General features: G+C 41.6%; 51 protein-coding genes and 1 pseudogene (1 of these 52 running past the window's edge). 17 read left to right on the plus strand and 35 right to left on the minus strand.

The window, feature by feature from the left end; genetic code table 11:
• Window positions 1-92 precede the first annotated feature (92 nt).
• Window positions 93-275, plus strand: a pseudogene (locus J8M01_RS24030) (IS30 family transposase); the annotation flags it as partial.
• Window positions 276-320: 45 nt separating this feature from the next.
• Here J8M01_RS24030 and J8M01_RS20880 read toward each other — a convergent pair.
• Both J8M01_RS20880 and J8M01_RS20885 read right to left on the minus strand, forming a co-directional pair.
• Window positions 321-1076, minus strand: a complete 756-nt coding sequence (locus J8M01_RS20880; protein WP_211059216.1) for a hypothetical protein — start codon at window positions 1074-1076, stop codon at window positions 321-323.
• A 364-nt stretch (window positions 1077-1440) separates the two neighbouring features.
• A complete protein-coding gene (locus tag J8M01_RS20885) occupies window positions 1441-1845 on the minus strand; it encodes a transposase (RefSeq protein ID WP_211059245.1) in 405 nt (134 codons plus the stop codon).
• A gap of 215 nt (window positions 1846-2060) precedes the next feature.
• On the opposite strand from J8M01_RS20885, the gene J8M01_RS20890 reads away from it, so the two are divergent.
• Window positions 2061-3155 carry a 2-aminoethylphosphonate--pyruvate transaminase gene (locus J8M01_RS20890; protein WP_211059217.1) on the plus strand — a complete coding sequence of 365 codons (1095 nt, stop codon included), beginning with the start codon at window positions 2061-2063 and terminating at the stop codon, window positions 3153-3155.
• Window positions 3156-3287: 132 nt separating this feature from the next.
• Here the strand turns inward: J8M01_RS20890 and J8M01_RS20895 are convergent, their stop codons facing one another.
• The 6 genes from J8M01_RS20895 to recR all read right to left on the minus strand — a co-directional run bounded on the left by J8M01_RS20895 (window position 3288) and on the right by recR (window position 11591).
• Window positions 3288-3980, minus strand: coding sequence for a UTRA domain-containing protein (locus J8M01_RS20895; protein WP_192507928.1), 693 nt, complete (start codon window positions 3978-3980; stop codon window positions 3288-3290).
• A 126-nt stretch (window positions 3981-4106) separates the two neighbouring features.
• The gene (locus J8M01_RS20900; RefSeq protein WP_211059218.1) at window positions 4107-5513 is read right to left on the minus strand and encodes an FAD-dependent oxidoreductase; all 1407 of its coding nucleotides are present in this window, start codon (window positions 5511-5513) and stop codon (window positions 4107-4109) included.
• Window positions 5513-6322, minus strand: a complete 810-nt coding sequence (phnX, locus tag J8M01_RS20905; protein ID WP_211059219.1) for a phosphonoacetaldehyde hydrolase — start codon at window positions 6320-6322, stop codon at window positions 5513-5515. The genes J8M01_RS20900 and phnX overlap by 1 nt, the downstream gene beginning before the upstream one ends.
• 11 nt (window positions 6323-6333) lie before the next feature.
• Window positions 6334-7665 carry a DUF5690 family protein gene (locus J8M01_RS20910; RefSeq protein WP_211059220.1) on the minus strand — a complete coding sequence of 444 codons (1332 nt, stop codon included), beginning with the start codon at window positions 7663-7665 and terminating at the stop codon, window positions 6334-6336.
• A 59-nt stretch (window positions 7666-7724) separates the two neighbouring features.
• Window positions 7725-10526: a TonB-dependent receptor gene (locus J8M01_RS20915; protein WP_211059221.1), complete on the minus strand. Its 2802-nt coding sequence runs from the start codon at window positions 10524-10526 to the stop codon at window positions 7725-7727.
• Window positions 10527-10988: 462 nt separating this feature from the next.
• Window positions 10989-11591 (minus strand): recombination mediator RecR, encoded by a 603-nt coding sequence (recR, locus tag J8M01_RS20920; protein ID WP_211059222.1) that lies wholly within the window; start codon window positions 11589-11591, stop codon window positions 10989-10991.
• Between the two features lie 369 nt (window positions 11592-11960).
• Between recR and J8M01_RS20925 the strand changes: the two genes are divergently transcribed.
• The 9 genes from J8M01_RS20925 to hisC are packed head-to-tail and all read left to right on the plus strand — an operon-like array spanning window position 11961 to window position 23625.
• Window positions 11961-14063: a TonB-dependent siderophore receptor gene (locus J8M01_RS20925; protein WP_211059223.1), complete on the plus strand. Its 2103-nt coding sequence runs from the start codon at window positions 11961-11963 to the stop codon at window positions 14061-14063.
• An 11-nt stretch (window positions 14064-14074) separates the two neighbouring features.
• Window positions 14075-14809 carry an ABC transporter ATP-binding protein gene (locus J8M01_RS20930; RefSeq protein ID WP_211059224.1) on the plus strand — a complete coding sequence of 245 codons (735 nt, stop codon included), beginning with the start codon at window positions 14075-14077 and terminating at the stop codon, window positions 14807-14809.
• Window positions 14803-16203 (plus strand): DUF3526 domain-containing protein, encoded by a 1401-nt coding sequence (locus J8M01_RS20935; RefSeq protein WP_211059225.1) that lies wholly within the window; start codon window positions 14803-14805, stop codon window positions 16201-16203. The genes J8M01_RS20930 and J8M01_RS20935 overlap by 7 nt, the downstream gene beginning before the upstream one ends.
• Complete coding sequence (locus J8M01_RS20940) at window positions 16200-17666, plus strand: DUF3526 domain-containing protein (RefSeq protein WP_192507937.1); 1467 nt, start codon at window positions 16200-16202, stop codon at window positions 17664-17666. Before J8M01_RS20935 ends, J8M01_RS20940 begins: the two co-directional genes overlap by 4 nt.
• Complete coding sequence (locus tag J8M01_RS20945) at window positions 17663-19018, plus strand: lysine/ornithine decarboxylase (protein ID WP_211059226.1); 1356 nt, start codon at window positions 17663-17665, stop codon at window positions 19016-19018. The genes J8M01_RS20940 and J8M01_RS20945 overlap by 4 nt, the downstream gene beginning before the upstream one ends.
• Before the next feature lie 41 nt (window positions 19019-19059).
• On the plus strand, window positions 19060-20106 hold the full coding sequence (locus J8M01_RS20950) for a cysteine synthase family protein (protein WP_211059227.1): 1047 nt from the start codon (window positions 19060-19062) through the stop codon (window positions 20104-20106).
• A gap of 14 nt (window positions 20107-20120) precedes the next feature.
• Window positions 20121-21107 (plus strand): ornithine cyclodeaminase, encoded by a 987-nt coding sequence (locus tag J8M01_RS20955; RefSeq protein ID WP_211059228.1) that lies wholly within the window; start codon window positions 20121-20123, stop codon window positions 21105-21107.
• On the plus strand, window positions 21101-22486 hold the full coding sequence (locus J8M01_RS20960; protein WP_210997728.1) for an MATE family efflux transporter: 1386 nt from the start codon (window positions 21101-21103) through the stop codon (window positions 22484-22486). Before J8M01_RS20955 ends, J8M01_RS20960 begins: the two co-directional genes overlap by 7 nt.
• A complete protein-coding gene (gene hisC, locus J8M01_RS20965) occupies window positions 22483-23625 on the plus strand; it encodes a histidinol-phosphate transaminase (RefSeq protein WP_211059229.1) in 1143 nt (380 codons plus the stop codon). The genes J8M01_RS20960 and hisC overlap by 4 nt, the downstream gene beginning before the upstream one ends.
• Before the next feature lie 65 nt (window positions 23626-23690).
• Here the strand turns inward: hisC and J8M01_RS20970 are convergent, their stop codons facing one another.
• From J8M01_RS20970 to J8M01_RS21010, 9 genes are all read right to left on the minus strand, one after another.
• Window positions 23691-24641 (minus strand): DUF1015 family protein, encoded by a 951-nt coding sequence (locus J8M01_RS20970; RefSeq protein ID WP_211059230.1) that lies wholly within the window; start codon window positions 24639-24641, stop codon window positions 23691-23693.
• Window positions 24642-24954: 313 nt separating this feature from the next.
• Complete coding sequence (locus tag J8M01_RS20975; RefSeq protein ID WP_211059231.1) at window positions 24955-25731, minus strand: hypothetical protein; 777 nt, start codon at window positions 25729-25731, stop codon at window positions 24955-24957.
• 131 nt (window positions 25732-25862) lie between these two features.
• The gene (locus J8M01_RS20980; protein WP_211059232.1) at window positions 25863-27374 is read right to left on the minus strand and encodes an SH3 domain-containing protein; all 1512 of its coding nucleotides are present in this window, start codon (window positions 27372-27374) and stop codon (window positions 25863-25865) included.
• Between the two features lie 320 nt (window positions 27375-27694).
• The gene (locus J8M01_RS20985) at window positions 27695-28021 is read right to left on the minus strand and encodes a YbaB/EbfC family nucleoid-associated protein (protein ID WP_010365021.1); all 327 of its coding nucleotides are present in this window, start codon (window positions 28019-28021) and stop codon (window positions 27695-27697) included.
• 59 nt (window positions 28022-28080) lie between these two features.
• Window positions 28081-30477: a DNA polymerase III subunit gamma/tau gene (gene dnaX / locus J8M01_RS20990; protein ID WP_211059233.1), complete on the minus strand. Its 2397-nt coding sequence runs from the start codon at window positions 30475-30477 to the stop codon at window positions 28081-28083.
• Window position 30478: 1 nt separating this feature from the next.
• Window positions 30479-31024, minus strand: coding sequence for an adenine phosphoribosyltransferase (apt, locus tag J8M01_RS20995; protein ID WP_192507949.1), 546 nt, complete (start codon window positions 31022-31024; stop codon window positions 30479-30481).
• 366 nt (window positions 31025-31390) lie between these two features.
• Window positions 31391-32131, minus strand: coding sequence for a putative DNA-binding domain-containing protein (locus J8M01_RS21000; RefSeq protein ID WP_211059234.1), 741 nt, complete (start codon window positions 32129-32131; stop codon window positions 31391-31393).
• On the minus strand, window positions 32131-32973 hold the full coding sequence (locus J8M01_RS21005) for a DUF692 domain-containing protein (RefSeq protein ID WP_211048129.1): 843 nt from the start codon (window positions 32971-32973) through the stop codon (window positions 32131-32133). The genes J8M01_RS21000 and J8M01_RS21005 overlap by 1 nt, the downstream gene beginning before the upstream one ends.
• Window positions 32974-33020: 47 nt before the next feature.
• Window positions 33021-33407 carry a hypothetical protein gene (locus J8M01_RS21010; RefSeq protein WP_211059235.1) on the minus strand — a complete coding sequence of 129 codons (387 nt, stop codon included), beginning with the start codon at window positions 33405-33407 and terminating at the stop codon, window positions 33021-33023.
• Window positions 33408-33560: 153 nt separating this feature from the next.
• Here J8M01_RS21010 and J8M01_RS21015 point away from each other — a divergent pair, with 153 nt between their 5' ends.
• Both J8M01_RS21015 and J8M01_RS21020 read left to right on the plus strand, forming a co-directional pair.
• Complete coding sequence (locus J8M01_RS21015; protein ID WP_192507952.1) at window positions 33561-34547, plus strand: tRNA-dihydrouridine synthase; 987 nt, start codon at window positions 33561-33563, stop codon at window positions 34545-34547.
• Window positions 34548-34582: 35 nt separating this feature from the next.
• Complete coding sequence (locus J8M01_RS21020; RefSeq protein ID WP_192507953.1) at window positions 34583-34936, plus strand: conjugal transfer protein TraR; 354 nt, start codon at window positions 34583-34585, stop codon at window positions 34934-34936.
• Here the strand turns inward: J8M01_RS21020 and J8M01_RS21025 are convergent.
• The 10 genes from J8M01_RS21025 to J8M01_RS21070 all read right to left on the minus strand — a co-directional run bounded on the left by J8M01_RS21025 (window position 34923) and on the right by J8M01_RS21070 (window position 44984).
• Window positions 34923-35933: a hypothetical protein gene (locus J8M01_RS21025; protein WP_211059236.1), complete on the minus strand. Its 1011-nt coding sequence runs from the start codon at window positions 35931-35933 to the stop codon at window positions 34923-34925. The two genes, J8M01_RS21020 and J8M01_RS21025, sit on opposite strands and share 14 nt — an antisense overlap.
• Window positions 35934-35989: 56 nt before the next feature.
• The gene (locus J8M01_RS21030) at window positions 35990-37249 is read right to left on the minus strand and encodes a tetratricopeptide repeat protein (protein ID WP_211059237.1); all 1260 of its coding nucleotides are present in this window, start codon (window positions 37247-37249) and stop codon (window positions 35990-35992) included.
• A gap of 11 nt (window positions 37250-37260) precedes the next feature.
• Window positions 37261-37875 (minus strand): energy transducer TonB, encoded by a 615-nt coding sequence (locus J8M01_RS21035; RefSeq protein ID WP_192507956.1) that lies wholly within the window; start codon window positions 37873-37875, stop codon window positions 37261-37263.
• The gene (locus tag J8M01_RS21040) at window positions 37875-38279 is read right to left on the minus strand and encodes a biopolymer transporter ExbD (protein ID WP_192507957.1); all 405 of its coding nucleotides are present in this window, start codon (window positions 38277-38279) and stop codon (window positions 37875-37877) included. The genes J8M01_RS21035 and J8M01_RS21040 overlap by 1 nt, the downstream gene beginning before the upstream one ends.
• Before the next feature lie 14 nt (window positions 38280-38293).
• On the minus strand, window positions 38294-38818 hold the full coding sequence (locus J8M01_RS21045; RefSeq protein WP_138593585.1) for a MotA/TolQ/ExbB proton channel family protein: 525 nt from the start codon (window positions 38816-38818) through the stop codon (window positions 38294-38296).
• Window positions 38818-40182, minus strand: coding sequence for a MotA/TolQ/ExbB proton channel family protein (locus tag J8M01_RS21050; protein WP_192507958.1), 1365 nt, complete (start codon window positions 40180-40182; stop codon window positions 38818-38820). Before J8M01_RS21050 ends, J8M01_RS21045 begins: the two co-directional genes overlap by 1 nt.
• Window positions 40183-40189: 7 nt before the next feature.
• A complete protein-coding gene (locus J8M01_RS21055; RefSeq protein ID WP_192507959.1) occupies window positions 40190-40960 on the minus strand; it encodes a DUF3450 domain-containing protein in 771 nt (256 codons plus the stop codon).
• 411 nt (window positions 40961-41371) lie between these two features.
• Complete coding sequence (locus tag J8M01_RS21060; protein ID WP_211059238.1) at window positions 41372-41998, minus strand: CatA-like O-acetyltransferase; 627 nt, start codon at window positions 41996-41998, stop codon at window positions 41372-41374.
• A 90-nt stretch (window positions 41999-42088) separates the two neighbouring features.
• Window positions 42089-43129 (minus strand): Glu/Leu/Phe/Val dehydrogenase, encoded by a 1041-nt coding sequence (locus J8M01_RS21065; RefSeq protein ID WP_192507961.1) that lies wholly within the window; start codon window positions 43127-43129, stop codon window positions 42089-42091.
• 328 nt (window positions 43130-43457) lie between these two features.
• Window positions 43458-44984 carry a fumarate hydratase gene (locus tag J8M01_RS21070; RefSeq protein WP_192507962.1) on the minus strand — a complete coding sequence of 509 codons (1527 nt, stop codon included), beginning with the start codon at window positions 44982-44984 and terminating at the stop codon, window positions 43458-43460.
• A gap of 157 nt (window positions 44985-45141) precedes the next feature.
• On the opposite strand from J8M01_RS21070, the gene pabB reads away from it, so the two are divergent.
• The 3 genes from pabB to J8M01_RS21085 all read left to right on the plus strand — a co-directional run bounded on the left by pabB (window position 45142) and on the right by J8M01_RS21085 (window position 48548).
• Complete coding sequence (gene pabB, locus J8M01_RS21075; RefSeq protein ID WP_211059239.1) at window positions 45142-46500, plus strand: aminodeoxychorismate synthase component I; 1359 nt, start codon at window positions 45142-45144, stop codon at window positions 46498-46500.
• 18 nt (window positions 46501-46518) lie between these two features.
• Entirely contained in the window at window positions 46519-47082 is a 564-nt protein-coding gene (locus tag J8M01_RS21080; RefSeq protein ID WP_192507964.1) for a CoA pyrophosphatase, read from the plus strand.
• Between the two features lie 89 nt (window positions 47083-47171).
• The gene (locus J8M01_RS21085; protein ID WP_192507965.1) at window positions 47172-48548 is read left to right on the plus strand and encodes an L-serine ammonia-lyase; all 1377 of its coding nucleotides are present in this window, start codon (window positions 47172-47174) and stop codon (window positions 48546-48548) included.
• Between the two features lie 51 nt (window positions 48549-48599).
• On the opposite strand, the gene J8M01_RS21090 is transcribed toward J8M01_RS21085, so the two are convergent.
• Window positions 48600-49472, minus strand: coding sequence for a LysR family transcriptional regulator (locus tag J8M01_RS21090; protein WP_211059240.1), 873 nt, complete (start codon window positions 49470-49472; stop codon window positions 48600-48602).
• Window positions 49473-49485: 13 nt separating this feature from the next.
• Window positions 49486-49968 carry a hypothetical protein gene (locus J8M01_RS21095; RefSeq protein WP_211059241.1) on the minus strand — a complete coding sequence of 161 codons (483 nt, stop codon included), beginning with the start codon at window positions 49966-49968 and terminating at the stop codon, window positions 49486-49488.
• A 376-nt stretch (window positions 49969-50344) separates the two neighbouring features.
• Between J8M01_RS21095 and J8M01_RS21100 the strand changes: the two genes are divergently transcribed.
• Entirely contained in the window at window positions 50345-51286 is a 942-nt protein-coding gene (locus tag J8M01_RS21100) for a hypothetical protein (protein WP_211059242.1), read from the plus strand.
• Between the two features lie 43 nt (window positions 51287-51329).
• Here the strand turns inward: J8M01_RS21100 and J8M01_RS21105 are convergent, their stop codons facing one another.
• From J8M01_RS21105 to carA, 6 genes are all read right to left on the minus strand, one after another.
• Complete coding sequence (locus J8M01_RS21105) at window positions 51330-52142, minus strand: DUF4198 domain-containing protein (RefSeq protein ID WP_211048140.1); 813 nt, start codon at window positions 52140-52142, stop codon at window positions 51330-51332.
• Window positions 52143-52148: 6 nt separating this feature from the next.
• Window positions 52149-52640: a DUF2271 domain-containing protein gene (locus J8M01_RS21110; RefSeq protein ID WP_192507970.1), complete on the minus strand. Its 492-nt coding sequence runs from the start codon at window positions 52638-52640 to the stop codon at window positions 52149-52151.
• A gap of 27 nt (window positions 52641-52667) precedes the next feature.
• Complete coding sequence (locus tag J8M01_RS21115) at window positions 52668-53243, minus strand: PepSY-associated TM helix domain-containing protein (RefSeq protein ID WP_192507971.1); 576 nt, start codon at window positions 53241-53243, stop codon at window positions 52668-52670.
• A 526-nt stretch (window positions 53244-53769) separates the two neighbouring features.
• On the minus strand, window positions 53770-54246 hold the full coding sequence (gene greA / locus J8M01_RS21120) for a transcription elongation factor GreA (RefSeq protein WP_192507972.1): 477 nt from the start codon (window positions 54244-54246) through the stop codon (window positions 53770-53772).
• A gap of 45 nt (window positions 54247-54291) precedes the next feature.
• Window positions 54292-57510 carry a carbamoyl-phosphate synthase large subunit gene (gene carB, locus J8M01_RS21125; protein WP_210997749.1) on the minus strand — a complete coding sequence of 1073 codons (3219 nt, stop codon included), beginning with the start codon at window positions 57508-57510 and terminating at the stop codon, window positions 54292-54294.
• Window positions 57511-57527: 17 nt separating this feature from the next.
• Window positions 57528-57671, minus strand: the 3' end of a protein-coding gene (gene carA / locus J8M01_RS21130) for a glutamine-hydrolyzing carbamoyl-phosphate synthase small subunit (protein ID WP_138597169.1). The gene runs 993 nt beyond the window's last position; the window shows 144 of its 1137 coding nt (coding positions 994-1137); its start codon lies off the right edge, out of view — the gene reads right to left on this strand; it ends in the stop codon at window positions 57528-57530.

Here is a 57671-nt window from a genome sequence, read left to right on the forward strand (position 1 = left end):
GAGGGAATTGTCTATCTTTTAAGCTGAATCTAAAAGATAGATGATGAATGAAAAACAATCAATTTTGAATGGGTGTCAGTTTAAATTTGATTTGGCAGCGCGGGACAAATGAAAATACAAATGGGTTGATACGTCGATATTTCCCCAAAAAAACAGATTTTTCGACTATAACTGATAATGAACTACAAGAAGTAGTATACAAAATTAACAGTCGCCCAAGAAAGATTTTAGATTATCAGACGCCTGAGGAAGTCTTTTCACTTGATAGTTTATAATGGTGCACTTGCATGTTGAATTCGGGGTTTAAATTAGTTTTACATTTAGTCCGCATTTATAGCTGCCGCTATAATAGAGAGAGCTTGTTCAGGTAGAGGCTTCAATTCACCCCTTACCCATAAGTCATCATCCCGTTTATCGGAATGGTTTTCAGAGTCAGTCCAGCGATTACTTTTGGTGCCCATATCAGATACAGAAACCTCAAACCAACCTTCTTTATACTCATTGCTAAATTTTCTTGATTCGACCCAGCCATAAACGTTAATCAAATATGGTTCATCAAACTTTATATCAATGCTCAGCCAATAAGGTGACTCTTTTTCCGTATTAAATGATTCTTGAAATACTATCGAGCATTTTTGAATTTTTACTAACTCATCGGTAGATCGAATGAAATACCAAACTAAGTCTAACAGCTCCAAGCAACGTTCAATATCTGGTGGAGTAGCATCATTATGCTCAATGTCATTACGTACAGCCATTAATGTTTTCAGCATAAATGGACGTACAATATTTAATGTTGCCAGATATTCCAAATAGCCTTTAGGAGAAGTGGGCAAAGCAAAATTTTTAAGTGAATAGATATATTCAATTAGTTTTAGCCTTTGATTCATAGCCCTTTTTAACCAACCGATAGAGTCCGACCGATCAAATTCAGAGGGGTTATCACGTTCAAGGCAACTACGCGCATGATTCCAGATATCAACTGCTCGCTTAACTTCATCTTTAGAGGTGATGTGCCCTCCTTGATCATAGAGTTCACAGTTGAAACAGGATGGACTGATCCATATTTTTTTCATATTACTCTGAGCTTCGATAAATGTATAACTATTTAGTATTTATGCAGCACGTTGTTTGTGCTGCATAATCGCTTGTTGGACTGAGCCGCTACCTGCTCGGTGTGTCAGAGTTGGTGTCATTTATGCTGCGGGAATTTGCTATTTGCTTTTAGTGGCTTAACTTGTCTTACGCCTATTTTATCGGCTTGTCTATCGCGCTTAAGCCATTCCTGCATTACTCAGTGCGTTTTATCCTGCCATTAGAGCCAATTTTCGCCGATTTATCAATTATATTTTCACTGTACACACTTTTCTAGCCCGAACACTTAAGCAGTGTTAACACGTTGATTTAATTCAGCAAGCTCTGCTGCTAACTCGTTCGTGCTCATTTCATGGTCTCTTCACTTGAATTAACCCTTTCGTTAAATCGTAAGACCCCGATTTTTAATACTTCACAAGGCCAGTGTGAAGGTGGTGACGCGGCCTCTGCCTTTTTCTTCTTCACTTTACATAGATTGGGCTCTTGCCCCTTTATCAACGCCAACGTTCGCTTGCAACATGCATTGGCTAAAAAACCATAGTGGCGAATTCGCATAAATCCTTTGGGTAACACATGCTGTAAATAGCGCCGTAAGAACTCTTTACAACTCAGTGTCATTACTTTTTCACTGTGTTTATCTGCGTAATCTCGATATTTAAAGCACACGCTTTGTTCATTCACCGACACCAGTCTCAATTCTGGTATTAATCCCTTACGGGTATACCGTGCTATATAACTTACTAATTTAATAGAACACGCATCGTTAACTCCTTACCAAAAATAAAATGGTCAGCCATTTGCTAAATGATATTATGAAGCAAGACATTGAGTTACGGCTTAATGTACTTCCCGACCACTGCCACCAGCCTCCTATACAAATCACTTAGACTGTCATAATTCCATCATCAAAAAGTCATGTTTTATATGCTTTAATTATTGGTATAGACCAGATAGAGATTAAAAAAATGGACAAGAATTACCTATTACTCACACCCGGCCCGTTAACAACATCAGCGACAGTCAAACAAGCCATGCTTAAAGATTGGTGTACATGGGATGAAGAGTACAATGTGGGTATCGTACAAAAAATTCGATCCGAATTGTGTCAACTTGCAAGTACCTCTGATCAATTTACAGCCACGTTAATGCAAGGCAGTGGTACGGCTTCTGTTGAAGCGGCACTGGGCACATTTATTAATAAAAACGCCACAGTATTAGTCATTAATAATGGCGCTTATGGCGCGCGTATTAAACAAATTGCGGAATATCTCTCTATTAACCTAATCGCATTAGATTATTCAGAAACGCACTACCCAGACATATCACAAATTAAAAATACACTAGAAAATCACCCGCATATCACGCATATTGTGATGGTGCACTGCGAAACAACCACAGGTATGCTCAACCCCTTAGAAGAAGTGGCTGCACTTGCGAAAGAGTTCAACAAAGTGATGATATTAGATGCCATGAGTAGCTTTGGCGGCATACCCATTGATATGCACAAATTGCACATTGATGTATTAATTAGCTCGTCGAATAAGTGTATTCAGGGCGTGCCTGGGTTTGGCTTTGTGATCAGTAAAAAATCACTCATCGCACAATGTAAAGGCAATGCACGTTCACTCTCTCTTGATTTATTTGATCAATGGGAAACCATGGAAAAGCACAATGGCAAATGGCGCTTTACCTCTCCAACCCATGTCGTCAGAGCATTTGACCAAGCTTTAACAGAATTGCATGACGAGGGCGGTGTGGCGGCCAGACACAAGCGATATACCGCTAACCAATCGTTGTTGGTCAGTGGTATGAAAGAGCTGGGCTTTACGCCTCTTTTACCCCAGCAATTACACTCGCCCATTATCACCACTTTTTTATCCCCTGAGGCTGAACACTACGATTTTAAACGCTTTTATCTCACATTAAAGTCGCTCGGTTATGTGATTTACCCAGGCAAGGTATCAGATTCAGATTGCTTTAGAATCGGCAATATCGGCGAAGTATACCAAAGTGATATTGAAGGCTTATTACAGGCAATCAGTGAAGCCAAAGATTGGTAAGCACGACTCAATATCAGTTGACTGACTTTAAATAAGCAATCACGAATATGCGTGCCATTGGCTAGTTTCAGTACTCGCGAATGGCACCGTACAGATCCGTTTAAGACCTATTTTCCACAAAAATAAGTAGGGCTACTTGCCTTCAATGATCATTTCGATGGCATCGTGCAACCAAAACTCAATATTATAATCAACGAGTGCTTGGTGTTCATCATATCGCGCACGTTGTACTTTTAAACACGGGGCGCCACTGTTCTTTTCAAGTAACTCTGCGGCACGATCCGGTAACACCGTCACACTGATTTCACATTTTTCGTGAGATACATTCACTTGATAGCTGTGCTCCATTACTTGGGTTATAGAGCCATTGAGTGGCTGTTGCTCTAACCCCTCAAACCTATCTGCGAGGCAATATATCTCTTCAATCAATATTCCTCTGCCATCTAAATATCGCGCACGAGTTAACTTATATACTGGTTTACTGTCAAAATAGTCATGCGAAACCTGATGCGTATTTGATGGGCTCTGAATTTCAATCACTTCAGTGGAGGGTACAAAACCTTGCTTTTGTGCTAACGCGTTGAAATTCACTTTTCGAGCTGGGTGCCACTTTAATTTATCTGGCGTTACAAACCAACCGCGACGCTTTTGACTGAAGATAACCCCTTCCGATTCTAACCGCGCGAGTGCTTCACGGACTGTTATTCTCGTCGAATTAAATTGCTCTTGGAGCGCCCGTTCAGATGACAGCTTTGAACCTGCCTGTAAACGGCCTTCAGCCACCAAACTCTGAATATGATTTCTAATAACTTGATATAAAAGCATAGTTAAATTTTATCAAAAACTTTGCTAATAGCTTACTGCAATTTTATGACAAAAAAAGGCGTTATTCATAATATGCACCAGCTCATCGTACTGATGCACTATTAATGCGCTAAAAAAGGGCCTTATTCATGATGTTGCTTTTAAATTTGGGTCTACTTTGGCTGCTGAGCCACTGAGTTTACTTAAGTGCACATCCCACAATTTTGGAAGATGGCCACGGTCTTCTGCATATTCTTTTCGCCTTATCGCATTTCGGACGACATACGCTCCGCATGTTCGCACCGGCTCTATTGGAAACTGTGACAGTGTTTGGTTTACAAGTGCACAACGCTGCCACTTATCGTGTTTATTCAGCATTAAACTAGACAGTATTTTTCCGCCTAAATAACTTTGCACAACCCCATTACCAGAATAGCCACTACCATAAAATACATTAGTTTGACGTGGTAAATAGCCAAAAAAAGGCAGCCCAGTCACACTTCTATCTGAGGGACCGGTCCAACTTCGTTCTATTTCTAGGCCACTATTTTTAAAAAAGTGTTGCCAGTAGTGCTGCATAATATCCAGATACTGACTTGGCTGATCAAATCGTTTCGTCACCTTATTAGCAAAACTAAAGTAGTTTCCCCCTTTTCCGAGCATCAAACGCCCTGTTGAAGTGCTACGGTAATAATTCACGAAAATACGGTTATCTATAATGGGGGCACCATGCGCTAACGACATGCTGGCCAAACGCTCAGGGTCTGGTTTACTGATCACCATGTCACTTGACACTAACACCACCGCACGCTTAAATTCGCTCATTAAGCGAGGCAGCCAAGCATTAACAGAAAACAAAAGCTTGTTTGCCCTAACAACGCCCCCTGAAGTGGTAATTTGAATTGTTTCGCCCGCTTGATAACCAAGGTACCGTGTATTTTCAAACACCTTTACACCTAGCTTTTTCGCAACACGTAATAAGCCTCTGACTAATTTAGCGGGTTGCACACTGCCTGCATTTGGTGAGTAAATCGCAGACAAATTCGCTGGCGAACCGGTTTTTGCTAGGTTACTTTCTTCTACAGCCTGCCAAGCATTCAAGTGATGCGTGTCTAACAAAGATAAAATCGGTGCAAATCCGCTCTTTTGTGCTGCATTTGATGCCGTGTAATACGTGCCATCTATGCGACAATCACACGCAATACCATATTGCTCAGTAAATGTTTTAATATCATGTACGGCTTGTTCTGATGACTTAACTAAAAACGCCGCTTGTTCAATCTCCATGTGTTTAATTAAGCTGGCAAATTTGGTTGACCAAGTTAGCATGGCACCACCATTACGACCTGATGCCCCTTGTCCACATAAGTCTTTTTCAATGATCACAACATCCAGTTCAGGCTGTGATTGCTTTAAGTTAATCGCAGTCCAAAGTCCGGTAAAACCGCCGCCAATGATACAGATATTGGTGTCTATATTTTGCCTCAGGGGCAAAGCTGAGCGTATGTCAGCCTCGTTTATTGCTTCATCAAACCAAAAAGGAGTAAACAGCATTAAGGGCGTTCTCCGCGTGCCAATCTTGCCTCAATCTCATTAAGTACCGGCACAATATCGGCAAGTGAATCAATAACAAAGTGCGCGCCTGCACTAGACTGTTGCTGATAAGCTTCGTGTGTCAATAACGCTTGTTTATCTGCATCACAGGCTTGCCACTCTTGTTCGCTTAGTCCTATCGCATTGCCCGTAACAGCTATGCCTACTGTCCACATACCTGCGTTTAATCCTTCGGTGATACCATGCACTGAGTCATCCACTTTAACGCAATTTGCTACTTTAGAAATTCCAAGACGTTGCACGTTTTCTAGCGCCATCCAAGGGCCAGGCCGGGAGCCCGCCACGCATTCATCACTGGCCACCACACAATCAGGCTTATAGCCGTGCGCCTGTGCAGCAGGTACGAGTACATCCATTACAGGCTTTGGATAGCCTGAGCAACTGCCTATTTTGACGTTATCTGCTTGTAACTTATTAATTACCGCAAGTACCCCTTCTATAGGTGCTGCCCGTTCCGCCACTTTATCTTGCTGAAGCGGCATAAAAGTTTGGTAAATATGATCAACATCTTGCTGAGATGGCAAACGGCCAAATTGTTGTTGCCAGCGCTGTGCAATTGTTAGGGTATTCAAAAGTGTATTAATATGGTCCCATTTACCTAACCCCATTGGCGCACGCGCTTCTTCAAGACTAATGTCAAAATCAAAGCCCTTTTTAAACGCTTCCACAAAAATACGCGTCGGTGCAATTGATCCATAGTCAACCACGGTGCCAGCCCAATCTAAAATGAGCGCTTCAATATTTTTCATCTTTTTTCCTATTAAGTTGCCGACATAACAGGCTTAACTATGTTGCCTGCTTTCGCGGAAGTTAGTTTTAAACTGAAGTAAATCAAAGAGCTGACTACCAAGATACTGGCTATAATTGCCACCCAGTAGCAGGCTTGAATAAGAAATTGTAACCAACTCAGATCTGGCGATGAGAAGGTTTTGTAAAGTAAAATACCCACTGATCCGATGTAACCTGCGGAGTCTGCCAAATATAATAAAAACCCTGCATTTGCCGTAGAGCCTACCGCGGAAATCATCCGGTCAAATAAGAAGCAGTTATAAGGAATGTAGCTAATGTAAAGGCCCGCGCCTAATATCACCATCCAGGCTTTGGCACTGATTAGGTTGGCTTCAAAAGCCCATGTGCAGCTCGCTAAAGTAACAGTACCTAGCAATATAACGCCATGATTTACGAAAAAAGCGGTGCGATTGTTTTTAATCAATACCAACGCCGCCAGTGCAATCAAAACAATCAGCGCGATCCGTATACCCGCATAAGCAAATATGGCCGGTTCCTGCCCATACCCTAAAGCCTGCCATATTTCTGCAGAAAAATTATCACGGAAATCCCTAAACCCTGTGAAAAGTAAAAAGCTCAAAATCAGCACTGTGATCCCAAACCAATAGCGTTTAAAAAACGCCCAACGCTGTGCACCGTTCATGGGTAAACGCTGCTGTCTAGCCGCTTCATCTTCAGATGTTGGAGGGGGAATACTGTTTAAACACATCACCGACAATACCAATAACGGCAAAAAAATAGCACCCGTTGCGGCTGGCATCCAAAGCTCAGATACATCCAATGCAATGATCAGCCATTGTCCGACGGTTCTCACAAGCCCAGATGCCAATATAAACGTCACACTTAATACCGCCCCCAGTAACTCAGCGGTTTTGCGCCCCTCTAAATAACTAAACACTAAACCCCAGATCATGCCTAAGGCTAAGCCATTAAAAAATAACCACACGATGTTGAAAGGTACCGGTGTAAGCGCGAATAAAATAAGCGCACACTCCGCTCCCAATATCATCAATAGAATGGTTTTTGCGCGCTTTGCTCTTTGCATTTCGGCAATAAATTTAACGCCGATAAACTTTGCAATTAAGTAGCCAAAAACTTGCGATAAAATGAGTGCCACTTTAAAGCTAATAGCCCAATGTCCTTGGTCAAAATCAGTATAACTATTGACCGAGAAAGGCTTTCGAAATGCATACATGCAAAAATAAGTCATAAACGCGCTAGACGCTGCAAATAACACAAATGCGGCACCTTGCGCTGGCTTAAGCCAGTTCGGCGTGCGCTGCCAAACAGTTAAAGAATACATAATCAACCTTAAATAACAGCAAGGTATTCAGCAACACCTTGCATCACTGCCTTTACAACCTAAAACTGATAGTTAATACCAATCATGCCGCGCATACCGTAATACTCCACTTGTAGTGGTCGGCCTTTTTCGCCCATATAGTATTCCAGTGCTTCATTGGTTAAGTTATTCAGTTCAAGGTAAATTAAGGTTTGCTCATTGATTTGATAAGACGTCGTAAAATCAACACTGGTATTTGCCCCGTAATAGCTGTCACTTTGCGACGATTTACCATGCTCCTCTATGTAGGCCCCTTTATGATTTAGCGCAATTCTGGCCGCGAACTCGGTATCATCATAGTACAGGGTAAAGTTATACAACTCGCTTGCTTGGCGCGGAATATGAACCTTATCATCACGTGTTGGAATACGCATTTGCGAGTCCATAAACGTGGCATTCGTCATAACCCCAAAGTTTTCAAGTGACGCAGAAATAAAGCCAAGATCACGGTTAAAGGCTAATTCAAAACCAGCAAGCCAAGCACGCTCACCATTTTCAGGGCGGACAATATTAATGCCATCTCGACCGTTATAGTTACCAGTAGAACGTTTCTCAAAAATAGGATCTTGAATATCTTTGTAAAAAGCGCCTACTGACACAAGGCCAACACGGTCAAAGTAATGTTCAACCATGACATCTAAGTTATTTGAATAGGTCGGATTTAGCGCTGGGTTACCTGAGTCAAGTTTGTTGTCGGCTTCAAGATACGTTGCCCCTGGCGTTAAAGAGCCAAAATCTGGTCTGGCAAAACTACGCGTTAATGCCAATCGATAATTGGTTGTGTCTGTCGCGTGATACGTTAAATGCAGTGCAGGTAGCACCGACCAATAATCATTACTTTGTGTTGTGGCAACCGTTCTCTTTTCATCTGATAAATAGGTATGCCCCGACACAGTGGTGTCGGTTTTGGTTAAACGCAGGCCAGCTAATACTTCTAACTTAGGATTAACTTGATACGTTGCCATCCCGTAAATTGAGGTATGCTGTTCTTCAATATCAAAGTTTCTGCCTAGTGCACCACCGTTACTGATCAATGCTGACTCGTCTTCATTAAGGCGAAACTTACTGCGGTTTTTATTCCAAAATGCCATCGTTGCTTCTGTCGTGGCCACTTGAGAAAACTGCGCTTGATAATTAAAGTGCGTGTCAGATAAAAAGTCATGTCGACCGGGCTGATCACTCAGTGCAAAATCTGCCAATGTTGGCGCTGCGCCATACTCATCGGTGTTCCATTCGTAAAACTCATCAGCAAAGTCAGCATGACGTACTTTGTCACGATATTTAACGCCGAATTTGTAGCTAAGCTCGGGTGCTATGCTCCATTCAAAGTCTAAATTAGCAACCACACGGTCTTTCTCATTAACGTAAACTTTATACAACTCAACCCAAGACAGTCCAGCTTGCGTGGGGTCCATATTAAAACCGACTGGAAAGTGGTTACTGATCCCATTCCAAGCGTCCGTGCCACCATCAATTAAGTTATATGCGTATTTTTTACCATTGCTCGCTTCTTTTAAACCGGTATAACCCACCTGCTTTTGGTCGAAACGCATCACAAAATAGCTATTATCTTGGCCGTTTGGTTTATCGCCATAACGAAATTCATTTTCATACGTCGCAAGCTGCCAGTTGATGGTTTTATCAAAGCCAATATCATGCTCACCCGCAAACTCAAAGCCATGCATTTGAGTGATCAACTCGTTGCGAATATGCTGGAGTTCGGCTCTGTCTTTATCGAACCTTAAGCGATGTTTATAGTGGGTTTCATCATCAATCAAAGTACCGTACAAAGCACTCGCACTGATACTGCCATTGTCTAAATCATACTCCATAGAACCATTGAGCCCGTAAGTTTCACGTGTGCCGGTATAATCTCTGAGCTCTAAGCGATAAATGCCAAAGTCCTCGCTTTCACCTCGACGGCGAGGCTCATAATTGTCTGTTGCCCAATCTCGTTTCCAAGCCGTCGCATTAACAATAAACCCTAACTTATCGTCCATTAAACGATCGCCATATACCACATTTGCTGAGTAGTTATTACCACCAGCGAGTTCATTTTGACCGACTGCGAAGTTGGTTTGTAGTAAAAACTCATCCGCTGATTTTTTGGTTATAAAGTTAACACTGCCCCCAATTGCATCTCCTTCCATATCTGGCGTTATTGCTTTAGACACTTCTACAAACTCAATAAGCTCACTCGGAAAGAAATCGAATGCGGTGGCACGACTGGTGGTCTCTTCTTCTGCGGTTGGCAATCGATTACCGTTAATACTTGCTGAGCTCCACTGTGATGGTAACCCCCTCACTGCAACAAAACGCCCTTCGCCTTGGTCACGCTCAATAGACACACCAGGAATTCGCTGAACGGCTTCAGCGGCATTTCTATCGGGGAGTTTACCAATACCATCTGCGGCAATAACACTGATGATATTAGAGGCATTTCTTTGATTATTCGCCGCAGCCATTTCACCGCGAAATATCTGGCCAACACTAACAACTTCCTCTATCTCTTGCTGAGTATTTAACACAATGGGCGCAACTGTGGTCACTTTCCCTTCAACCACCGTGACATTCATCTGTGAATTCTCATAACCAAAATAGTTAACCACGAGTGTATACTCACCGGATGCCAGTTTCGGTAATTCAAAACGACCTCTATAGTCGGTGACTGCAGTAACACGGGTGTTTTTAATCGATATGGATGCACCTGACAGGTTCCCCTGAAAGTCCTTTACGGTACCGACAAGTTTGCCACTCGATGCATACACGCCCGAACTGGTAGCGAGGAAAATAGCAGCAGCGATCTGAGTTAGTTTTTTCATTGCTTTCATCTCTAATGTTGGGTTTTATTTCTGGTCTAGTCCAGATTTATTAAAGAGATGGTAGTATTGATTGTTTACAAATTCATGACGGTTTAATTAAACGTTTATGGAGCTATGATTTAAATGGATGGCCCATTAAAGGAAATGACATGCTATACCGCTAAAAATATGTAACTGAGAACTTAACGTTAGCATCCGCCTGATAGCCATTTGCAATTAGTCACCCATTTAAATACGGGTAACTTAAAGGCGTATCGCACGATAAAATAAATTTTTGACGAGACTTCGTCAATTGAGGAAATGATGCGTGTAATGCTACTGAAACGCCATAATAGAAAAACCGGCTAAGAACACAATTAATTATACGAGATAATTAATTTACAATAGCCTTATAGCCGCCAGTAAAATGTTGGGCAAGCCATAAGGCAATCAATATGCCACACAGTGATGTGTACCCGCCCCTCAACGAATACTACGTCGACCTGAAAAAGCATGCATCAGCGTCATACCATCCACCAAGTCGAGTTCACCCCCAACCGGCATACCATGGGCTATTCTCGATGCATCTACCCCATGCTTTTGACATAGCTCAGCGATATAATGCGCCGTTGCTTCACCTTCAACGGTGGGGTTTGTCGCTAAAATGACTTCGTCTATATTGCCTTTTGACAATTTATCAGCCAACAAATCCAAACCGATTTCTGCAGGACCTATACCGTCCAGCGGAGATAAATGTCCCATTAATACAAAGTAAAGACCTTGATATTGCCCTGTTTGCTCTATTGCTAAAACATCTGTAGGTGACTCAACAATACATAACAATCGGCTATCTTGACGCTTGACGCTTAAACAAATATCACAATGAGGAGTTTCTGAAAACGTACGACAAGACTCACAATGCCCGATAACTTGCATGGCCTTCAATAAACTATCGCCGAGTTGAGTTCCCCCTGAACGGTCTCGTTCAAGTAAATGAAACGCGATTCTTTGTGCTGATTTAGGACCTATACCTGGTAAACAGCGCAATGCTTCTATTAATGCGGTAAGTGAGGGTGATAATTGCATATTAAAGTTAACTTAAAATGAGAGAATTAAAATAGGTAACAACATCACCATAACAGAGAGTGAGTCAATCAATAGCCAACCTATTTTATTGGATTAATCAATGATATCAGAAAATCAATATTGATGGCACTAGCGAGTATAGACAATCCCCCCCACATTCCTTAACTCAAAAATCGCTATTTTAATCATAATTTAGACGCGAACATTCCAGTTGTAATGAAAACTATTTCCAATTACCTCTTCCCAAAACAAATTAAAACTTGCTAGTATTGAGATGTTATAACGTTTGATCGAAAATCGAGCTGGCATCTTCACAAATAAGACGCCTTAAAATACGGAAAATACATACATAAGTAGTTGGAACTAAAAATGAAAAGGTCTTTGATTGCGGCCAGCACCTTGGTCGGTTTAATAAGCTCGGATAGCTTAGCATCTCAAGAAATAGAAAAAGTAGAAGTGATAGGCACGCGCGCGCCTTTATATAGTACTCGCGATATTAATGCGTCAGCCCTCGGCTCTAAAGACACACAGCTATTACCCATCTCCATACAATCATTTTCAGAAGCACTTATCGCGAACCAAAGAGCGAAAACATTAGGGGAAATACTGGCAAATGACGCATCGGTACAGAATACCTCTATTGGCACCGTATTTGATTTTGTCAGCCTACGCGGTTTTCAACTTGATTGGACCAACGGGCTTAGGCGTGATGGTTTAGCGTTAGCGCCCTATCAAGATGTACCACTTGAAAATATCCAACGCATTGATGTGATTAAGGGGCCATCTAGCCTTGTTTCTGGATTTAATAACCCTGGTGGCACCATTAATTATGTCACCAAGCGCCCTACTCAAGCGCGTTTCTTCGATGTCACAATTGAGCTAAAAAATCGAGCCAGTAAATTTTTACACCTTGATTTTGGTGGCCCACTCTCAAACAACAAAGACATGGGCTATCGTTTCAACGCCGCGTTTGAAAAAAATGGCGACTTTACTGGCGGTGACGACCTAAAACGGACTTTTGTCAGTGCTGCTTTTGACTGGCAATTATCTGATCAGTTGTTTCTCAGACTAGACAGTGACTTTCAAGACAAAAAAACCGTCTCACAACCCCTTATTGGGTTATCTACTGACCCGAGTACTGGCAAAACCATTTTGCCACCCTACGTAGATACCAGCGAGACACTCCTTGGGCAGCCATGGGCTTTGTATGAAACTCAAACCTTTAATAGTGCCCTACGCGCGGATTTTTGGTTCAATGACCAATGGCAATGGGTGAATCAAGTTGCTTATTCAAGTAATGATAGATTTACCATTTTTCCTGACATTTATAGCGTCAATCAAGCTGGAGATGTTTTATCATCCGCAATACATGTTACCCCTGATGAGGAATATCAGACAGTGTCTGCCCACACCTTTGTTAAAGGTGCATTTCAGACTAAGGGAATTGAACATGAACTGGTTATTGGCCTCAGCGCCAGAGAATATCAATCTAAAGACGGCCGTTGGTTTGAACTCACCAATCCTGTTGGCAATATATTCAACCCAACCTACACTGAAAAACCGAACTATCCCGACTATCCCGATGCGAACGTAACCGACACCAGTGAAAGTTCGTTTTTTATCACCAATACCCTGCACTTCAATGACGTTTTCTATACCACGCTTGGGTTACGTCACATACAGTATGATAAGACACAACGCGCACCGAATAGCGCACGGGTGACATTAGATGATCGCAGCTTTAACACGCCAATGTTGGGGATTAACTATAACCCCAGTGACACACTCGCATTTTATCTCAGCTATTCAGAAGGCGCTGGAGAAGGAGCTGTTGCTGTTATTGGCAGTGGCGCTATCAACGAGGGGGAGTCATTAGGTCCACAAGAAAGTGAACAAATTGAAGCGGGGATTAAATACCAACATGCGGGTATAAATTATACCGCAGCGCTATTTCAAGTAGAGAAAATGCTCGAGTATCATAACCGCAATACTAACTACTTCGTACAAGATGGGGTCCAATCACACCAAGGGTTAGAACTCAACCTCAGCGGTGAAATAAACGCTCACCTGTCTACCGTTACCTCGGTGACTTTTATGAACCCAACGCTTGATGAATTAGGGGGAGACAACACCATCAATGGCAATAGACCGGCCAATGTTCCTAAATTTCAAGCAAATACCTTCGTAGATTACACCATTCCAAGCTATCAATCACTCAGCATGAATGCAGGTATTTTTCATGTCGGTGAGCGCGAGCAAAATGTGTCAAATACACTCACTCTCCCTGCGTATACCCGCGTTGATTTGGGGCTCAAATACCAGCTATCTGCGCTTAATGCCACTGTAAGACTCAGGGTTGAAAACGTTTTTGATAAACAATACTGGTTATCTGGTGGTGCAAAGGGCATTGACTGGGGCGTATCTCCTGGTCGAGGCAGATTAATTAGCGCTTCAACAACGTTTAGTTTTTAGGGAATAAATCAATGACAACAAATCAGGACGTAATAATTGAGATCAATCAACTCAGTAAGCACTTTGGTGATTATCAAGCGCTTAATGATGTCAATCTAACGGTCAAACAGGGTGAAGTCTTAGCATTGCTAGGCCCTAACGGTGCAGGTAAAACAACCACGATTAATTGCCTTTTGGGCTTTTTAAAACCCGATAATGGGCAAGTTCGGATAGCTGGGATTGATCCGCAACAGAATGTGGTCAATGCCAGAAAAAATTTAGCTTACATTCCCGAGCAAGTTGCGTTGTATCCACGTTTGAGTGGCTTGGAGAACTTAGTTTATTTCAGTAAAGTGGCAAAAGTTGAAAAATCTGAGCAAGAATTCAAAGCACTGTTAGAACAAGTTGCCTTGCCAGCACACGCCTTCAATAAGCCAGTCAATAGTTACTCAAAGGGCATGCGACAAAAAGTGGGCATTGCAATCGCCATTGCAAAACAAGCCAAAGCATTAATTTTAGACGAGCCTACCTCAGGCCTTGACCCCTCAGCCAGTTATGAATTTAGTCAATTAATTCAGCAACTCGCCAAACAAGGCGTTGCTATATTAATGGCAACCCATGATTTATTTAGAGCACAAGAAGATGCCCATTCAGTCGCCATTTTAAACCAAGGTCGCTTGGTCGATTATCTTAACTTTGAGCAAATACAAACTGTGCAGCTCGAGTCTGTTTATTTAAAACACATTAAGGCGGAACCGTCATGTTAATGATCACCATGAAAAAGGAATGGCTTGATTCATGGCGGCAAGGACATGCATTGTGGATAAGTTTGATTGCTTTAATGCTATTACTAATAGCTTGCGTTACGAGCTGGCAAAGCTTTCAAGTTCAATCAGCAACCAAATCAGCCGTTGCTCAGTCAGAGCGTGATCGCTGGTTAGAGCAAGGGGAAAAGGGCCCTCACTCTGCTGCGCATTACGGTGTTTATGTATTAAAACCAGAGTTACCTCTGGCCATGGTTGACCCTGGCTTACGAGACTTTCAAGGCAATGTGCTTCGATTAGAAGCCCATAAGCGTAATGACACGTTATTTCGCCCCATTCAAGATACTATTCCCATGCAACGCTTTGGCAGCTTGTCACCGTCATTTGTACTGCAAATATTATTACCCTTGTTAATCATACTGGTGGGTTACCCAGCTTTCTCAGGTGAACGTGAGCAAGGCACTTTAAAGCAGCTCCTCGCGTCAGGTTGCTCTTCAATACACCTGTTTATTGCCAAATCAGCAGCGCTATTTTCGGTTGCCGCAATTGTCCTTATTCCGCTGTTTGCATTTTTACTCTACAGCAGCATCAGCGAACAACACGCTCAAGTGTTACGCAGTGCTTTATATGCCTTGAGTTATTTAGTGTACCTGAGTACTTGGTGCGTCATGGTGGTTGCAATCTCTTGTTGGTTATCTACCGCTCGACGCACACTCATTGTACTATTAGCTCTGTGGGCAATCAGCTGCTTATTAATACCCAAAATAGCAATGACTCATGCCAGCAACCAATACCCCATTGAATCTGGGCAAGCGTTTCAATCTAAACTTGAATCTGAGGTATATACACCTGAGCGACAACAGGCCATTGCCCAATTCAAGCAAGAGACATTAACTACCTATGGGGTTAGCTCAACCGATGACTTACCTTTTGACTGGTCTGGTGCGCAATTACAATTCGGCGAACAGTATTCAGATAAAGTCTTTGATCGACTCTTTGGCGCGCGCTCAGAGCAGCTAAACGCACAGTTCCAATACTATCAAAGTACCGCACTATTAAGTCCATTTATCGCAATACAAACCATTTCTATGGGGCTCGCTGGTTCAGACCACACCCACCATCACAATTTTGAAGTTGCGGCAGAAAAATACCGCCGAGTAATGCAGCAAACACTGAACTTCAATCAACGCGACCATGCTCATAAAGCCACCAGCCACTACGTTGCCGATAAGCAGCTATGGCAAGCGATCCCTGAGTTTGTATATCAACCGCCCTCATTCTCTCTCATGAGCGGACATTACCTTGTTGCGCTATGCGCGCTTATTGGCTGGTTACTATTCTCTGGAGTATTGGGAAGTTACTCGCTTTACCTACTGCGCAAGGAAGTACAAAGATGAACCGATTAATTATTACCACTGAACTCAAAAATTTATGGCGCGAAAAACTCACTGTTGCGGTGCTATCTATTACCCTGATTTTTGCAGCGCTGTCTTTTTACAACGGATATCAGTTTAGTCAAGCACAGCATGCGGTTATTGACATCGCTCAGCAGGAGCAACTCAGCGCAATAGAGACCGCACAAAATTCACTCACGCAACGCCTATCAGAGCAAGGGTCTATTAAATGGTGGGAAGACATTTATGATTTACGAGGCCAAGCTTTTTATTTGATGGTCAACTATGCCACCAAGCCGCCATTAGCAACAGCCCCTATCGCGGTAGGTCAAGCTGATGTATTCCCCTACTACTTTCGGATGCTCATAAGTGAAAAGCAAAATGTGGTACAGCAATATGATTATGTAAACCCATTACAATTATTACTTGGACAATTTGATCTAGCGTTTGTGGTTATTTACATACTCCCATTGCTCATCATTGGGCTAAGTTATAATGCGTTAACGCAAGAACAGCAAACAGGTCAGCTAAGAATACTGTTATTGCAGGGGATCAATCCGCAACATTTATTAAAAAACCAGCTACTTGTCAGACTTTCACTGGTACTGGTACCATTTTTACTCTGTAGCAACAGCTTATTGCTATTGAGCAATAAAGATTTCACTATTCAAAATAGTCTGATCTTTTCCCTCATTGTCAGTCTGTATTGTTTATTTTGGAGCTATCTAGCTGGCTTTATTGTCAGTAAAGGTAAAAGTACCGCAACAAATGCGGCTATATTAGTCGCATGTTGGTTGGCATTTGTGATTATTATCCCCGCCACATTAAATACGCTGAACGGAGCAGCAAATCCAACGCCTTCGAGAATACACTACGTTGATTCACTGCGTGAGCAGGCAGACAGTGCGAAAAAAGCCAGCGAGAAAACGTTAGCTAAGTTTTTCCAAGACCATCCAGAATTGGCGTCAACTAACGACAACCCCAGTGACTATGCCACAAAAAAAATTGCCACAATCATTGCTATTGAGCAAGCTATGCATGCTTTCGATCAGGCGTTTTTACAAATTCAAGATCAACAATCTCAGTATGCACAAGCATTTAAGTTACTGTCTCCAGCTACTTTAGTTTATTCGGCCTTAGTGGACTTTTCTGGAAATGGCTTAACCAGACAGCAAGACTTTATGCAAGCCGTTGCACAGCATCATCAAGCGCTGCAACAGTTCTATAAAACACAGATTGTTGCTGCCAGTCAGCGCGGTGATTTCACGCCTTGTCGTGGCTGTAATGCAAGACCAACGCTTAAAGATTTAACAGTGATCCCACAGTTTAAAAATACGGTTAACGACACGTCTCCCCCCCCTTGGTCATTAATATTATTGGTGTTGGCTATATTTGCCCTCAGCTTAAAAACCAACCAAAGAGTGATACAAATTGGCTCTGCCCAATCTCAAGAGGTACGAGTATGAGCAAGGAGCACTTTACAGCAATAACACACCCTCTGGTTGAACAGTTGCTTGATACTCATAAGGAGAAAATGTTTGAGTGGGCGTACGGGCTTGGTGCCCCCCTGCATGTGCTTTTTCCGCAAATATTTGCGGAGAATGTGGCACGTATTACGTCGGTACTTACAACTCATCAACTGAAGCATCAAATTCTTTATGCTAAAAAAGCCAATAAGTCTCAATGTTTTATAACGCAAAGTTGTGCATTAGGCTTAGGCGTGGATGTGGCCAGTATTGAAGAGTTTGAATTGGCGTTAGCGGGCGGGGTTTGTGGGGAGAAAATTGGGGTATCTGGACCCCATAAATCTCACGAATTACTCACCCTTCTTGCCATAAGACACAATGCATTGGTTGCAATTGATTCTATCAATGAACTTAAAAGCGCGATTGAGATTGTACGCCACACCCAACATGCAACCCAGAACATGTCGATACGTATTCTACTCAGAGTACACCCCAGCAAAGACACAAACAGCCGCTTTGGTCTGGTGCACGCAGAAATAGAAGAGGCACTTTCGTACTGTGTTGAATATAAAAATCATACATTGTTACAAGGATTTAGTTGCCATTTAAGTGGTTACAATACCCAGCAAAGAGGACAAGCTATTCATTATATGTGTGACTGTATTAAGCGTGCAAACCACCTAAACTTAAACGCCGATGTGATCAACATTGGCGGCGGTTTGCCTATCTCTTATTTGAACTCCACACAATGGCAAGATGCATTAGATTATGAATATTTTCATAAAAACCGACAGTTCAGTGGCTTCTACCCATATCACTGTGCCCAACCAGGTGCTGATGCATTGGCGCAAATTCTATTAACGCCCAACCAAGCTGGGCAAACCGCAGCTGACGCAATCAACTCGCTATCGCTCACGCTCATGCTAGAACCTGGCCGCGCCTTGCTTGATCAAGCGGGTGTTAGTCTGTTTTCTGTACAAGGTAGTAAGCCATTACACGGTACCTCAGATTGTCATATTGCAACACTTTCAGGTACCAGCTTGTCATTATCAGAACAATGGTTCAATAGTGAGTTTTTGCCTTCTCCAAGGTTGCTTTCAAAAGCCACGCCTTCGTCACCGAGCCCAGTCAGAGTTGCCTTTGGCAGCGCAACATGTTTAGAAGATGACATGATCAGCTGGCGCTATATTCCACTACCGCATTTACCAACAGGCAATGACCTTATGGTTTATATCAATACCGCTGGCTACCAAATGGACTCTAACGAATCTGAGTTTCATTCCATGCCAATACCTAGAAAAATAACAGTGAGGTGGGACTCACCAAACATACACTGGCAATTAGAGCGCTAGCCTTTCACTGACAATTTATAGACATTATAAGGAGCATATTTATGATTATAAATACGCAGGAAAACTGCACAAAAAATTCAGCAACTTCGGCCTATCGCAAGGTCTCTCAAAGCATCGGCAATACACCTTTAATGGAGTTCATCGTTCTGCCAAATGGCAGTCGAATGTATTTAAAATTAGAACAATTTAACCCCACCGGCAGCGCCAAAATTCGTATGGCTAAGTCCATGCTTGATGAAGCTGAACAAAACGGCTTACTTAAACCAGGTGGCCGCATTGTTGAATCGACCTCAGGCAATACAGGTGTCGGTCTTGCTATGCTCGCCGCTGAACGTGGTTATCATTTCACCGCGTTTGTTGATAACCATGCTGCAAAGGACAAAATTAATAATATGCGTGCATTTGGTGCTGAGGTCGTTTGTGTTAGCGACGAAGGTAATGATGGCCTAGCTACCGACGTGCGTGATGCAATGGCTGAACAAGTTGCCAAAGAACAAGGCGCGCTTTGGACGGCACAGCATAACAATTTTGCCAATAGCCGTGGTTATACTGAACTGGCCAAAGAAGTTGTAAATCAAATTGGTACAGGTATCACTCACCTTGTTGCCGCAGTCGGCACTGGCGGGTCATTGTGTGGCACGACTCGCGCGCTGCGCGACCTAGGTTGCCATTCGCTCACAACATTGGGCGTTGAGCCAATCGGCTCTGTCATTTTTGGCGGCCCAGGGGCCAGTTATCATCAGTCAGGTACTGGTACACCTGAAGGCGCAGAAATTGGTGCCTTAATCGAATACGACTTGATAGATCAGGGTGTCAAAGTATCAGATAAACAGGCATTTAACACCGCGCGTTACCTCACAAAGCATTACGCATTAATGGTAGGTGGTTCAGCAGGTGGTGTCATATATGAAGCATTAAAATCTATCCAATCAGCCCCTGCAGGCAGCATCTTTGTGGTACTTGTGTGTGATGGTGGTGAAAAGTATTTAGATACCGTATTTAATGATCAATGGATGACCGAGCATCAATTATTTGACCCCCAATTAGATCAACAACTCAGTGACCTACTGCAACAACTTAAAGCCTAAAGGAATGACATATTATGACAACTACACAAACCAACTTGCCCATACTCAACGCAGCATTACTCGAGTCACTTGCCTTTCCATATCAGCAAGTTATTGATGTCGTTGAGCACGCTTTCAAAGCCATCGACCACCCCGACTCAGCCAACCCGCTAAAAGTCATCATGACCCCAGAGGATGGCCGTTCCATTGCCTATAGTATGGCAGGGCGAGATGCTTCCAGTAATACCGTCGGCTTTAAAGTCGTGTATGAGTTTGACCCTGACAGAAGTCGTGGCAATTACCAGTTCTATTCATTTATCTTTTTATGTGACGACAGCACGGGTACCCCTGTGGCATTAATGGATGTAAAAGAGCTGGGCCCTATGCGTACCTCGGCCACTTCCGCGTTATTCGCAAAAGCCGCAGCCACTTCAGACGCACGCAGCGCACTCGTCGTTGGTACTGGCGTGCAAGGTCAAATTGCTTTACCCATGTTAGTGAGCGCAATGCCACAACTCAATAAATTAGCGGTACATGGCAGTTATGAAGCGGGTATTACTAATGTTCAAAACAAACTTAAACACCATCACCCTGACTATGACGTTGAGGTTTCGAGCGACTTAGAAGCATCAGTACGACAAGCAGACATTATTCTCGCTGTGACAGGTTTATCCGCAAAAGAAAACATTAAATATGAATGGTTAAAACCCGGAGCAGTCGTCATATTAGTCGGCTATGGCATCGACAAAGACGTGTTACACAAAGCGGATAGATTGATCACCACTGATGCTGAACAAATGAAAGTCACCGGTGACGATTTACTCAATGAACAGGGCGAACTCCCTGAAGTTGATGCCACACTCACTGACATTCTCAATGGCGAAAAACCGGCTCGTAACCACCCAGACGACATTATTTTTGTCTATAACAGCGGTATGATCATTACTGATGTTGCCTTGGGTCGTGCTGTCGCTGAATTCGCTAAAGCAAGTACTCAAGTAGAGGAAGTGTCATTATGGTAGCCACATCACCCTCTATATTTGATGACCTGAAAAAGGTCAGCACACTCGCTGGCCCGCTAATATTAACCAATCTATTATATGTGGCTATCGCCACTATTGATTTGGTGATGCTAGGCATGCTCAGCCCACTCGACTTAGCTGCTGGTGGGTTAGCCATCGGTATTTTTAACCAATTTAGAACCATGGGGACTGGGGTTGTGACCGCCACTGGCAACCTTGTATCTTATGCCGAAGGCAAAGCGCAAACCGAAAAAATAACCCCTTTGCTCAATGCCAGTTTACTGATCGGTACACTCATCGGCGTTATATTTGCTTTACTCATGGCGAATATAAAACCTTTTTTGCTATTCATAGGCACACCTGAGGTGCTTGCTGAGCAAACAGAAACTTACTTAGTAGTTGCTGCGCTGGGCTTAGTGCCTTGTTTCTGGTTTCAAAGCATCCGTCATTTTAGTGTTGGCTTAAAATCACCCGGACCGCTCATGATGATCACGGGCGTATCAGTAATACTGACTGTTATATTAAACTACGGTTTTATTTTTGGTCATTTTGGCCTACCTGAATTAGGTTTTCTTGGTGTGGCGGTTGCAACCTGTATCGTGCTCTACCTATCATTTTTTCTGTTTGTGATCATTGCCTGTAAAAATCAGGTGCTCAAACCCTATATCACATGGAAAGTATGGAAAACAAACAAAGAGTCACTCTCAAAAACATGGCATATGGGCTACCCCATTGGCGCAACCTATGGCTCTGAAGCTGGCTTTTTTACCGTACTGGCCTTATTTGTCGCCACGTTAGGTATTAGTGAACTTGCAGCACACAACGTCGTGAGCCAAATTGTCTACATTGTATTCATGATAGCCGCTGGACTTTCTTCTGCATGTTCAATTTATGTCAGTGAAGCCCATGCGAAATCTGACAAAACCCATGCCAAACGTGTTGGCCACTTTGGTTTGCTATTCGGTGCGAGTATCATGGGTGTCATCGCAATTACATATGTTTTACTGCCCGAATTTATTTTAGCCCCCTTTCTCAGTGCCACTGAATTACAACAATCAAATGTCGTTGCTATTGCCACTCAGCTGTTATTGATTGCGGCTGTTTTACAAGTCTTTGATGCATCGCAAAATATTGGTGTAGGCATACTCCGTGGTGTCGGTGACGTTAAAAGTGCATTTTTCTTATCGATTCTTGGCTATTGGGTTATTGGTCTGCCGGTCGCATGGCTACTAAGCAGTTATATGAACCTTGGCATAAATGGGGTCTGGTACGCACTCACTCTTGGATTAAGTGTCACCGCGTTATCACAATTATGGATGTTTAATTATCGCGTCAAAAGCTTAGACACTGCCGCTGAAATACAAGGACAACAAGCATGATAACCACGCATTCTATCGCCTTTACCGACCAGCAAGTCAGGCAAGAAGTTGCACAACTTCCCGCTTATGGCGCAGGTCAAACGTTAGTGCAAGCTGACATGCTGTATCCTGCTAAAAATATGGTGAATTTGTCTGTAAATGAAAACCCATTCGGCGCCAGCACTGCCGCGCTCAATTTGGTGCAAAGTAAGCTTAGCGACATGAGTTATTACCCAGATAGCCAATGTACTGAATTGAAAAGTACACTTTCCGCCAAGCTCAACGTACCCAGAGAACATCTGGTTATTGGTAACGGCTCAGAAGATATTTTATCTATGCTGTGTAAAGCGTTTATCAATCAGGCCGATGCTGTGTTTGTGGCCAAACCTGCCTTTGCTTTACACCCCATTTACGCCAATATGATGGGAGCCAATGTGACCAACATCCCAATGGATGAGCACTTCGACTACGATGTCACAGCGTGGGTAAGTGCCATTAAAGCACACCCTAACCTCACAATGCTGATGATTGCCAATCCTTCAAACCCTGTCGGATGCACGTTAGACGATGCTGGATTGCAAGGTATTATTGATGCCTGCCCGAAAGACACCTTTATTTTAATTGACGAAGCCTATTGTGAATTCGCTAACAACAGCCATAAGTTCGCTGATAGCTTAGCAATACTCAAAAAGCAAAATCGACCCTTTGCAATACTGCGTACTTTTTCAAAAGCATATGGCTTAGCTGGGCTGCGTGTAGGATACGGTATTATGTCTGACACCCATATTGTTGATTATCTAGATCGGGTGAGAACCCCATATAATGTCAACAACCTCGCACAAGCGGCGGCTATCGCGGTACTGGAAGATAGCAGTTACTTAAACGATACCGTTGATTTGGTTAACAACGAAAGAGAGCGAGTTCGCAATGAAGCAGAATCATTTGGCTACTTTGTTGCACCAAGTCTTGCAAACTTTCTCTTTATCAATGTGCGTCAACCAGCAACGCATGTTGCAGATATATTTTTAGAAAATGGGATCATGATAAAGCCTTGGAAAGAATTTGGGTTCGAGCAATTTATACGCATTTCCATTGGCCTACCAGAGCACAATGACCGCGTTATAAAGCTACTTTCAAAATTGGCCTCACACGAAACGTAAGGTACGAGAGCTCTAACTATGTGCATGATATCCATCATGCACATTCACACTGCTCACTCAATGCGTTAGGCACAATCAACTGTAATACGCTCTAATACCGCTTGTGATACGGGTTTATGTATAAAATACGTCGACTTTTCAGGAAAGTACTCTCCATGTTGCGCCGCATTCAAAATATCAGACACTAAAGGCGCTTGAATACCAATATGCATAAATAGCCCACTGCTGTCTTTGTGACACTCTTTACTTGACTGACAATAAAGTACCTGCGGTAATGCAGCGATGGCGCAGCGAATAACCCGCTGAATTTTGAGTGAGTCAGACTGATATATCTGCAATGTACTTGGGCCTACTTCGTCGTTATTAAGACAATACGGATAAGATTGACCATTTATCTGTAACATATAGTGAGGTGTGGCGTTATCAACCGTGCGTGTAATGTCATATTGACTAAAATGTTGATCAATATAGTCAACGCTCACTGGCGCTGACAAGTGTACTTGCAAAGTAAAACTATCAACCCATGCTTGAGTTTTAGAGGTGATCCATATTGGCAAGTCAATCTTATGTTTACTGGGTAAACTCGCTGCAAATACACGATGATGTCCGTCAGCAATCAACAGCTGCTGTTGCTGTAATAACGTATTTTGCAACCTAGACTGCAACTGTTCGTTATTAATATCATACACTCGGTGTTTGCTTTTACCACGCCCCCCCACACTCGGCTCAAACCATGTTTTCACTAACGTACACTGCGAGTGCCAGTCTAATACGCTAAAATCAATATCAGCAATTAACATGCAAGGCGGTAATGTGTTAGCAGACTGCGCCAGCGACTTTCTCAAAGCCAGCGCGTGCGAGACACTCACCGCTTCATGCCCTAGCAGACGTATTGACGAGCTTCCTTCATGTGCGTCTTGATGTGAGTAAAGTGCCAATATCCCTACTGCTTTATACCCATTGATATCAATTTCATAAAATGAAAAGCGTTTATCTCTATGTGGTTTAATTGCCATGTTATCATTGTATCCTTCCAAATATAGATACAATATAACATATCAAATCAATGACTGAAGATACAATTAAACGAGACCAGTGAGCCAGACTTAACCAACATTAAATGGCCTAACAGAAGACATGTGATAAATAATGAAAAAGCGCTCGTATAAAGAATAAACAAGCACCATGTATCAGCCCCTCTTTTGAAGGGCTAAATGGCTAAGGCAGACAAAAAGCAATAGTTGTTGAAAATTAATAGGAGTTCCGAAACCTAGTCTATCTATAGCGTCCTCAAAGCCAAGTACACTATGCCTCCATCCTTGTTTATTACTATGACATAAATACCGATATTAACGTCACCCATTGCTTTTCAAGCTCAATCAATGAATACCCTGTTTTCACTTTTACGTCTGCGCCAGCATATATTTCGAGGTAAGTAGTCAGTCCAAATCGCTCGATTAAAAACTGCGTGAAAGCCCCCTCTTGTAAATAAGCCAGCTTTCTACCTAACCCCGTTTTAGCACTGTGCCTGACGTTTTCAGCCTCAGCAAGGCGAATTAGCTGGCCATATTCCGTTGCTGCCACGGCAACCGCACGATAAAGGTCGTGGCCAAAATCAGGGTACTCAGGCACAGCACCAAATCTATGCTGCAAAAATACCGCAATTCCATCATCAAAGAACCTATCTTCATAGCCATTTTTCTTCTGCTTTCTATACGCACTCACAGCATAAACATGAGTCAGCTCATGAATAACGGCGAGCCCCGCGTTAGCCCCTTTAACTTTCTCTGATAATACTTCTTCAGAAAATGTTTGAAGCACTCTTTTTTCAGGTAAATGGATGGTATTCCAATCTTGATAAGGTATACGTTTTTTCTTTGAGATATAAACAATGAGCGGCTCTTTGATTGGCGTACCATGATAGCTTGTCGACTGATTCAAATAGTTCAAAACAATCGCCCGCTCTTTTTCTATTTGCGTCGCAAGTTTTGCGACTATTTCTTTAGACACATTTGCATCATATTCCACCGTGAAATTATCTGACTTATAGGTCAACCCAAATGCGTTTAAACTCAATACAGTAATTAACACCCATACAAACTTCAAAATATATTCCTTGTTGTTAACTTAATTTTAATTATATTAAACACGTACCAATACGTCATAAACAGTCTAATCAGCGTTATTTCTTTGCAAAAGAAAGTAGGCGGCATGCTCGGGATTAAGAGGATTTTTCTTCATAGCTGCTTCATCCACACTTTTCTTATTACACACCGAGCACCGACACAAATTACGTTCTCATCTATCCCTAGCAACCTAAGTTTAATATTGTTATTTATATCAAGTTGTGAAATTCGGTTACGCTCTAGACCGATAATTTCTAACTCAAGATTGTTACTGAAGTCAATATTCTCAATTTTATTTCTATCTAGTACTAGCTCTATCAGGCTACTATTTTCAGCTAAGTCAATCTTTGTTAGCTGGTTAACATGCGCTCTAAACCTCTTCAGTTCAGAATTATTGCTCACATCTATTTCAGCTAACGCATTAAACCCAAGAAATAAACTGACCAACTTTTTATTGTTTTCTACATTTATTCTTTCCAGCGCATTATGCTCAGCATAAAAAAAGACTAATTCAACATTATTAAAAACGTCTATTTCATTAAGAAAATTGTTATTCGCAAGAATCGACGTTAACTCTAAATTATTTCTAACATTAAGTTCCTGAAGCTGATTACTTTCAACGATTAAAGTCTTGAGGTTTTCATTCAAGCTCAAATCCAGCTCAGCGATATTGTTATTACTGATATCTAGATTATTTAGTTTTAGGTTTTTACTAACATCAAGTGCTGTAAGCTCGTTATACTCTGCGTAAAATTCAACTAAATGAACGTTATTTGTTATATCTATTTTTTGCAGGTTGTTGTTGCCTACTGATAAATTTTTAAGCCGTTGATTTCTAGATAGTTCAATATCAACAAGTTCATTATAAGTAACAGACAATTCTACTAACTCAGGATTTTCCGTCACGTTTACAGACGAAAGTTGATTTACTGAAAGGTCTAATACTTCTAATCTAATATTATGTTTAGTGTCAATTTCTTTAATCTGATTACCGCTTAATCTGGCTTCAATAAGTAAACGTAAAAATTCTATACCGCGAGTTGATTCAATTTTTCTTCGTGCACAATTTATACTTGTAACATCTGAAGCCTGGGTGTGATTTTCACTTAAGCATTTTAAGAAGTTAGGATCTGCGATTACATCTTTTAAAAGTGGGTTGGTATCTTTTGCATACTTTGTATGTATATATGCTGGTTTAGCGTCATACCATAATTTGGCCCACATCCCTTCTTTCGCTTGTAATGCCCACAAAGATTTTTCAGGAGCCACGCCTATTTTCTGCGTATATTTGTTGCTACTTTCTCTGACATTAACATGGCCAGTCTCTGTATTCATAATTTGAACACATTGCCCCGATACAGACTTTAAGTAACCCTTTCTATAGACCCAATATTGTTTATTTTTAAACCAAACACGACTCCAATTTCCTTGCTGTTCGGTTTCAACATATTGTTGCCCAACCTGCAAATATCCTATTTTCTTACTATTCTTAGTTGGCATTGAACGTACATTAACGTTTTTTGCTACTTCCATGATAGAGCACTGTAAATCTGTACTCGCTACAACAGCTGTATTGCCAAAAAGAATACAAATACAGAGCAACCAAACAAACTTAAAATTCATAAACTGCCTCTTCCATAAAGTCAAAAATCGACATATGATATTTTAAAAATATCACCATGTGAAATTAATTATTCAATCTTATTAAGTTAAAGTTCAGTCTCTAGAACAGTCCGCTCTCAAGTTGTAAATCAAGAGGGTAAGATATACCGAGGTTATTTTGTTAAGTAACAATGCATAGGTTCAAAGCACTAAACTATATGCAGACTGCAATAATGAATCAAACCCTAATACAGAAGCAAGTTTTTTATGAATCTTCCTCTACTAAAATAACCTACAAAAAACCCAAGCATTAGCTTGGGCTTTCATATCAATCCAAATTATTAAAACGGCATTTTCATACCAGGTGGTAATTGCATACCGCCTGTTACATCGGCCATTTTCTTCTCTGACGCTTCACCTACACGACGTACTGCGTCATTCACCGCTGCTGCCAGTAAATCTTCAATCATATCTTTGTCGTCTTCCATTAGGCTCTCATCAATTTCAACACGACGTACATTGTGGCTACCTAACATAGTCACTTTAACTAGGCCAGCACCGGCTTCACCTGTTACTTCTAAATTTTTAATTTCGTCTTGGGCTTTTTGCATGCGCTCTTGCATTTGCTGCGCTTGCTTCATCATGTTACCCATTCCACCTTTAAACATAAACTTTCTCTCTTACATCAAATCAAAACTGGCTAAAAGATAAGGGCTATTGTAACGAATTACAACGCCTGAATCGTATTTTCATCAATGATCGCAGCAAATTCTTGTACGAACTGCACGACATTCTCATCTTGGTTAATAACATCCACAGCTTGCTGGTAGCGCTGTGCGTCTATTTTTTGCTGAATCAAAAACGGGGAATCTATTACGCCTGGGGCAAACACAATGTCTACCTCAACTTCATACCCGTATATTTCACTTAATGAAGCAATCAATTTCTGTCGTAAAATTGCGCTGTCTAAGTGTTGCTGCGACGCATCTACATCCAACTTAATACTGTTATTTTCTTTATTAAAAATAGAATGTAACGCAAATTGTCGCATTCTACCACCAAGCCCCATTCGCTTAATTAAATGTGCCCATTCATCTTGTTGATGAGCAAAACGAATATCACTAATTGGACTGGTAAAATCTTCAGGTATTTCGACTGCTTGAGCAGCTGGTTCTGGTTGCTCTGCCTTTTTCACTGGCGCTATTTGCTCTAATAGTTCCGGTGCTAAATTTTCGGTTTTCGCTTGATGCTTTTGCGCAAACGGAATTTTCTTTTCAGGTTTTTCAACAGTAACCGCGCGTTTATGCTCGTGTGTATGCGGCGCACTATGCGCCGTCGGCTTTTTTGGCTCTTCGCCTTTTGGCTGTAAAAGTTGCCCTGCCCCAGAAATATTACGATTTTGCAATATTTTAGCAATTGCCGAATTCGCATTCGCTTGCTTAACTTGTAAGGAATCACCCTCTACCTGAGGCACTGTAGACGATTGAGTATTGCTATTGTCTGCAGGCTGCTGAGTACTCTGGGTATTTTGAGATTCACTAAACCCTAGCTCAACCGCTTGCGACATTAGCTCGCTGTATTCATTTGCAATATTCTGTTCTGCACTGTGTTCAGCGGGCTGGTCATTATTCTGTTCAATAAATGCCTTATCCAGCGCAGGGGTGGCTGCAAAGCTTTCAACTACGTCAGGTGCATTAGCTGACAACTCTGGAGAGTGCATATCAACTGTATTAACATTGTTAGATGTTGCTGATTCAAAAGCCGCAGCTTGGTTAACCGAGGTGTGCTCTATCACGCCATGTTCAGCGATTGCAGGTGCAGTGACTTCATGCTGCGGTTGTTGCTCTGCTGTTTGCTGTTTCGTATGCTGATCAACTTGTGGCTGTATTACTTGAGATGCTGCTTGAGAGTCAGATACAGAGGGCTGTGGTGGTTGGCTTTGTTGTTTTGCTGGCTTATTAAATAACGCACGTAAATCACCTACCTTTGACTTACTTGTTGTGACTTGTTCTGTGGATGGTGTGCTTGATTGTGATATATCACTTTGTTCAAACGCCAACAAACGTAGCATCACCATTTCAAAACCCAGTTTTTGCTCTGGCGCCCATTTTAAGTCTTTTTTACCATTGAGTAATAATTGGTAAAACAGTTGTACTTGATGTGCATCAGTTTGCTGCATAATAGCGAGAACATCAGCTTCTTCAAATTGACTAAATTGCACGGCCTGAGGCACAAGCTGCGCTAATTGGATCACATGGCATAGCGCAATTAAATCATCTAGCACACTAATGAAGTTGCCATTTTTTACAGCTATATTTGCGACTTCAGTGAGTAATAACTCGCCGTCTTGACATAAAACAGCTGACAATAAGAGTAAAGCATGACGGCTGTCCATCAGTCCGAGCATTTGTTGGACTGCAACCACATTTAAGTCACCATTGGTTTGTGCTATAGCTTGGTCTGTTAAACTGAGGCCATCTCGCATACTGCCATCGGCTGCTTTGGCCAATATTTGTAACGACTGCTCGTCAAAGGTCACGTTTTCTTGCGGTAAAATGTGCTCTAGCTGAGCGGTGATTTCACCTTGAGACAGTGCATTTAAATTAAATTGCAAACATCGCGATAAAATCGTGACTGGCAACTTTTGTGGATCGGTTGTCGCCAATAAAAACTTAACGTGCTCGGGAGGCTCTTCAAGCGTTTTAAGCAATGCATTGAAACTATGCTTTGACAGCATATGTACTTCATCTATTAGATAAACCTTATATCGGCCTCTTGTTGGTGAATATTGTACATTGTCTAAAATTTCCCGTGTATCTTCTACTTTTGTGCGTGACGCTGCATCGATTTCAATGAGGTCAATAAACTTACCAGCTTCGATATCTTGGCAGCTACTGCACTGTCCACACGGATTAGACGTGATCCCTTGATCACAATTAAGGCTTTTTGCAAAAATACGGGCGATGGTCGTTTTACCAACGCCTCGGGTCCCAGTGAATAAATAAGCGTGGTGCAACCTTTGCTCATTGAGTGCATTGACCAGTGCTTGCTTTACATGCGCTTGGCCAACTAATTGATGAAAGGTTTGTGGACGCCACTTTCGAGCTAGGACCTGATAACTCATATTATTCGCCTTCGTACTCGACCAACGTAAACACGTTAATACCAAGTTCTTTAATACGCTTCTCGCCACCAAGGCCCGGTAATGAGATAACAAACGCGCCATCCGTTGCCTTACCGCCTAAGCGCTCTACCAATTTAGCGGTTGCTTCAATTGTGCCACCTGTTGCTAGTAAGTCATCAACTAAGAGTACTTTATCACCCTCTACGATTGCATCGGTATGTAACTCTAAGGTGTCTTCACCGTATTCTAATTGGTAAGATTGACTGATCACTTCACGTGGTAATTTGCCTGGCTTACGTACTGGAATAAATGGAATACCTAATGCGTACGATAAAGGCGCACCAAAAATAAAGCCGCGGGATTCTGTCCCTATTATTTTTGTAAACCCTTGCCCTTGATATTTCTCAATAAAGCAATCGATGGTTGCTTTAAGTGCTTCAGGGTTAGCGAGTAGCGTTGTTACATCGCGAAACATGATCCCAGGTTTAGGGTAATCTGGAATAGTTACAATACTGTCTGCAATTAAAGACAAATTAGCTTTCGTCATAATAAGGAACTTTGTTAAATAAATTATCAAAGAAGTGATTATAACAAGAATGGCTGAACATGAAATGCCCGTTGCTATGTTTATCAAATTAATACGTTTGAGTGCTCAAACAAACAACAAAAAAGGCTGCACATTGGCAGCCTTATGATATAAACAATGTGATTGGGTTTATGCGCTTAGGCTGATCCAACCTAAAATCCCATTTAAACACCCTACCACTGCAAACACCGCTAAAAATGCAAAAAAATATGTTGCATTAAATGGGTCTTTGAAATCACCTTCAGACATAGTAATTACCTTAATTTTTAGCACGACAAAACGCAGCACATGATAATCGATCTACTATAGTCAATAAAGATGTAAATGTTAGTTTTTTGACGCAACAACTCCTAATTCGGCCATTGCACTGAGTGTTTGTTGTGCACCTACACTTAGCTGTTCATACGTAAACTGAGGAACCTGAGTCAACACTGCTTCAACTAACTTGGGCAGTACAATCCCTGGGTTTTGTTCTAACACGTTCAGTAGTAAAGCCGTCATCGGATTAGAAGAAATAAATGCCACCTCTTCATCTGCGTCCCGATATACCACAAAGTAATGGGGTTGCTCACTTGGCTGTTGTGGCACGAATTCCTCACTAATTTGATGAACCGCAAAGGTATAACTTAAATTACGGGCGGTGTCTTTTAAGTATAAAGGCTGCGTCTGCCAATCACTTATTGCACAATAGTTGTCTGAACTTAGGCACACAGATACGTCAAGCTCTACCCATTCATAGTGCGCTAGCTCCAGCATAAAGACAGGGTCGTTCGGTGTCAGCTCATAACTATGCTGTAAAAACGATAAGAACTCTTGGCTAATCTCCAAAAAATAGGGGCTCTGACAGTTATGTACAGTAAAAAATTGGCGTACTAATGCCAGCCAATCTTTACGCTCATACAGACTTTTTAATACCGGAAAGGCCGACGCAACAAAACCTTCAATATTATTAAAAAACAGCTCGTTATAAATTTTTATTCGCCGTTCTGACACACCTTTTGGCCGAGCAACTAATTCAGGGTTTCGAATGTGGGCCATAAACGCTTGTTGCACTTCAACAAATGACATTATGCAACCCCCTTCGTATTAAGTTGTGCTTGGGCCTGCAAGCTGTGAATTTGATTTAATTCTCCCCTAAGCTCTACAATGTCGGGAATATTAAAGTCGCGTTCTAGTAAAGTGGGAAATACACCATGATATTGATATGTTTTATCCAGTAAATCCCAAACCGGATCACAAACCGGTGCGCCGTGTGTATCAATAAGTAAATCTTCTGCTTCTACAAAATGCCCTGCCACATGCCCATATGCTATGCGCGCTTGCGGCATTGCACGCATGAACTCAAGCGCATCATATTGATGGTTTACGCTATTAACGTAAATGTTATTTACATCTAATAACAAGTCACAGTCTGCTTCTTCTAAAACAGCTAAAGTAAAGTCTTGCTCTGACATCTGTTGACCCGGCGCTGCGTAGTACGAGACATTTTCTATTGCAATAGTTCGCTCTAAAATATCTTGTACCTGCCGAATACGGCTCGCAACATGTGTTACCGCCTCCTCAGTAAAGGGAATAGGCATTAAGTCGTACATATGCCCGCTACCGGAACAGTAGCTAAGATGCTCACTGTAAAGCAGAATATTATGTTCATCAAAAAATGTTTTTAACTCTTTAACAAAAGCAACATCAAGAGCATTCGGTGACCCTAAAGACAGTGATAAACCATGACAAATAAACTGATGCCGCTGTGTCAATTGTTTAAACTGGCGACCAAACTTACCTCCCATCTTAAGCCAGTTTTCTGGTGCCACTTCAAAAAACTGCGCCTCAGACGGAGGAGAAAGTAAAAAGTCATCTAACATCTCTCGCCTTAAACCAAGGCCAACTTTTCCTAATTGGGACTGCAGCATCTTTTCTCCTTAATTGGGGCAGCCAGCGCTACCCCAGTGTTATTTTCTTAGTGTGAACCACCACACTTGCCTTCACCACACTTACCTTCTTTTTTACCTTTTGCGTCGCCACCACATTTGCCTTCGCCGCACTTACCTTCTTTTTTACCTTTTGCGTCGCCACCACATTTGCCTTCGCCGCATTTACCTTCTTTTTTACCTTTTGCGTCGCCGCCACATTTGCCTTCGCCGCATTTACCTTCTTTTTTACCTTTTGCGTCGCCGCCACATTTACCTTCGCCGCATTTACCTTCTCCAGCGTCTAACTGGTATCCCGCAGTCATTGTTTCAAATGCAAATGGGTTAGCGCTCGCCTCTGGAGCAGCTAAACTCGCAGTACCTACAACAACCGCACCTAGTGTTAATGCAATAGAGTTTTTCTTAATTGTGTTCATGCTGGATTCTCTCTGTGAAATAATTGATTCATTGAATAGACCATATGCCCTACTAAAATCTTTCACTAAAAACTCAAAAAAAGCAAATTTGTACTTAGAAACTTCTACAGAGTCGTTTAAAATGGCCGCCCTTTTGCTGTATGAAGTAACCTGATGAAACTAGTGTTAGCCCCTATGGAAGGCGTCGTCGATTTTAAAATGCGCCAGTTATTAACTGACATTGGCGGCTTTGATCTATGTGTCACCGAGTTCATTCGCGTTGTCGACCTAACGTTTCCACGACGCGTTTTCACTCGCTATTGCCCTGAGTTGCTCAATAAAGGTAAAACACGCGCTGGCACACCCGTTCGTATTCAGCTACTAGGGCAGGTACCACATGCTTTGGCGAATAATGCCCGAAAAGCCGTTATGCTCGGCTCTCATGGCATTGACTTAAATTTTGGTTGCCCAGCTAAAACGGTCAATAAAAGTAAAGGTGGGGCTGTTTTACTCAAAGAACCAGAGCAAATGTATCAAATCATCAAAGCCGTACGTGACGCAGTACCAAGCGAACATCAAGTGAGTGCTAAGATCCGACTGGGTTTCGATGATGACAGTAACAGCAGCGAGATTATTGATGCCGTTGAAAGTGCTGGCGCATCTAGTTTAGCGATTCATGCCCGAACCAAAAAAGATGGCTACAAACCACCTGCTTATTGGGAAAAGATCCCTCCCTTATTATCTAGGCTCTCAATACCAGTTGTCGCAAATGGAGAAATTTGGCAAGTTGAAGATGCTTTCTTGTGCCAACAACGCAGTGGTTGTAAAGATTTGATGTTAGGCCGAGGTGCGCTTGCAACACCTGATTTAGCGGCAAAAATTAAAGCTAAAATGCAAGGGTATGACTATACTCCGCTGCAATGGGAGCATATTATTTATCATATACTGCACTCATCTATGCACCAAGACCCAGCGTCTAACGAGAAATACTTTTCATCCAGAACAAAGCAATGGTTAGGCTATTTGAAGCGTCAATACCCACAAGCCCATGAGTTATTTGATGAAATAAAAACCTTAAAAGCCAAACAAGATGTTGTGAATGTGTTAGAAAAATACGCAAAACAGCCAAGTATTGATTCAAATCATAATATAATTGACTAAAGCTGATGATAATAGTTGTTCACAGGAGAGCAACTATGAATACAGAACAAACTGGAAACTATCAACTTCAATTGAAGAATGAGCTTGAGTTCGTTCGCAATCGGTTTTTATTGGAACTAAAGCAATCAAAGCATCCATATACAGGGGAGCTCGCGCTAGTATTAGAACAAAACGCGCCCGCAGATTGGCTTGACCTTATTGCAAGTAAAGTGACTCCTGAACAATTTCCACGTTACCAACGGTTAGTGCAATTAGAAGCCGCGCTGTGCCAAATCGACATTGGTCAATTTGGCTATTGTTGTGACTGTGAAGTACCACTAACGTACGAAGAACTCAAAAAAGATGCGGCTACTCAGCGATGCCATCAATGCCAATCTAAAGTGAGTTAAAGCCAGCGATGTTCGCCAAAGAGAAAATACTGCCTGGGTATAAGAGCACACTTTCAATCAGTGCCGCTGTTTGCTCATCAACGAGTTTTATCCGCGCTTGCAAAGTAACACTCGCCTGCTTGTGTGACCAACCTTGATAATGAATCCCGAGGTCAATCTCCATTAATGCCAAAATCAAGTGCTTTGTATCTGGTTTAATACTGAATGCGCAGTGGCGTGCCGTTTCAGGTAAATTGATATAACTATCAATCCAATTTAACCCATTTATCAGCTGGCAGTGCGCTTGTAAATAGTGCAGTGTAAAATGCCTTCCATTACTATCATCGATATCAATCGAACTCTTTTTTCCTTGGCTCGCCAATGCTTGTTGAACTACATTGAGCGTTTTACTAGGTGCCTTAGTAAGGCCATAGTAGTAATTTAGCTTACTTTGATACCATTCCTTACCATTTGGCAATTGATACAAACCTAGAGCTGTTCTGGGCTTATATGTGTCTAAATACGTTTCTAACGACACTATTGATCCTACCTGAGGCGTTGTCGTCGTGATATATCGCAATAGTCTGTCACGTTCATAGCGAGATAAATAAATTTTACTGTCTATCGCTTGCTGCAATCGCGTCTGTACTAAGTGTGACCATGCAGCTAATTTTTCATTGTTAGTGCCTAAGTTCTCGAGCATATTGACTTGTACAGGCCAAGGTAAAAAGCGCTCAGGGTAGCGTTCCTGAATTTGAAGAAATTCGAGTTCTTGTTGCTGTGCTTGCGTCAACACATCAACAGCAACCGATCCATACAAATGATGCCGGCGCGCTAAGTAAGCCTCACTAAATGGTAACGTAATGATGTCATCCATCTTTGTATGGCCATCAAGCACGCGATTGTTCGCTTTAAGCTCATTGCGTACATCATTAAAAGACAAAGACGCAGGTGTATTAGCATCACAGCCAACTAACAGCATCAAGGTTGTTAAAAGGTAAGTAATTTTAGGGTTCATAATATTATCGTATTAAAACAGAGCCAATAAAAAAGCCCCTTTCGGGGCTTCTATTTCTAGATTTTAACGCCTTTGCGTTGTGCCTTGTCTTTAATAAACGTAGCCCAACCTCTTGCAAACTTGCGAGTTCTAGGATCTTCTTGTGCTTTAACAATAGACTGGTATGCTTTTTTGTATTTTTCTTGATACAAATAAGCTTCAGCCAAGTCTGAGTATGTCATCCCTTTCTTATCAGTGCCTAATTCTAGTGCCTTATTCAGTTTTTTAACTGCAGCACTATATTTTTGCTTAGAAAGTAAAAGACTACCCGCTTTCCTATAAAGTTCAGCATCATCGTCAAACTTTGCTGCTTCTTCATAGTACTTCGCTGCACTAATCAAGTTTTTAGCCTGATGAAAGTAACTAGCAACCGCCGTTACATTCTTTTTAACACGCTCAATCTTCCCTTCTTTGATTGCTTTTTCAAACACAATCGCCGCTTTATAAGGAATTTCGTTTAAAGAATAGTAACTACCTAAGATCTTGTAGTGGTTTTCTTTTTCAAAATAGCCTTTTTTATACGCTATTTCCATCACAGTCTGCCCTTTACTATATTGTTCAGTCTGCATGTAAAAAGAACCCAAACGAGTCCACATCTGCGGATCTTCAGGGAATAACTTAACGAGAGTTTCACCAACTTTAACTGCTTCTTGATACTGCTTAAGCTCAAAGAACGCCCCAATCTTTATCATATGATATTGTTTGTTAGGTTCTTTTTCTAGCTCAATAGCTTTATCTGCAGGCTCAACAACTTTGTTGTATTGCTTAAGTTCATAATAACCCTGAGCAATACGCGCATATACTTTACTGTCTTCTTCTCCAGTAAAGTCCATCCAGTCATTGTACGATTTAATCGCATCGTTAAACTTACCAGTACCAGCTAATAAATCACCTAGTAACTTATATAAGTCAGCTTGATCTTTGAAGTTCAGTGCATCAGGCGCAATCGCTAAACGACCATATTTGATCGCTTCAGCATAGTTCTCTTTTTGCGCATACATGCTACCTAGATAGCGATTAACCGTTGCTTTATCAAAATCACTTGAAGGCTCCAGCTCTTTCAGCAATGCGATTGCTTCATCAACTTTATCTTCGTTGTACAAGTCAAAAGCTTTAACCACTTTTTTACCTGTACGTTCACCCATGATTTTGGTTTTGGCGTTTTTACGTTCTTCAATCTTAGCATAATCAGGTGCTGCAACAGCAGCTGTGCTGTAAACAGTACCCGATAAAGACATAAGTAAAGCAAGAGCTGTAGCTTTCTTTAAGTGCGTCATTTCTTGCCTCCTTAATCTTGGTTAAGTTTAAAGTCAAGTTGAACAGTTAACCCTGGCTGTACCAGTGGCTTTCCATCAACAATTTTAGGTCGGTATTTCCACTTACGTAACGCTCTAATCGCTTCACGATTAAATATACGCTTTGGCTCTGCGGCAATAACTTTTACGTCATCAACGCCACCAAGCTCGTTAATTGTAAATGAAAGTTGTACCCAACCTTCTTTACCATCACGCGCAGCTTGTGTTGGGTACTTAGGCTCAATTCGAACGATAGGTGTAGCATCACCATCGCGTCCAAATGCACCAGGACCACTAAGACCACCAGCTGTTCCCCCTAAGTTGATGCTAGGCATGTTAAAGCCAATAGCACCTGCTGCAGGGTTTGCATTTTCAGGTTGAGGCGGCTGCGGTTTAGGCGGCTGCTTCGGTGGAGGTGGCGGTGGAGGCGGAACACGTTTCCGCTCCTGCACCTCTGATTCAGGCGGATTCGTCAAAATTTCGACAACTATCTGCTCTTTTTGCTCATTTGATCTATCGGCACCGCCGGAGATCAAATAAGACATAAAAAAGAACAAGCCGAAAGTAACTGCCCCACCTGCAATCAGTGAAAACAGAAAACGAATCATTACTTAGCTCCAGCGATTGAAATCTTAAGGCCGTCATCAGTCGCCTTGATTTGGTCCATTACCTTCACAACTACACCGTGTTTAGCACCTTTATCCGCTTGGATAATGATGGTTTCAGTCGGTTGTTCTGCAATGATACTTTCAAGGTTCGCACTAACACGCTCAACATCTACTTGACGCTTATCCATCCAAATCTCACCATTTTCACGGATAGCGATAAAGACATTAGCATTCTTGGTCTGTTGAGCTTGAGCAGCCTTAGGCTTCTTAACTTCAATACCTGCTTCTTTCACGAAAGAAGTGGTAACGATGAAGAAGATCAGCATGATGAATACGATGTCTAGCATCGGTGTCATATCTACTGCTGCTTCTTCGTCTTCACGAAAACGTTGTTTACGTGCCATATTTATTTCTCTCTCTAGTGATGTGGCAGACTGTCCACAAGGCTTGCTTTAGCCATTTTCGCTCTTGCTTCAAGGCGAGTGCTAAAGAAAACACCTGACAGTGCCGCAACCATTCCAGCCATCGTTGGTACCGTTGCCATTGAAATACCTGATGCCATCAAACGTGCGTTACCAGTACCTTGGGTAGCCATAGTTTCAAAAACTGTGATCATACCTGTTACGGTTCCTAGTAAGCCTATTAATGGACACATAGCTACCAATGTTTTGATAATCAACATACGCTCATCTAATTTCTCAGACGCTTCAGAAATCCATGCATCACGAATTCTGTGTGCGTACCAAGACGTTGTGTCTTGGCGGGCGTCCCACTTAGCTACAATATCCGCTTTCATTCTCGGGTATTCAGCAAGTAGGAACCAATAGCGCTCTATCATTAAAACCCACATAAGAAAGAGTGCTATCGCGACCACGTATAATACTTGGCCGCCTGTGCCAACAAAATCCCTGATAGATTCCCAGGTCTCCATCAGGACTAGCATTAGGCTTTCTCCTTCTCCGCATGTGCTGCAACGATGCCAGCACTTTGCTCGTCAAGGATATGTAGTACAGATTTACTACGACCTGAAACGATAGCGTGTAATAGGATTAGAGGTAGAGCAGCAATCAGACCTAGTGCTGTAGTTACTAGCGCTAGAGAGATGTTACCTGCCATGATTTTCGGGTCACCAGTACCAAATAACGTGATTGATTCAAACGTCATGATCATACCTACAACCGTACCTAGTAGACCTAGTAAAGGTGCAATAGCTGCAAGAATCTTGATAATGTTGATACCAGCTTCTACACGTGGTGTTTCACGTAAAATAGCTTCATCAAGCTTAAGCTCAAGGTTTTCAACGTCTTGGTTCTTGTTATCTTGGTAAACTTTCAAGATACGACCAAGCGGGTTATTTGCGTTAGGTGTATTGATGTTTTTCATTTGCGCTTTCATTTTGCCGCCAACGATCATTAAATCAATAAAGCGAACTAGCGCTAACAACGCACCAATAATAAGTAATACAGTAATGATATAACCAACTGTATCACCCTGATGCCAACGCTCTTCAACTGTCGCACGCTGTGTGTTCAAACGTAAAATTGAACCACGAGTCGGGTCAACATAAAACTTAGCATATGAACCAGCTGAAGTACCTAGTAGTTCATTAACTTGATTTAGTACGTATCCATCAGGTTGTTTACCTAAAGGTACGATTGCTTTATTTGCCGCATCGTATAGTACATAACCGTCTTTCGTTACAAGGTTGAAGTTACCAACACGAGTTACTTGCTTAACCTTCACTTCACCACTTAACTCAGCAACTTGCGCTTCAAAAGTAGAAACTTTTGCAGACTCAGTCATCTCAGTTTGGAAAGCAATCCAAAGCTCTTCTAACTCACGAGTAGTCGGAAGCTCTTTTGCTGCTGCTAATGAACGAAGTACTTCAGCTCGACCTGGTTTTTCAGCACTTACTAAAGACGCTTCAATTGAACCAATTGCTTCTGATGCAGAACGACGAACAACACCGAACATCTCACCAAGCGTACCCGTTGCGTTGTTTAGTTCAACTTCTTTCTCAGCAAGTGTAATTTCGTTTTGCTTGAATTCTTTGTTTAAACGAACGCCACGTGCTTTTTCAGCAGCTAGTTCGCGCTTCGCTTTGTTAAACAAAGCTTGCTTATCAGCACGTGCTGATAAGAACTCTTGCTCACGTTTCTTGTTGATATTACCTTCAGAAATACGCGACTGCTTAACTTCTTGAAGGATTTTGTCTAGTGCTTCTGTGTTTGCATGTGCGTTAAGCGCGGCACCTGCAGAAACAGATAGTGCTGCAGCAACTGCAAAACCTTTAAATAGTTTCTTCATTTTTATATTACTCCGCGCCAAAGATTGGTAATGCAACAAGATCTGGGGCTGCCTGATTACGAGCGATACGGATCATATCTTTAATCGGCTTAAGGTATTCTTCACCTAATGCATCCCACTGCTTTGAATCGTTGTTCCATACCCAAGCGTGCTTCATATCAAATGATTGAGCAACGTAGGCAATACGCCCTAAGCGCGCGAAGTCAACGTTAATATTCTTTCCGCTGATTTCTAAAGAACCTTGTGATGCAGCAATACCTGAACTGTAACCAGTTTCAATTGTATATGCATCTAGAACTTGACGGAACTTCTCAGAAGTCGTTACTTTTGAGTTAGAAAGTAATCCGCGTAGTTTTTCAACTCGACCCATACGAGTTTCAGTATCAAACGGAACGTCCGCTTTGATGAATTGCTCAAGCGTATCGATCATGCGATACATCAAAGGCACAACGTCTTGTTTGGTCTTTTCGATAGTTCCGATTTGACGGTCGAAAGATTCGATACCTGCACGTTGGTCCATAACCAAACGTTCAACGTGATCATTATAAACTTTAAGAAGTTCTGTTTCGTCTACAACACTGCGATATTCGCCGACCAATTCTTGCGTCTGACCGAAAATGTTGTCGATTTTTTCTTGAGACTTTTGAGCAGCCTTTTGAGTTTGTTGACCTACTTTTTGTACGTCGTTCAAAGGATCTGCAATCACATTGCTGCTTGCAAATGCTGTAGCACCTAAAAGTGCTGTAGCTACAAGACTCTTTCTGATTTTAACAGACATAGTTCCCAACCAATTAAGTAATGTTACTTTTATAATTTTATCACTCTTTAAAAGAGCAACCCTGATATCTTTTAACAGATATCAACTGTCCAATAATGCTAAATGCAAGTCCATGTGTCAACTTCACGGGCAAAACAATTTTTGTTGACAAGAAAAAATAAACTCGATAGAAAACAAAAAATTAACAATGATTTTCTACCCCAGCGCCTGTAGCCGTTGATTATAAAGCACTTAACCAATCTTCTTTACAATTTATTACAACCGCACAAAATATTGTAATGGATATATTATTTTGGTAAATTTTACATGTAACCAATTGATTTTAAAGGGGTCAAAATGTTAACTCCAAAAAAATTATTGCAATTTATTCACCAACAAACGTAGAGTGCTTCAAACGACTAAAAAACGAGCTTATTCTTTACTTGCTTTCGCTATTTGAACCTCAATTTCCGTGAGGAATTTAGCAACATGAAGCCCATCCATAAGGCCATGATGGACTTCAATATTTAACGGTGTTGTATTAGTTATAGAATCATATTTCCCAAATACAAATTTTGGAATGCCATTTTCTACGTCTCTTGCTGTATGGGCATGGCTAAAACTGGAAAACTTGAACCAAGGCAAAATGGAAACATACACCTGGTTTAAATCAGTGGACCTTGACAAAAAAGCATCATTAATCAAGGACTGTTTTGAATGCAATTGTTGTGCGAGCGCCGTACTTTGAGAGAACTCGAATAAGTCGGTGCCCTTATTCAATGGCACAAAGCGAAAAGTCTCGTCATCATTTAAAAACACCGTACTCAAAACCACATCATCAGTCACCACCACCGTATCACCCACAATTCGATAGCGCATGGGCTCATAAGCATCTATCGCTCGTGACAAACAATATAAATAACAGTGTGAAAACGGCACTTTGCGCGCTTTCGACCACGCGTGTAACTTACCAAGCTCTAATTCAACTGTTATATTAAAAAACGGCTCCGAAAACGCTTGATAAAATCTAAAGTGGTCTGCTCTAGGCCATGTTTTCATATTCAAAGTTTTCAATACTCATCACTCTCACATAAAAAAGGCATGCCAGAGCATGCCTTATCATTTTTCATTGAAATTATAGTCTATCGATTATAAACCGTTTGCTATTATCTCTTGTGCCAATTCATCCGCAATAATGTGAGTAGACTTTTGTTCAGACTCAGAGCGAGTAAAAATCTCTGCTAATGTCTCAAAAATGCCTTCAACATGCTTAGTTGCAAGTGCTTCATCGTACCCTTGTGGTTGGGTTTCATAAAACACATTAATGATACCCCCAGCGTTAATCACATAATCAGGTGCGTACAACACGCCTTTTTCACGTAATATCTCACCATGTCGAGACTCTGCAAGCTGGTTATTAGCGCAGCCTGCAATGATATTCGCTTTAATTCTCGGAATAGTTTCATCATTTACCGTTGCGCCTAAAGCACATGGAGCGTAAACATCCACATCAAGGTCGTAAATCTCATCGATACCAACAGCAGTTGCACCAAAATCAGTTACCACTCTATCAACGGACGCCATATTTATGTCTGTCACGAACAACTCTGCGCCCGCCTCATGTAAGTGCTTACACAAGCCATAAGCAACCGCGCCAAGCCCTTGTACTGCGACTTTAACACCCGCTAAATCTTGATGTCCATGCTTATGCTGATATGCCGCTTTGATCCCTAAGAACGTACCTAGAGCAGTAAATGGTGATGGGTTACCACTTTTACCTTCAAGACCTAATACATAATTAGTTTCTTGATTCATAACCATTACATCACCGGTAGTAATGTTAACATCTTCTGCTGAATAATAGCTGCCACCTAAACGCTCAAGGTGTCTGCCAAAAGCCTTAAATAGTGCATCCGACTTGATTGTCTTAGCATCACCTATAATGACTGATTTTCCGCCACCAAATGGTAAACGAGCGACCGCATTTTTATACGTCATTCCCTTTGACAGGCGCAGTACATCATACACAGCATCTTCATCTTCTGCATAATCCCACAAGCGGCAACCGCCTACGGCAGGACCTAGCTTAGTGCTATGTACTGCTATAATGGCTTTTAAGCCTGACGCCTCATCGGCACAAAACACCACTTGTTCATGGTTATCAAATTCAACTTGGTTAAAAACAGCCACTTTATAGTTCTCCGAAATTTTTGCCCCATTGGGGTGAGTAGCGCTGAAACTGGCAAAACTCTATCACTATCTGTTTGGTGTTACTAGGAAATGAGATGATCAACCTACAATTGCTTGCATATTTAAATTATTATTTTAAATATAACCAAAAATATAGGTAAATAATTCAATATTTATTTAAATAACAACTTATACAGTTAAAATATCTTAATTATCAGCAAGGACCCTTTACGTAAACGTAAAGCTCGACCCCAATGTACAGATATAATTACAAAAAAACCGCATTGAAGTGACCTTCTATGCGGTTATGATTAAACTGTTAATAAGTTTATTTTAACTTACTGTCTAACTCTTCTATTTTTGCTTTCCAGATTGCAGGGCCTTGTTCATGCGCATTGGCACCAGTGCTATCTACCGCAACAGTTACCGGCATATCTTCTACTTCAAATTCATAGATAGCTTCCATTCCCAAATCTTCAAAAGCAACGACCCGCGCTTTTTTAATTGCCTTCGCAACCAAGTATGCAGCACCACCGACAGCCATTAAATACACTGATTTATTTTGTTTAATTGATTCAACGGTCGCTGGACCTCGTTCTGCTTTACCAATCATACCAACAATGCCAGTACTTTCGAGCATCAAGTCTGTGAATTTATCCATACGTGTTGCCGTTGTTGGACCAGCTGGGCCCACCGCTTCATCACCGACAGCATCAACAGGGCCTACGTAATAAATAAATTTATTATTGAAGTCTACATTTTTAGGTAAACCTTCACCTGAATTGATCATATCTTGTAAACGTTTATGTGCAGCATCACGGCCCGTTAAAATTTTGCCTGAAAGTAATACTGTCTCACCCATTTTCCAGTCATGGGTATCTTCTTTTGTCAGCGTATCAAGGTTAACGCGACGCGTATCTTCACCCACTTCCCATGTCACTTCAGGCCAATCTTCTAGTTTTGGCGCTTTTAAATCTGCAGGTCCTGAACCATCGAGCGTAAAGTGTACATGGCGTGTAGCTGCACAATTTGGGATCATAACCACAGGTTTTGATGCCGCATGGGTAGGCGCTGTTTTTATTTTTATGTCAACCACTGTTGTTAGCCCACCAAGACCTTGAGCACCGATCCCTAGTTTGTTCGCTCGCTCGAAAATCTCTAGACGCAATTTTTCTTCTGCTGTTTCAGCGCCTCGAGCTTGTAATTCATGAATATCAACCGGATCCATCAGCGATTCTTTTGCCAGCACCGCGGCCTTTTCCGCAGTACCACCAATACCTATTCCTAACATACCCGGTGGGCACCAACCCGCCCCCATTGTTGGCAGTGTTTTTTCAACCCATGCAGCCACATCATCTGATGGGTTAAGCATTACCATTTTTGTTTTATTCTCTGAACCACCACCTTTCGCGGCAATCATTACTTCCACTTCAGCGCCAGCCACCATATCAATGTGCACAACCGATGGTGTATTGTCTTTGGTGTTTTTACGACTCCCTGCAGGGTCTGCTACAATAGAAGCACGCAGAGGATTGTCTGGATTTAAATATGCGCGACGAGTACCTTCATCAACCATTTGTTGAACAGTTAAATCCGTTTGATCCCATTTCACATCCATGCCAACTTTAACAAAACAGGTCACGATACCTGTATCTTGACACAGCGGGCGTTTGCCTTCTGCAGACATGCGAGAATTTATCAAAATTTGCGCAATGGCATCTTTTGCAGCTTTACTTTCTTCTTTGTGATAAGCCTTCTCTAATGCTTGAACAAAATCCAACGGGTGATAAAAAGAGATATATTGCAAAGCATCTTCAATACTGTCGATGAAATCTTGCTGACGGATCATACTCATGACGGTTCCTTAATTTGTGCTATTAACCACAATAGTCAATAACAGAATACATCTAGACGATAATGACGGTTTACAGTGACCCTTGGGTGACTGTAGAAAACGAGATAAGTATGATACCCTCCCCGCCCGTTTCGGGCTAGTTTTCAGGTTCAAGTAAATGATAAATGAGCAAATCAATTGTAAAAAATTAGATATATCACTCTCCACTGTGGCACTTTTTGAGCAATTTGCCCACTTACCATACGCAATTTTGCTCGATTCTAGTCATGCTCAACATGAAAATAGTCGCTATGACATTATCAGCATTAACCCGACACATATACTTGAAGCCAAATCTCAAGCAATTTTTCTAGATGGAAATAAAATAGAATTAAATTGGTTCGAGGCCATGAATACCCACTTAAATATGTTATCTAAACAGCCCGCGCCATTTGAATTGCCATTTTCAGGCGGTTGGTTAGGTTATTTTGGTTATGATTTAGGCCGTTATATAGAACGAGTGCCTGAATCAGCACAACAAGATATTGCGTTACCTGATATGGTCGTTGGCCTCTACCTAGATGCGTTGATCAAAGATAACTTAACAGATACTTGGTATTATGTGTCGCAACCAAACGTCGATAACTTATCCGATTACTTCGACTTATCTACACCGAAAAACAGCGCTGAGAGTAACAACGACTTCTCATTAAACAGCGATTGGACATCGAACCTTACACAACAAGAATACTTTGATAAATTTTCACACATTCAAGCTTACTTAAAAAGTGGTGACTGTTATCAGATTAATCTCGCACAACGCTTCAGTGCACAATACTCTGGCAATCCCTGGGCAGCATATAAACGCTTGCAAACTCAAAATAAAGCCCCCTTTTCTGCCTATATTAATTTGCCTTATGGCGCAGTTTTATCGGTATCACCAGAACGGTTTTTGCTCGTTAATCACAACAAAGTTGAATCAAAACCTATCAAAGGTACTCTACCCAGACTTGCAAACGCCGATGCCGATCGCCAACAAGCCATAACACTGCAAAATAGTGCGAAAGATCGTGCTGAGAATGTGATGATTGTCGACTTATTAAGAAATGATCTTGGTAAGGTTGCTCGGCCTGGCTCCGTATCTGTCCCCAAACTGTTTGCCATTGAGAGCTTCCCCGCGGTGCATCACTTAGTAAGCACCGTTACCAGCGAACTTGCACAAGGAAAAACCGCAGTTGATCAATTATATGCAGCATTCCCTGGAGGGTCGATAACAGGCGCACCAAAAATTAGAGCCATGGAAATCATCGAAGAGCTAGAGCCGCACCGACGCAGTGTATATTGTGGTTCAATTGGCTATTTAAGTGCATGTGGTCGAATGGATACATCCATTACCATCAGAACACTAATATGCCACAACAATACAATATTTTGTTGGGCCGGTGGCGGAATTGTTGCTGATTCGGAAGCTGATTTAGAATATCAAGAAACTTTTCATAAAGTACAAAAAATCTTACCTATACTTAGTAAACAATAAATCTCGTTTGGAGAAACAGTGAAACTATCTGATGTTATTGCCAGATTTCATATTCATGCTGATACAACAAGCGACCATCAACCACATACCAGCGTTCGTGACAGCGCCATTTTGTTACCTTTAATTGAAGAACACGGTGAAGCTGCTTTACTATTTTGCAAACGCCCCGCTTATCTGGCACATCACCCAAGTCAAATTTGTTTTCCTGGGGGCAAAGTAGAACCCAGTGACAAATCAAAAACACACACGGCCGTGCGAGAAACACAAGAAGAGCTGGGAATAGAATCACAATACATAAACACCATAGGGCAGCTCAACGAACATAATACTTTAACAGGGTTTTGTATTAGACCTATCGTGGCAACACTTGAAAAGCATGCCATATGGCATACTAAAAGTGCTGAAGTTGATCATGCTTTTACCATCAAACTCTCACACCTGATAGATCATAATAACTGGCAAACTATGCATGTTGAATATGCTGGTAAGTCACGTCAAATGGACGGCTTTTTAACACCATATGGTCTCCTATGGGGGGCAACCGCCAGTGTCGTTAAAAACTTTGTTAAATTGGTTGAGTAAGCATAATAAATTCATAATTGAACTGGTTACAATTATGCATTTTAAAGTTATGATGTGCGCCCGTTCAAAGGCAATGTTGAGTATAAATTATGATTAGTGCATTCGATATGTTTAGTATCGGTATTGGACCTTCGTCGTCGCATACCGTCGGTCCAATGCGCGCGTCTCGTTTATTCGTACAAGATTTACAATCTAAAGGAATGATCGAAGACGTTACTGCTGTTAAAGTCGAGCTATACGGCTCATTAGGTCAAACTGGTATTGGCCACGGTTCAGGTAAAGCGGTTATTTTAGGTCTTGCAGGTTATGATCCTGAGACCATCGACGCTGATGCTGTTCCATCTATCTTAGATCAAATCGAAAAAGAACAAGTGATCTACTTAGATAAAACCCACAAAGCAGCTTTTCCTAAGCAAGGCGCCATCGTATTTCACCGTAGAAAAACCCTTCCAAAGCACTCTAACGCAATGGAAATTGTTGCTTTTAATGGTGACGAACGTCTGCATAGCCAAGTATATTATTCAATCGGCGGTGGCTTCATTGTAACTGACGAACAGTTTGACTGTGAAAAGCAAGCGGCGCTAGATATAAGAGAACAAAACCCTGCTCCTTACCTATTTGAAAATGCAGCTGAACTCCTTGCTTTATGTAAAGACTCAGGCCTGAGTGTTTCATCTTTAATGATGGCAAATGAAAAAACATTGCGTACACAGGCAGAAATCAAAGCTGAATTGTTTAATATCTGGGAAGTCATGAAAGCGTGTATCGAGCGCGGTATGAGAACCGAAGGTATTTTACCTGGTGGCTTAAAAGTTAAGCGTCGAGCACCTAGTCTGTATTTAAAGCTCAATGTAGAAAACAGTAATGATCCATTACGGGCCATGGACTGGGTTGATTTGTTTGCCCTTGCCGTTAATGAAGAAAATGCTGCTGGCGGCCGTGTTGTAACAGCACCGACCAATGGTGCCGCCGGTATTTTACCATCAGTATTAATGTACTATCACACATTTATTCGAGAAGTTGACGAAGAAATTGCCACCCGTTACTTACTGACAGCTGCAGCAATTGGTATTTTATACAAAAAAAATGCCTCTATTTCTGGTGCTGAAGTAGGCTGCCAAGGTGAAGTCGGCGTTGCGTGCTCAATGGCCGCAGGCGCATTAACAGAAATTATGGGCGGCAATGTCGTACATGTTGAAAATGCTGCAGAGATTGGTATGGAACACAATTTAGGCTTAACCTGCGACCCTGTTGGTGGTTTAGTGCAAGTACCTTGTATCGAACGAAATGCGATGGGCGCCGTCAAAGCCATCAACGCCTCTCGACTTGCCATTAGAGGTACTGGTGACCAAAAGGTATCGCTCGATAAAGTCATTAAAACCATGCTAGATACTGGTAATGACATGAAGACAAAATATAAAGAAACAGCCCGCGGTGGATTGGCTGTGAATATTATCGAGTGCTAACGCTACCAATATAACGTTCTGATTGACCCAAGCTCAATCGTGCTTGGGTTTTCACTCTTTAATTTCACCGAATATTAACGGTTTTTTCTGACGTATCGCGTGTGTTAAAAAGCGCATTAACGCGCGAATACGTGGAACATCTTTAAGGTCTGGGTGAGTTAACACCCATATATCTTGATGTATCATTAACGACTGAGTGTTTAAGCGCTTAAGTCCTAACGTGTCTGCAATATAACAGGCACCGAGTATCATTCCTTGACCTTTTAAAGCCGCGTAATGACGCAAGACTAAATCTTCGATTGTAAATCCAATCGGTGCATCAGGAAAGGGAGATTGAGCAATCCAGGTTGGTGCTGCCTGTTGATACACATTAGTTATCCATTGATATTGTGAACACTCCTTCGCTTGTAAATATGCCTCACTGGCATAATAACCCAAATAAATGGGGAATAAGCGATGTCCAACTAAATGCTCATCGGGTGTATTAGATACCCTCACAACAACGTCTGCTTCAGATCTATCTAAATCAGCTAAAGAGTATGAAGTATGTACATGTAAAGAGATATTTTTATGCTGCAATTGAAAATCATGTAACGCGTCAAAAATTAAGAATTGCGCAATTGCAGGTGGCACTGATAAATGAATATTACCCGATAGATCCGCATTGACACTTTGCTCTCGGCGTAAATCGCTTAATATCAGCTTTTCAATTTCTTGCGCCGAGTGTAATAAGGTTTTGCCAAAACAGGTTAGCACAAATCCAGATTGATTCGACTCAAACACATCTGCATTGTACTTATTCTTTAATGCCAATACTCTCCTTGAAACTGTCGAGTGATTTAGCGTTAATATCTCAGCTGCACCGCGCAATGTTTTGCCTCGATGTAACGCCAAAATCAGCCGATAGTCATCCCAGTTTTCCATTTTTTCCTTATCTTTATATTGGTAATACTGTATTTGGTGAGTGCACTGTGAAAGCAGATATTTTCCAACTTCCACCAACTTTATTGATAAAATACGTCGCCCCCACTCGGTTATGTACTTCACCGGTTTTCAAATAACGGACAGCTCTGTTACTCACAATTGCAACTGAGTCACTCAATTGTTGAATGCCCACTTTCTCCCATGAAACACGTGTAACACCTTGCTTTTTTAAGTTATCTAAAAAGCCTTTAACCTGTTCGTTAAATTTATTAGCTGATGTAACTGCTGCCCCACTTCGGCCAGAAAGTACCATCATTTTATCATGATACAATTGCGTCTTGTTCGTCAACTCACCATGGCGTAAATAGTCATTATATTTGTCCATATAAGCGGCAAATACCGCTTCAATCTCCATGACATCAGCTTGTTTTGCTTGTGTTGTTAATGACATTAATGCCATATAAAGTAACCAGAATATAGGCAGTATTTCTTTCATATTTTTCTCATGCTCCAATTAAAGTTTCGACACAAGAATAACAATCGATGTAGCCTCTGTCGTGGAGTGATTTTATATAACGGTGTTGCACATATGCAACATCGACAAGCCTGAGTAGCGGTGGCATATAGAACGGTAGCATTTACTAAACGATTTTCTCTACTGTTTATCTTATCGAGCTTACTCCCAAAATCTACTAAAAACACTCTAACACCACCCTCCTACTCACGATTAAAAGTGCGATAGCCACGTTAGTTCCTTGGTATTAAACCCAGCTTCTGATGGCACAAACCCTACATTTTTTCTCAATTAACACTTTTATTTACATTGCCTAATGATATATCGTAGAAACTCTACTTCTCCACTTAGAACGCATATGCTCAAGCTACCCTTGTTATTTACGCTCGTTGGCACGGCCCTGTTTACTTCCGCTCAACCTAGTCAGTTTCTTGTATATGGTGATATGCCTTATTCTGATGTGGATGCAAAAATGCTCAGTAATCCTACCGGCATACTTTATAAAGCAGCACAAAGTACACCTCATGACTTTGTTGTACATGTTGGAGACATTAAATCCGGTGCGGTACCTTGCACAAACACGATACTAAAAGAAAATTACACACTCATTAGCCAGATAAGTACACAACCTTTTATTTATACGCCTGGAGACAATGATTGGACTGACTGCGATAGAAAAAGCCTAAAACCAAGGTATGACGAGCTCGAACGATTAGATTTCATTCGTACAGAGTTCACTCACACCTCAGCAAAACTTAACAAATACACACGGCAAACAGCGCAACCTGAGAATCAAGCTTGGCTACATAATAATGTTCGTTTTATGACCTTGCACGTGGTTGGCACTAATAATGGTCGTAAGCAAATTTTAAAATCAGATAAAAAAATCGCACGCGCGCAAGTACAAGTCAGAGACTCACATAACTTAAACTGGCTAACATCTCATTTAAATGAAAACCTAACTGCGGCGGTGATATTTATGCAAGCAGATATATTTGCTCCTCCAAAACATGACAAAGCATGCACTGATACTCGCCAAAAGAAGTGCGATGGGTTTAAAGTATATAAAGAGGCATTGAACAAACTTGCAAATACGTATGACTTTCCCATTTTAGTCAGTCATGGAGATACAAAAGCATTTTGCTTATCGAAAATAGCTGCTGGATTATGGCAACTGAACGGCCCTGGTGACTTTCAGTATTTAGACATCGCCAAAGTCACTGTAGATGTTAAAAATAAAGTAACACCTTTTTCTGTACGCTCTTTACTGACAAATAAAACGATACATGATTGCCAATAATATAGGCAATCATGACTGTGATATAAAGTACATGTACAGAGGCTTAGTTCAATACCGCCTCAAAAGTAAAGAATACTTGGCCACCCATTTCATCAGCCAATGGGTTATTCTTTTGCGATTTTTTAAATTCAGCAATTAATAAGTATCTACCTGCCTCTGGTAATGTAAACGAGATCTGCCCCTTTTGGTCAGAGGTCAATTTCAATGCATCCAAATTGTTCCTATAGCGCGCACCATCTTTAATAATTTCAACTTCTACGCCTTTTTGTGGCAAGCCATCAAACACAAATTGCAGTTGTGCTTTTTCATTTTGAGCAATGTCAGACGGATGTGTAATTGGCTTCAACTCTAAACCCTGCTTGGTTAAACGGTAGTTCTCTGTGGGTGCATTGAGTGTTACGAAGGTCATAACTTGCGATTTAGAGGCCAGCGTGTTGACATTTTTAGCGCCTTTGGGAAGTTTAGCATCACGATTCGCTTTGCTTGTATTGCGTAGCCACTGCGTACCATCCTTTCCTTTTATTTCATAACTGGTCCAGTAACTGACATCACTATCCAAAAACATTTTATACGTTCCGTCTTCCACTAAATTAATGTCCACTACGCTTTTACGGTGACCTCGAAAGCTTGAACTTGGACGAGCACGTTCACCATTTGGTTTAATAATACTAAACCTGTCTGAACCCATTGGCTTATCGACGTTAAACGTTTCGTTAGATGCCGTAACATCGGCCATTATCCATACCTGTTCTTCGCCCGACACACTAAAATGAGTAGGTAAAATCCAACGGTTATGTGCCTGTGCCGAGGTAGCCATTGACAATACTAAAATAGCGAATAACTTTAATTTAGACATACTTTTTTATTCCTTAATCGAAAATGTTGCGATATTTGTTTCTGGGGTAGCTTTAAGGGTATAAGTCTGCGCCTGCCCATTTAAGCTAAACTTTTTCTTAATAATGGCTCGACCACCGTTCTCTCTAACGACTTCAATTTTCAAGGTATAATTGCCATTCTCTAGTCTTTTCCCTTGATCATCACTCGCTTTAAAATTCAAACGATAATCTCCCGCTGGACGTGTTGCAGAAGTGATGGCATCGACTAGAGCTGAATCTCGTCTGCCCACTTTTCGCCACCATGTGCGAATATCTTTTAACCATTTAGCACCTTCGCGCCAAAGCACTAACGTCCGTACACTTTTTCCCTCATCGTTTTCAATCCACACTGCGACATAAGGATTATGATATTCCCCCGTCTGTTTTGCTAAATTGATAGAGAGTTCTATTTCCGAGCTTTGTGCTTTACTAACCACAAAGAACTGTACCACCAATAGAAACAACCATTTTTTTATCATTTTCTCTCCTCAAAAAATTAAACCGTGCTATACATAAAATAAATAGCAAAAAAAGACCCCTAACGTGGTTACTAAGCTTAGCGCTAGAGTTTTATTTACTCGTCTCTGGGCCAGTGCTAACACCAAACCCGTAACACTAAATAAAATCATTAATATGGCGCTGACATCAATAACCAATCGCCACACTGCACCACTATTGCGGCCTTTATGTAAATCATTGAGTTTTGCCCACATGCCATAATTTGTTTTTTCTATAAACGCGTCACCACTTTCTAGATCCACTGTAATGGCCAAATGTGCGCCCGGGCCCTTATCACTGATAAACAGCTCATACTCATCTCGCTCTAATGTAAGTCTCTTACCATTAAACCAACTTTGTTGATGCAAATATTTTATGAGTTCACCTTGGTGCTCTACCCCAAGTAATGAACGAGGCAATTGAAGTTCCAATTCATCAACATACGCTTCGTTATCTGCAAACCATTCTGGGTGATTCAACGTTACCCCTGTAATGGAAAAAAACACCATCAGTGTTAATAACGCCATAGATACATAAACATGGATCACACGAGAGTAATTGAGAAAAGATTTATTTATCCGCACGAGGGGTTTCCTTAATGTGTACGACGAACACGTCCATACAATTTAAAGCCATTTTTGATTGGTTATTTACTCTAATGCGCAGCTTGCTGCAGGCGACAATATGTTGAACAGACGAATGTTAACCGTCAAAATACAGGAGAAAAAACCCAAATACATCGAATTAATTTCCCTTCTGCTGTTTTTATCAAATAGTTTACATAACAATCACAACAATGGGGGTTATCACGTTATTTTATTCAATGGACAAACCATTAATGTAATACTGGTTTTGAGGTAACCAATACATAGAAAATTATATAATTCGGTTTTACTATTTACATACTTATTAAGCATTTTTTCTGAACCAATCAGTAGATCTACACCACTGCTTAGTATTTGCTAGCCAAGCTAACCCGCCAACTATTCTGGAAACTAAGTACTCTCACAAATTATTTCCTATATGTACAGCTACTCCTTCAGAAGACACGATATACTAAAAATAAAAAAGCCGAGCATTGCTCGGCCTTTTACTGATTTAGTTTAATACTTAAATATATTCAACTTCGATGATTTCATATTCAACAGCACCATTTGGTGTTTGAATATTCGCTGTATCATCTAACTCTTTTCCAATTAGTCCACGCGCGATAGGTGAATTAACCGAAATTAAATTACTTTTAATATCAGCTTCATCATCACCAACAATGCGGTATTTCACTTCTTCATCAGTATCAACATTAACGATCGTTACGGTTGTACCAAATATCACTTTACCGTTATTGGCAACCTTTGTGACATCAATAATTTGAGAAGTGGAAAGCTTCGCTTCAATTTCTTGAATTCGGCCTTCACAAAAACCTTGCTGCTCACGCGCAGCATGATATTCAGCATTTTCTTTTAAGTCGCCATGTTCACGCGCATCGGCGATATCGGCAACTATTTTAGGGCGAACTACCGATTTTAAATGGTTTAGTTCTTCACGAAGTAATTGCTCACCTCGTACTGTCATCGGAATTGATTGCATAAGTATCTCACTTATCGCCAAGGTTTCTAGGCCTTGGCTTTGTCCTTAGTTCAATCGTTGGTGTAATTCTTGTACAGAGTTCACTACATTTCTGTCATCTGCAGCATGCGCAGTACAGTTAGCAAACGCTGCATTAAGCGTTGTGGTGTAATTTGTCTTATGTCTTAATGCACCACGACGTAACACCTTCGAGTCTTCAATTGCTTGGCGACCTTCAGTGGTATTTACAATGTAGCTATACTCACCATTTTTGATACGGTCAAGAATATGAGGTCGGCCTTCAAATACCTTGTTCACACGGCGAACTTCAATGCCTGCTTCTTCAAGGGCTTTTGCGGTACCGTTTGTTGCATCTAGCTCAAAACCAATTTCTCTCATGGTTTTTGCTAATTCAACAATACGTGACTTGTCGCTGTTACGCACAGATAGTAGCGCGCGGCCACCGCGTGGTAAAGCATTACCCGCACCTAATTGTGCTTTTGCAAACGCATCGGCGAAATTATCACCAACACCCATCACTTCACCCGTTGAACGCATCTCTGGGCCACGTAATGGATCAACACCTTGGAACTTAGCAAACGGCAGTACCACTTCTTTTACACTGTAGTACGGTGGAATAATCTCTTCAGTAACACCTTGGCTTGCTAAGGTTTGACCCGCCATACAACGCGCTGCCACTTTAGCCAATGCTACACCTGTTGCTTTTGAAACAAACGGCACTGTACGAGCAGCACGTGGGTTTACTTCAATTAAATACACTTTGCCATCTTTAACAGCAAACTGCGTATTCATTAAACCAACAACCCCAAGTTCAAGCGCCATACCAGTTACTTGCTTACGCATAACGTCTTGTATATCTTGCGGTAAAGAATGTGCTGGCAATGAACATGCAGAGTCACCAGAGTGAACACCCGCTTGCTCAATGTGCTCCATGATGCCGCCAATAATAACTTGCTCGCCATCACAAATTGCATCTACGTCAACTTCAATCGCATCATCTAAGAAACGGTCAAGCAATACAGGTGCTTCATTTGACGCTTGTACAGCCTCTGTCATATAACGGCGTAAATCATCTTCGTCATAAACGATTTCCATTGCACGACCACCTAGAACATAGGATGGACGAACAACTAATGGAAAGCCAATCTCTTGAGACTTAGCAATCGCTTCTTCCGTTGACGTTACCGTTGCATTTTCAGGCTGTAAAAGGTCTAAACGGTCAACCAATTGCTGGAAGCGTTCACGGTCTTCAGCACGGTCAATTGCATCTGGTGACGTGCCAATGATTGGAACACCATTTGCTTCAAGCTCACGCGCTAATTTCAGTGGTGTTTGACCACCGTACTGAACGATAACACCCACAGGCTTTTCAACACGTACAATCTCAAGGACATCTTCAAGCGTAATTGGTTCGAAGAATAGGCGATCAGATGTGTCATAATCCGTTGAAACCGTTTCAGGGTTACAGTTAACCATGATAGTTTCGTAACCATCTTCACGTAATGCAAGTGCTGCGTGCACACAACAGTAATCGAATTCAATACCTTGACCGATACGGTTTGGACCACCACCAATCACCATGATTTTATCTTTATCAGACGGATTCGCTTCACACTCTTCATCATAAGTAGAGTACATGTAAGCGGTGTCTGAGCTAAACTCTGCCGCACATGTATCTACACGCTTATATACTGGCAAAATTTCTAATTGGTGACGCTTTTTACGAATTTCTTTTTCTGATACACCTGCAATCTCAGCAATACGTGCATCAGCAAACCCTTTACGCTTAAGACGACGCAAGAAGTCTTTAGTTAAACCCGCTAAACCAACATCGGCAATAGTTGCTTCATCTTTGATAATGTCTTCGATTTGCACTAAGTACCAACGGTCAACTTTAGTCAACTCAAATACATCTTCAACACTCATACCATGACGCATTGCATCTGCAATGTACCAAATACGCTCCGCACCGGGCTCGCGTAATTCGCGAATGATTTTCTCTTTCGCTTTAGGGTCATCAAGTGCCACAATCGGGTTAAACCCGTTTGCACCCACTTCTAAGCCACGTAATGCTTTATGTAATGACTCTTGTTGGTTGCGCCCAATTGCCATCACTTCACCCACAGACTTCATCTGTGTTGTTAAACGGTCATTGGCACCAGCAAACTTTTCAAAGTTAAAGCGTGGGATCTTAGTAACAACATAGTCAATTGACGGCTCAAAAGAAGCTGGTGTTGCGCCGCCCGTAATGTCATTTTGCAGTTCATCAAGGGTATAGCCAATTGCCAGCTTGGCCGCAATTTTTGCAATCGGGAAGCCAGTTGCTTTTGAAGCAAGCGCAGACGAACGAGATACACGTGGGTTCATCTCAATAATAACCATACGGCCATCATCAGGGTTAACACCAAACTGTACGTTTGAACCACCTGTTTCAACACCGATTTCACGCAGAACCGCCATCGAAGCATTACGCATCAATTGGTATTCTTTATCAGTCAGTGTTTGTGCTGGAGCAACCGTGATTGAATCACCTGTGTGAACACCCATTGGATCGAAGTTTTCAATAGCACATACAATGATACAGTTGTCGTTTTTGTCACGAACAACTTCCATTTCGTACTCTTTCCAACCAATCAAGCTTTCATCTATTAACAATTCGCTCGTTGGTGAAAGGTCAAGACCACGAGTACAAATTTCATCGAACTCTTCTTGGTTATAAGCAACACCACCACCGGTTCCACCCATAGTGAATGAAGGACGAATAATACATGGGAAGCCAATACGAGTAAGCACGTCGTGTGCTTCATCAATTGTATGTGCAATTTCTGCGCGAGGACACTCCAAGCCGATATTTTTCATCGCAACGTCAAAGCGTTCGCGGTTTTCAGCTTTATCGATAGCATCTGCTGTCGCGCCAATAAGCTCTACACCATGCTTAGCTAATACACCGTATTTATCTAAGTCTAGCGCACAGTTCAATGCTGTTTGACCACCCATAGTCGGTAGGACAGCATCAGGCTTTTCTTTTTCAATAATCTTTTCAACAACTTCCCAATGAATTGGCTCGATGTACGTCGCATCAGCCATTTCAGGGTCTGTCATAATCGTCGCAGGGTTTGAGTTAACAAGAATAACTCGATAACCTTCTTCTCTTAGTGCTTTACACGCTTGAGCACCTGAGTAGTCAAATTCACAGGCTTGGCCAATCACAATTGGGCCTGCGCCTAAGATAAGAATGCTTTTTAAATCAGTACGTTTTGGCATTATTACTCCGGTCTCAATTAAGCTTTACGAGCTAGCATTAGTTCAATGAAATGGTCAAACAAAGGCGCTGCATCATGCGGACCTGGGCTTGCCTCTGGGTGACCTTGGAAACTAAATGCAGGCTTATCTGTACGGTGAATACCTTGTAAAGTACCATCAAA

Source organism: Pseudoalteromonas sp. MMG005 (assembly GCF_018101015.1).
GTDB lineage: Bacteria > Pseudomonadota > Gammaproteobacteria > Enterobacterales > Alteromonadaceae > Pseudoalteromonas > Pseudoalteromonas aurantia.

What these genes read in the sequence shown, in the direction of transcription:
- J8M01_RS20955 (WP_211059228.1), top strand. Translation starts at nt 20,121, where the DNA reads ATGACAACTACACAAACCAACTTGCCCATACTCAACGCAGCATTACTC.
- J8M01_RS21010 (WP_211059235.1), bottom strand. Translation starts at nt 33,407, where the DNA reads ATGAACACAATTAAGAAAAACTCTATTGCATTAACACTAGGTGCGGTT.
- J8M01_RS21000 (WP_211059234.1), bottom strand. Translation starts at nt 32,131, where the DNA reads ATGTCATTTGTTGAAGTGCAACAAGCGTTTATGGCCCACATTCGAAAC.
- J8M01_RS20935 (WP_211059225.1), top strand. Translation starts at nt 14,803, where the DNA reads ATGTTAATGATCACCATGAAAAAGGAATGGCTTGATTCATGGCGGCAA.
- hisC (WP_211059229.1), top strand. Translation starts at nt 22,483, where the DNA reads ATGATAACCACGCATTCTATCGCCTTTACCGACCAGCAAGTCAGGCAA.
- J8M01_RS21070 (WP_192507962.1), bottom strand. Translation starts at nt 44,984, where the DNA reads ATGAGTATGATCCGTCAGCAAGATTTCATCGACAGTATTGAAGATGCT.
- J8M01_RS20915 (WP_211059221.1), bottom strand. Translation starts at nt 10,526, where the DNA reads ATGAAAAAACTAACTCAGATCGCTGCTGCTATTTTCCTCGCTACCAGT.
- J8M01_RS20895 (WP_192507928.1), bottom strand. Translation starts at nt 3,980, where the DNA reads ATGCTTTTATATCAAGTTATTAGAAATCATATTCAGAGTTTGGTGGCT.
- J8M01_RS21025 (WP_211059236.1), bottom strand. Translation starts at nt 35,933, where the DNA reads ATGAACCCTAAAATTACTTACCTTTTAACAACCTTGATGCTGTTAGTT.
- J8M01_RS21020 (WP_192507953.1), top strand. Translation starts at nt 34,583, where the DNA reads ATGAATACAGAACAAACTGGAAACTATCAACTTCAATTGAAGAATGAG.
- dnaX (WP_211059233.1), bottom strand. Translation starts at nt 30,477, where the DNA reads ATGAGTTATCAGGTCCTAGCTCGAAAGTGGCGTCCACAAACCTTTCAT.
- pabB (WP_211059239.1), top strand. Translation starts at nt 45,142, where the DNA reads ATGATAAATGAGCAAATCAATTGTAAAAAATTAGATATATCACTCTCC.
- J8M01_RS20940 (WP_192507937.1), top strand. Translation starts at nt 16,200, where the DNA reads ATGAACCGATTAATTATTACCACTGAACTCAAAAATTTATGGCGCGAA.
- phnX (WP_211059219.1), bottom strand. Translation starts at nt 6,322, where the DNA reads ATGAAAAATATTGAAGCGCTCATTTTAGATTGGGCTGGCACCGTGGTT.
- J8M01_RS20890 (WP_211059217.1), top strand. Translation starts at nt 2,061, where the DNA reads ATGGACAAGAATTACCTATTACTCACACCCGGCCCGTTAACAACATCA.
- J8M01_RS20980 (WP_211059232.1), bottom strand. Translation starts at nt 27,374, where the DNA reads ATGAATTTTAAGTTTGTTTGGTTGCTCTGTATTTGTATTCTTTTTGGC.
- J8M01_RS21100 (WP_211059242.1), top strand. Translation starts at nt 50,345, where the DNA reads ATGCTCAAGCTACCCTTGTTATTTACGCTCGTTGGCACGGCCCTGTTT.
- carB (WP_210997749.1), bottom strand. Translation starts at nt 57,510, where the DNA reads ATGCCAAAACGTACTGATTTAAAAAGCATTCTTATCTTAGGCGCAGGC.
- J8M01_RS20930 (WP_211059224.1), top strand. Translation starts at nt 14,075, where the DNA reads ATGACAACAAATCAGGACGTAATAATTGAGATCAATCAACTCAGTAAG.
- J8M01_RS21090 (WP_211059240.1), bottom strand. Translation starts at nt 49,472, where the DNA reads ATGGAAAACTGGGATGACTATCGGCTGATTTTGGCGTTACATCGAGGC.
- J8M01_RS20970 (WP_211059230.1), bottom strand. Translation starts at nt 24,641, where the DNA reads ATGGCAATTAAACCACATAGAGATAAACGCTTTTCATTTTATGAAATT.
- J8M01_RS20900 (WP_211059218.1), bottom strand. Translation starts at nt 5,513, where the DNA reads ATGCTGTTTACTCCTTTTTGGTTTGATGAAGCAATAAACGAGGCTGAC.
- J8M01_RS21105 (WP_211048140.1), bottom strand. Translation starts at nt 52,142, where the DNA reads ATGTCTAAATTAAAGTTATTCGCTATTTTAGTATTGTCAATGGCTACC.
- J8M01_RS21055 (WP_192507959.1), bottom strand. Translation starts at nt 40,960, where the DNA reads ATGTCTGTTAAAATCAGAAAGAGTCTTGTAGCTACAGCACTTTTAGGT.
- J8M01_RS20950 (WP_211059227.1), top strand. Translation starts at nt 19,060, where the DNA reads ATGATTATAAATACGCAGGAAAACTGCACAAAAAATTCAGCAACTTCG.
- J8M01_RS20910 (WP_211059220.1), bottom strand. Translation starts at nt 7,665, where the DNA reads ATGTATTCTTTAACTGTTTGGCAGCGCACGCCGAACTGGCTTAAGCCA.
- J8M01_RS21050 (WP_192507958.1), bottom strand. Translation starts at nt 40,182, where the DNA reads ATGAAGAAACTATTTAAAGGTTTTGCAGTTGCTGCAGCACTATCTGTT.
- J8M01_RS20925 (WP_211059223.1), top strand. Translation starts at nt 11,961, where the DNA reads ATGAAAAGGTCTTTGATTGCGGCCAGCACCTTGGTCGGTTTAATAAGC.
- J8M01_RS21015 (WP_192507952.1), top strand. Translation starts at nt 33,561, where the DNA reads ATGAAACTAGTGTTAGCCCCTATGGAAGGCGTCGTCGATTTTAAAATG.
- J8M01_RS21060 (WP_211059238.1), bottom strand. Translation starts at nt 41,998, where the DNA reads ATGAAAACATGGCCTAGAGCAGACCACTTTAGATTTTATCAAGCGTTT.
- J8M01_RS21030 (WP_211059237.1), bottom strand. Translation starts at nt 37,249, where the DNA reads ATGACGCACTTAAAGAAAGCTACAGCTCTTGCTTTACTTATGTCTTTA.
- J8M01_RS20880 (WP_211059216.1), bottom strand. Translation starts at nt 1,076, where the DNA reads ATGAAAAAAATATGGATCAGTCCATCCTGTTTCAACTGTGAACTCTAT.
- apt (WP_192507949.1), bottom strand. Translation starts at nt 31,024, where the DNA reads ATGACGAAAGCTAATTTGTCTTTAATTGCAGACAGTATTGTAACTATT.
- recR (WP_211059222.1), bottom strand. Translation starts at nt 11,591, where the DNA reads ATGCAATTATCACCCTCACTTACCGCATTAATAGAAGCATTGCGCTGT.
- J8M01_RS21035 (WP_192507956.1), bottom strand. Translation starts at nt 37,875, where the DNA reads ATGATTCGTTTTCTGTTTTCACTGATTGCAGGTGGGGCAGTTACTTTC.
- J8M01_RS21110 (WP_192507970.1), bottom strand. Translation starts at nt 52,640, where the DNA reads ATGATAAAAAAATGGTTGTTTCTATTGGTGGTACAGTTCTTTGTGGTT.
- J8M01_RS21085 (WP_192507965.1), top strand. Translation starts at nt 47,172, where the DNA reads ATGATTAGTGCATTCGATATGTTTAGTATCGGTATTGGACCTTCGTCG.
- greA (WP_192507972.1), bottom strand. Translation starts at nt 54,246, where the DNA reads ATGCAATCAATTCCGATGACAGTACGAGGTGAGCAATTACTTCGTGAA.
- J8M01_RS21005 (WP_211048129.1), bottom strand. Translation starts at nt 32,973, where the DNA reads ATGCTGCAGTCCCAATTAGGAAAAGTTGGCCTTGGTTTAAGGCGAGAG.
- J8M01_RS20985 (WP_010365021.1), bottom strand. Translation starts at nt 28,021, where the DNA reads ATGTTTAAAGGTGGAATGGGTAACATGATGAAGCAAGCGCAGCAAATG.
- J8M01_RS20960 (WP_210997728.1), top strand. Translation starts at nt 21,101, where the DNA reads ATGGTAGCCACATCACCCTCTATATTTGATGACCTGAAAAAGGTCAGC.
- J8M01_RS20945 (WP_211059226.1), top strand. Translation starts at nt 17,663, where the DNA reads ATGAGCAAGGAGCACTTTACAGCAATAACACACCCTCTGGTTGAACAG.
- J8M01_RS21095 (WP_211059241.1), bottom strand. Translation starts at nt 49,968, where the DNA reads ATGAAAGAAATACTGCCTATATTCTGGTTACTTTATATGGCATTAATG.
- J8M01_RS21045 (WP_138593585.1), bottom strand. Translation starts at nt 38,818, where the DNA reads ATGCTAGTCCTGATGGAGACCTGGGAATCTATCAGGGATTTTGTTGGC.
- J8M01_RS21040 (WP_192507957.1), bottom strand. Translation starts at nt 38,279, where the DNA reads ATGGCACGTAAACAACGTTTTCGTGAAGACGAAGAAGCAGCAGTAGAT.